Source organism: Mycobacterium sp. DL592 (assembly GCF_011694515.1).
Classification (GTDB): Bacteria; Actinomycetota; Actinomycetes; order Mycobacteriales; family Mycobacteriaceae; genus Mycobacterium.
In genome coordinates this window covers 2516812-2572478 of sequence record NZ_CP050192.1, presented here as the reverse complement: position 1 = coordinate 2572478, position 55667 = coordinate 2516812, and the positions used below count along the sequence as shown (strand labels likewise).

Here is a 55667-nt window from a genome sequence, read left to right as displayed (position 1 = left end):
GTTCTTCTCCGACTCGGGGTCGGTGGCCGTGGAGGTCGCAGCCAAGATGGCGCTGCAGTACTGGCGCAGCCTGGGCCGATTCGGCAAGAACCGGATGATGACGTGGCGTGGCGGCTACCACGGCGACACCTTTACCCCGATGAGCGTGTGCGACCCCGACGGCGGCATGCATTCGCTGTGGACGGATGTGTTGTTCCCGCAGCTGTTCGCCCCGCCGGTGCCCGCCGGCTATGACCCCGGCTACGTCGGGGCCTTCGAGGCGCAGCTTCGGGAGCACGCCGACGAGGTTGCCGCGGTGATCGTCGAGCCGGTGGTGCAGGGCGCGGGTGGCATGCGCTTCCACGACCCGCGCTACCTCACGGATCTGCGGGCCATCTGCGACCGCCACAACGTGCTGCTGATCTTCGACGAGATCGCCACCGGCTTCGGGCGCACGGGGGAGATGTTCGCCGCAGACCACGCCGGTGTCAGCCCCGACATCATGTGCGTGGGCAAGGCACTGACGGGTGGTTACGTCACGCTGGCCGCGACGCTGTGCACGCTCGATATCGCCCGCACCATCAGTGGCAGCGACGCCGGAGCGCTCATGCACGGCCCGACGTTCATGGCCAACGCGCTGGCCTGCGCGGTGTCGGTGGCCTCGGTGGAGTTGCTGCTCGCCCAGGACTGGCGGGCCCGGGTGGCCGAGATCAGCGCCGGGCTGGCCGCCGGCCTGGAGCCGGCCCGCACACTGCCCGCGGTGGCCGACGTCCGGGTTCTCGGGGCTATCGGCGTCATCGAGACCCGCGAACCCGTCGACGTGAAGACCGTCACCCGTGTCGCACTGGACCACGGGGTGTGGCTGCGGCCGTTCCGCAATCTCATCTACGCGATGCCGCCGTTCATCTGCACCCCCGACGAGGTCGCCCAGATCACCTCGGCGATAGTCTCGGCCGCCCGTGCTCTGGCCTGATGGCGCGGCTCTTCACCCCTCGTGCCTCGGCGCTTGTCGTCGCGCTGGGTTTGATGGCGCGATTCCTCACCCCTCGTTCCTCGGCGCTTGTCGTCGCGCTAACCTGAACGGTGTTCAAGTCCTGCCCCGAGGAGCGCCTGTGACCCGTGTCGGTCTTTCACCGCTGGCCTGGCTCGACACCGTCGAGCAGCAGCGCCGGCAGGCGGGGCTGCGCAGGTCGCTGCGTCAGCGTCCCGCGGTCGCGTGCGAACTCGACCTGGCCTCCAACGACTACCTCGGCCTGTCCCAGCACCCGGCCGTCATCGACGGCGGCGTGGCGGCGCTGCGCACCTGGGGTGCGGGCTCGACCGGCTCCCGGCTCGTCACGGGCAACACCGAGCTGCACGAGCAGTTCGAAACCGCCCTGGCGGCATTCGTCGGAGCCGAGGCCGCGCTGGTGTTCTCCTCCGGCTACGCCGCCAACCTCGGTGCGGTGGCCGCGCTGTCGGGTCCGGGGTCCCTGGTGGTCTCCGATGCGCTCGCGCACGCCTCACTGGTCGACGCCTGCCGCCTTTCGCGTGCGCGGGTGGCCGTCACGCCGCACAACGATGTCGAGGCCGTCGAGGCCGCACTGGCCGGCCGCGACGAGGAACGGGCACTGGTGATCACCGATTCGGTGTTCAGTACCGACGGCGCCTTGGCGCCCCTGCGCCGTCTGCACGACGTCTGCCGCACCCACCGCGCCCTGCTGCTCGTCGACGAGGCGCACGGGCTGGGGGTGCGTGGTGCCGGTGGTCGCGGGCTGCTGCACGAGGCAGGCCTGGCCGGTGAGCCCGACATCGTGATGACGACGACGATGTCGAAATCGCTTGGCAGCCAAGGCGGTGTGGTGCTCGGCCCGGCGGCCGTACGCGACCATCTGATCGACGCGGCCCGCACGTTCATCTTTGACACCGGGCTGACCCCGGCCGCGGTGGGTGCTGCCGCGGCCGCCCTGGATGTCCTCATCGACGAACCGTGGCGGGCCGAGGACGTCGTCACCCGGGCGCGCGAACTGGCGGCCATGTGCGATGTCGCCGAGGCCCCGGAATCGGCGGTGGTGTCGGTCATCCTGGGTGACCCGGAAGTGGCGGTCGCCACTGCGGCCGCGTGTCTGGATGCCGGTGTGCGGGTCGGCTGCTTCCGGCCGCCCACCGTTCCGGCGGGTACGTCTCGGCTGCGACTGACCGCGCGGGCCTCGCTGACCGACGAGGACATGGAGCTGGCTCGCCAGGTTTTCACCACGGTGCTGGGCGCGCAGCGCTCATGAGCATCGTCGTCATCACCGGAACCGGAACGGGCGTCGGCAAGACCGTCGCTACCGCTGCCCTGGCCTGTCACGCCAGGGTCGTCGGGCGCGACATCGCGGTGTGCAAACCGGTTCAGACCGGGACCGCCAACGGCGACGACGACTTGGCCGAGATCCGCCGGCTGGCCGGTGTCACCGAACTGGTCGGGGTGGCCCGCTATCCGGAGCCACTGGCTCCGGTGGCCGCCGCCGAGCGCGCCGGCATGCCGCTTCCGTCGGCCGCCGATCTGCTGACCGCCATCCGCGCCCTGGACCGTCCCGGGCGGCTGACGCTGGTCGAGGGTGCCGGCGGGTTGCTGGTCGAGCTGGCCGACGGTGGTACCACGCTGCGCGACCTGGCCGTCGAGCTCGCAGCGCCGGTCCTCATCGTCACCGAGGCCGGGCTGGGCACGCTCAACAACACCGTCCTGAACCTGGAAGCGCTTGGTAACAAAGGACTTTCGACTGCCGGATTGGTGATCGGCTCATGGCCGGCGCAGCCCGGCACCGCCGAGAAATCCAATCGCGATGCGCTGGCCCGGCTGGCGCCGGTGCGCGCGGCGCTGCCCGCAGGCGCGCCGACGTTGTCGCCCAAGGACTTCGAGTTGCTGAGCGCCCGAGCGTTCGACCCGGACTGGTTCGCCGGTCTGTAGAGCCCGATGGCGCACTCGATCGAGTTGACGCTCGATGCTCACAGCGACGCGGCGATCAGGCAGCTGTGGCAGGCGCTCGACGATGCGGGACTGCCCAGCCAGACGCGGGTGACCTCGGCCACCAACCGTCCGCATATCACCCTGCTGGCGGCCCAGCGGATCTCCCCGGATGTCGATGCCGCGTGGACGGCACTGGCGCAACGGATTCCGCTGCCCGTCCTGGTGGGTGCGCCGCTGGTCTTCGGTGGTGGGCGCCTCGTGCTGGCCCGGTTGATCGTCGCCTCGGCGGCGCTGTTGGAACTGCATCGTGAGGTCTACGACCGTTGTTTGCCGCATCTGGCGGGCGAGCCGTACGGGCACACTGCGCCCGGTCAGTGGACCCCGCATGTCACGTTGGGACGCCGCTTGACCGCCGAGCAGCTCGGCGATGCCTTCGCGGCAATCGACGGGCTGTCTGCAGACATCGCGGCGAACGCGGTCGGGTTGCGCCGCTGGGATGGCGACGCGCGGGTCGAGCAGGTGCTGATCTAGCTGAGGTCTGCGGTATTGGTGCGCTGCGCGGCCAGCCCGTCGGTGAGCAACCGAAGCCCGAACGCGAAGCCGGCGGACGGGTCGGCGGTCAGTACCGACTGCCCTTCCGGCAGGGCGCCTGCGGCATCCCATTGCAACCGGGACTGCTCGTCGGCGGTGGCGCCGAGCACGTAGTGCAGCACGGTGCGCGCGGCCTGCACTCGGTGACCGCCGTCGACTCCGGCTTCGCCGGCAGCCTTGGCCAGCACGCCCAGAATCTGGTCGACGGCGCGGGACTGTCCGGCCGCGAAGCTCGCTGAGACCAGTTCTGCGCCGTCGGTGTGCGACAGCAGGGCATCACGCAGTGCGCGGCACACCACTTCGATGCGCTCCCGCCAGCTGGCGGCGGCGAGGTCTGCACAGGCCGGTGCCAGCACCTGGTCGGCTACCGCGCCGAGCAGTTCCTGTTTGTTGGCGAAATGCCAGTAGAGCGCGCCGGGGGACACGTCGAGCTCACGGGCGAGCCGGCGCATGGTGAGGTCGGCGATACCGTAGTTGTCCAGGATGGCGGCGGCCTTGGCCACCACGTCGCGTTTGTGCAGCTGCACGCGACTAGCCTAGCCTGAACACTGTTCAAGTTCGACACATGCACGAAGAGGAGCGCCGGTGACGCAGGCAGCTGTGGACGTATTGGCATCAGCCCGTGAGCAGGTCCTCGAACGCGGTGAGGGTCTGAGCCAGGAGCAGATCCTCGAAGTCCTGCAACTGCCCGACGATCACCTCGAGGAGCTGCTCGCGCTGGCCCACGAGGTCCGGATGCGCTGGTGCGGCCCGGAGGTCGAGGTCGAGGGCATCATCAGCCTGAAAACCGGTGGGTGCCCCGAGGATTGCCACTTCTGCTCGCAGTCGGGCCTGTTCTCCTCGCCGGTGCGCAGCGCCTGGCTGGACATCCCGAGCCTGGTCGAGGCCGCCAAGCAGACCGCCAAGACCGGGGCAACCGAGTTCTGCATCGTCGCGGCAGTCCGCGGGCCCGACGAGCGGCTGATGGCTCAGGTCGCTGCCGGCATCGAGGCGATCCGCAACGAGGTCGAGATCCAGGTCGCGTGCTCACTGGGCATGCTCAACCAGGAGCAGGTGGACCGCCTCGCCGAGATGGGCGTGCACCGCTACAACCACAACCTGGAGACGGCGAAGTCCTTCTTCCCCAACGTGGTGACCACCCATACCTGGGAGGAGCGCTGGGAGACGCTGCAAATGGTGCGCGACGCCGGCATGGAGGTCTGCTGCGGCGGCATCCTGGGCATGGGGGAGACGCTCGAGCAGCGCGCCGAGTTCGCCGCCAATCTGGCCGAACTTGATCCGCATGAGGTGCCGCTGAACTTCCTCAACCCGCGTCCGGGCACCCCGTTCGGCGATCTGGAGGTGCTGCCCGCCGCCGAGGCGCTCAAGGCGGTCGCGGCGTTCCGACTGGCACTGCCGCGCACCATGCTGCGTTTCGCCGGCGGCCGCGAGATCACCCTCGGCGACTTGGGCGCCAAGCAGGGCATCCTGGGCGGTGTCAACGCCGTGATCGTCGGCAACTACCTGACCACACTGGGCAGGCCCGCCGAGGCCGACCTGGAGTTGCTCAACGATCTGCAGATGCCGATCAAGGCACTGAACGCCAGCCTGTAGTGGTCATGGTCGAACAGCTGCCCACACCGGTCGCTGCCGGCGTCTATAACGTCTACACCGGGGCGCCGGCGGGCAGCGCGGTGCCAACAGCGGCCCAGCTCGGGCTCGAACCGCCGCGATTCTGTGCCGACTGCGGTCGACGCATGGTCGTGCAGGTCCGCCCGGACGGCTGGTGGGCCAAGTGTTCGCGGCACGGCCAGGTCGATTCCAAGGATCTCGAGGGGCAGCGATGAGCCTCTCGGGCGAAGAGCATCAGGCGGCGATGAGCCTCTCGGGCGAAGAGCATCAGGCGGCGATGAGCCTCTCGGGCGAAGAGCATCAGGCAGCCAAGAGCCCCCGCCACTCTCGCCGGTCGGCGGCGCTGATCGTCGTCGTCGGTCTGGCACTGTCCGGCGGGTTGGTCGGTGCGCTGTGGGCGTGGCTGGCTCCGCCGGCGCACGGCGTGGTGGCTCTCACCCGCTCAGGTCAGCGCATCCACACCTATCTGGGCAGCGAGTCCGATCACCTGTTCGTCGCGGCTGCGATGCTCATCGGAATGCTCACACCGCTGGCGATCGTGGCTGCGGTTCTGGTGTGGCAATGGCGCGCGCATCGCGGCCCGGTGCTGGTGTCGGCATTGTGGATCGGTTCGGTCGCAGGCGCGGCCGTGGCGGCGGGAGTCGGTGCGGCACTGGCGCATTGGCGTTACGGCGCTGTCCCGTTCGAGACGGCCCCGGTAACTCCGGAGAACCGCGTCTACTACTTCACCGAAGCCCCGCCGGTGTTCTTCGCGCACGGCCCGCTGCAGATTGCGACCACGTTGTTGTTCCCCGCTGCGATCGCCGCGTTGACCTACGCGCTCATCGCGGTGGCCACACCGCGGGACGACCTCGGGGCGTGGCCCGAGGAGAAGCTCCCGCCGCTACCAGTTGCCGCCCAGCCGTAGCCGCGGCCCGCGACCTAGAGCGGACGGAAGGGCACCCGGCCGCCGGACATCACCCGGGCCACGATGCCGCCGAGACGCCACATCCCGGCATAGGTCATCGGGTTGAGCAGTGTCGGCCAGTGCGTGCGGATGATGTGGGCGTCCAGCGGTCGCTCTGCGAAGCGATCGGTGAGCCAGCGCAACGTCATCGGCGCGGACATCGGGTGCAGCAGCATGTGCTCGCTGAACATGTCCCGGTGGTAGGTCACCTGGGCGCCACCGGCGTAGTAGGTCTGCGCGAGATCGTCGATGTCCTCGACGGCGATCACCGAGTCGTGTACCGCCTGCACGATCAGCACGGGCAGGCTGGGGGCGGTCCCGCCCAGCCTGATGCTCTCGAACACGTCCTGGACCGCGGGCATCTCCAGCACCTCGTCCAGGGGCGGGTGCACCATCTCGTCCATGTCCTTCCTGAAGAACCGGATGACGGCCTCCAGGGTGGTCATGTGATCCAGGCTGGCCAGCAGGGCACGGCCGTCTTCGGTGGCATGCTCCTCGATCACGCGATTGAGGTCCGGGAAGGTCTTGGCCAGGGCGGCGACGACCAGGGCGGGCAACGCCGCCAGGTAGGAGCCGTTGAGTCTGCGGAAGGTATTGCCCAGGTCGCCGACCGGCGAGCCGAGCACCGCACCGACCACGTTGAGTTCGGGGGCGTACTCGGCGTGCACCTCGGCGGCCCATGCGGTGGCAAGCCCACCGCCGGAATAGCCCCACAGGCCGACCCGGCTGTCTCTGGCCAGTCCGAAGCGCTCGAAGTTCAGGGTGGCGCGCAATCCGTCGAGCACCCGGTAGCCGGGCTCGCGGGGAGCGCCCCACATGCCGTCGGGGCCCTCGTGGTCGGGGACCGAGACCACCCAGCCCTCGGCCAAGGCCGCGGCCACCAGCAGATATTCCAGTTGGGCCAGGGAGCCGACAGCCTTGGCGCGCCGCCGCATCGCGTACGACGGGAAGCACCGCGCGGAGACGGCGTCGATGGCGCACTGGTAGGACACCACGTGTCGGGGATGCGCGGGCGAATGCCCGGCGGGCACCAGCACGGTCGTGACCGCCGCCTGCGGGTTGTCGTACATGTCGCTGGAGCGGAACAGCAGTTGGGTCGCTTTCACCCGCTGCGGGATCAGTCCGAGGAATCCGAGTTCGATATCGCGAGAGCGCAGCACAGTGCCCGGCGCGGCGTGTTCGAAGCCGGCCGGCGGGTCGTAGAACGGGTCGTTGCCGGGCAGCACAGGGCGGCCACCACGCTCGAGCTCCTCGTGCGGTGCGCGGCCGATCCATTCGGGGTTCACGGCCCCGGCAGCAAATGTCATCGCCACCCTTCATACCTTAAGAAGGGTCTAAGAAGCCAGTCGACTCACCCGGGTGGGCGCAGGGCAGCGAACTCGTCGGTGACCCGCAATCGGGAGTCGGTGAACCGGTAGAGCGCGGCCGGCCGGCCGCCGCTGCGGCCCGGGTGGGCGGTGGTTCCGGTCGGAGTGATCACCCCGCGCCGGGCCAGCACTCGTTGCAGGTTCGTCGCGTCGACCTGGTACCCGAGCGCGGCCCCGTAGATGTCCCGCAGCGTCGACAGGGCGAATTCCTTTGGCGCAAGCGCAAATCCGATGTTGGTGTAGGACAGCTTGGCGACCAGCCGGGCTCGGGCGTAGGCCACCATCGGGCCGTGGTCGAAGGCCATCGGGGGCAGCGCGTTCACGGGGTGCCAGCGGGTGTCGGACGGGAGCTCGGGGGTGGCGGGGGAGGGCACCAGTCCGAGGAATGTAGAGGCGATCGTGCGGACGCCGGGGACGCGGGCCGGGTCGGAGAAGACGGCGAGCTGTTCCAAGTGGGCGATCTCACGCACGTCGACCTTCTCGGCGAGCTGCCGGCGAACCGAGGTGGTGAGGTCTTCGTCCTCCCGCAGCCGTCCGCCCGGCAAAGCCCATCTGCCGCGCTCGGGTTGTAAGGCGCGCTGCCATAACAGCACGTTGAGGGCGGGTTTCCGGGAGGCGACATCGCCAACCTGGAATACGACGGCGAGCACCTCGTGTTCAGTGCTAGTATGACTCACGTTTTCGATTATAAGTCGAAAACCCCGGACACCAGACAGGAGGCGGCCATGACCGTCCTGGATCGTGCGGATACGGCCCCCGGTGGACTGGCCGCACACATCACCAACGGACCCGGCGGATACGCCGGTGTGATCGGTGACGAGGAATGGGCGGCCGAGGTGCGCCGCTTGGCCACCCTGCGCGGCGCGACTATTTTGGCGCACAACTACCAGATGCCGGCCATTCAGGACGTCGCCGACCACGTCGGTGACTCGTTGGCGCTGTCCCGCATCGCGGCCGCGGCACCCGAGGACACCATTGTGTTCTGCGGTGTGCATTTCATGGCCGAGACGGCGAAGATCCTCAGCCCGGACAAGACGGTGCTGATCCCCGATCAGCGGGCAGGCTGCTCGTTGGCCGACTCGATCACCGCCGACGACCTGCGGGCGTGGAAAGACGAATACCCCGACGCCGTGGTGGTGTCATACGTCAACACCACCGCAGCGGTGAAGGCCCTGACCGACATCTGCTGCACCTCGTCCAATGCCGTCGAGGTGGTCAACTCCATCCCGGCCGACCGTGAGGTGTTGTTCTGCCCGGATCAGTTTCTCGGCGCGCACGTCCGGCGGATGACCGGCCGGGAAAACCTGCACATCTGGGCCGGCGAATGCCACGTCCACGCCGGCATCAACGGTGACGAACTGGCCGCGCAGGCCCGCAGCCATCCCGACGCCGAGCTCTACGTACATCCCGAGTGCGGCTGCGCCACCTCGGCGCTGTACCTCGCCGGCGAGGGCGCCTTCCCTGCCGACCGGGTAAAGATCTTGTCCACCGGAGGCATGCTCGACGCCGCGAAGGCCTCGGACGCCAAACAGGTTCTGGTCGCCACCGAGGTCGGCATGCTGCACCAGTTGCGCCGTGCCGCACCGGGGATCGACTTCCAGGCGGTCAACGACCGGGCGTCCTGCAAGTACATGAAGATGATCACCCCCGCCGCCGTGTTGCGCTCCCTGGTCGAAGGCGCCGATGAGGTCGACGTCGATCCCGAAACCGCCCGACTGGCTCGCGCCAGCGTGCAGCGGATGATCGAGATCGGCCAGCCCGGCGGCGGAGAATGACGCGCGAGTTCGGCTGCGGTGCAAGCACTGCGGGCGTGGATTGGCAGCAGCGTGCCGATGTGGTGGTGATCGGCACCGGCGTCGCAGGATTGGCGGCGGCCCTGGCCGCACACCGAAGGGGCAGCCGCACCGTCATTTTGAGCAAGGCCGATGACACGGCGACGTTCCATGCCCAGGGCGGGATCGCGGTGGTGCTGCCGCACACCGACGACTCCGTCGACGCCCACGTGCGCGACACCCTGACAGCCGGCGCCGGCCTGTGCGATCCGGATGCGGTGCGCTCCATCGTCGCTGACGGCTACCGCGCCGTGGCCGAGCTGGTCGACGATGGCGCCCGGTTCGACGAGAGCGCGCCGGGCCAGTGGGCGCTCACCCGGGAGGGTGGGCATTCGGTCCGCCGCATCATCCACGCCGGCGGCGACGCCACCGGCGCCGAGGTGCAGCGCGCGCTCAACCACGCGGCCGCCACCCTGGACATCCGGCGCAACCATGTCGCGCTGGAGATCCTGCACGACGGCTCGGCCGTCACCGGTGTGCTGGTACGCAACCCCGACGGCCTCGGTGTGGTCCATGCCCCGTCGGTCATCCTGGCCACTGGCGGTGCGGGCCACCTCTACAGCGCCACAACCAATCCCGAAGGGTCCACCGGCGACGGGATCGCGCTGGCGCTGTGGGCCGGTGTCGGGGTCAGTGACGTCGAGTTCATCCAGTTCCATCCGACGATGCTGTTCACTCGCGACGCCGGTGGCCGCAGGCCGCTGATCACCGAGGCGTTGCGCGGCGAGGGTGCGGTGCTGCGCGACGCCAGGGGTGAGTCGGTGACCGCGGGTGTGCACCCGATGGGCGATCTGGCCCCCCGCGACGTGGTGGCTGCCGCCATCGAGACGCGGCTGCGGGAGACCGGCGACGAGTGCGTGTTCCTCGACGCACGCTCCATCGACCACTTCGAGCGGCGCTTCCCGACAGTGACCGCGGCCTGCCATGCAGCGGGCATCGACCCGACGGCACAGCCGATTCCGGTGGTCCCCGGCGCCCACTACAGCTGCGGCGGGGTCAGCACCGACGTGTACGGCCGCACCGAACTGCCCGGGCTCTACGCCGCCGGCGAGGTGGCCCGCACCGGAATGCACGGGGCGAACAGGTTGGCGTCCAATAGCCTGCTGGAAGGTCTGGTCGTCGGTGGCCGCGCTGGGCGCGCTGCTGCCGGGCACGCGGCAACAGCCGCTGCGCCGCTGGCGAAAGTTCAACCAGTGCAACGCGATTCACTGGATCGGAAGCTGCTCCAGTCGGCCATGACGCGCTACGCATCGGTCGACCGCGACGCTGAGGGACTCGGCAAGCTCACCGAGACGCTGGCCGCGGCGACGCCACGGCCGCTGAGCAGTCGCGCCGCGTTCGAGGACGTCGCGCTGACGGCCACCGCTCGTATCGTGGCCGCGGCCGCGCTGGCGCGCACCGAAACCCGCGGGTGCCACCACCGAGGTGACTACCCGCAGACCGACCCGGCGCAGGCCTACAGCCGCGTCTTGCATGCCGAAAGGGCCGCCGCATGCCTGCCATGACCCTCAGCGCAGACGAACTGACCGACGCGCTGATCACGATCCGGCGCGGCCTCGACGAAGACCTGCGCTACGGCCCCGACGTCACCACCTTGGCCACCGTGCCCGAAGACGCCACGACGCTGGCCGCACTGGTCACCAGGGAACCGGGCGTCGCCGCAGGCGTGGACGTGGCACTGCTGGTGCTCGACGAGGTCCTCGGTCCAGACTCCTATCGCGTCGTCGACCGGGTCGCGGACGGCACCCGCCTGGAGCCGGGAGCGGCGCTGTTGCGGGTCCAGGCGCCGACGCGCGGGCTGCTGACCGCCGAACGCACCCTGCTCAACCTGGTCTGTCACCTGTCGGGGATCGCCACGGCCACGGCGGCCTGGGTGGACGCCGTCGAGGGCACCGCAGCCAAGATCCGGGACACCCGCAAGACCTTGCCGGGCCTGCGTGCCCTGCAGAAGTACGCGGTGCGGGTCGGCGGCGGGGTGAATCACCGGATGGGACTCGGCGATGCCGCCCTGATCAAGGACAACCACGTGGCCGCAGCCGGCTCGGTGGTCGCCGCATTGCGCGCGGTCCGCGCGGCCGCGCCTGATATGCCGTGTGAGGTCGAAGTCGACACCCTCGAACAACTCGACGAGGTACTCGCCGAGGACGTTCAGCTCATCCTGCTGGACAACTTCCCGGTCTGGCAGACCCAGATCGCGGCGCAGCGCCGCGACGCGCGCGCTCCTGGCGTGCTGCTGGAGTCCTCGGGCGGGCTGAGCCTGGACTCGGCGGCCGAGTACGCCGGGACCGGTGTCGACTACCTGTCCGTGGGCGCGCTGACGCACTCGGTGCGGGTGCTCGACGTCGGCCTCGACCTTTGAGCTTTTACTCAGGCGATGTCGGCGACGAAGGCGCCCACGCCGCGCCGCAGTCCCGACTGCGCCACCCGCGGCAGGCCCGGATCGTCGGTGCCCGCGGGCAATACCCGCGGGTTGACGAGGTGTAGGTCTTTGCCCTTGAAGTGGATGTCGGCCTCGCCGGCCGCCAGGATGTTCTTCACCCAGTTGGTCTTGCCGTGGGCCAGCAGCACCGCCAGGGTGTTGCCCTTGCGGTACGGCGTGACGACGGTTTCGTAGGCGGTACCGGAGGTCCGGCCGCGATGCTTGATGACGGCCATACCCGGCAGATACTTGGCGATCGGCTGGATGAGCGGGTTGAAGTACTTGATCTGGAAGTTCTCGATCCAGACCGGGAACTTCATCGGCACGCCGGGGGCGTTGTTCGGATGATCCTTGGTCGACATGCGCCCCATCTTGCCCCCTGCGGCTTCAGGCTGTCGCACCGCGGCGCACCAGCGACAGCACCACGGCAGCGGTGGCGAACAGACCGGAGAAGGTCCGGTTCATGATCGTCTGTTGCCGGGGCGTGCGCAGCCAGGCCAGCAGCCGCACCGCGAGCCCGCTGTAGGCGCCCATCACCACCAGGTCGACGGCGACCATCGTCGCTGCGATCGTCAGATACTGGGGCAGCAGCGGCGCCGTCGGCACCACGAACTGAGGCAGCACGGCGAGCAGGAACACCAGGCCCTTCGGGTTGGTCACGTTGACCAGGAATCCGCGCACCAGCAGGTTCAACCGGCCGCCGTCGGCGCTGGCGATCAGTTGCTCGCCCAGGTCACCCGCGCGGGTACGCCACTGCCGAACGGCCAGGTAGATCAGGTACACCACACCGATCCACTTGATGACCGTGAAGGCGACCACGGACTTGGCCACGGCCGCGCCCAGGCCGACCGCTACCGCCGCCAGCTGCAACATCAGCCCGATTTCCAGGCCGGTAATGCTCCAGTAACCGCGCCGCACCCCATGGCTGAGACCGGTGGAAATGGACTGGATCGCACCGGCGCCAGGGGAGACGCTGATCGCGATCGAGGCGCCGACGAACGCCAGCCACAGGTCCCATTGCATGAGCGCAGTATCCAGCCCGGCCCCGCCCGCGCCCAATCGATTTTTAATCGGGTGCACCGATACGGGACAATTGCGGTAATGACCAGCTTCGAGATGTCCCGGATCGACCTGCGCGGCCGAAACCTCACCGCCGCCCAGTTGCGCTCTGCGCTGCCGCGCGGCGGGGTGGACGTGGACGCCGTCATGCCCACGGTGCGTCCCATCGTCGACGACGTGGCAGCCCGCGGTGCGGTCGCCGCCCTCGAATACGGCAAGAAGTTCGACGGCGTGCGGCCCCCGGCGGTGCGGGTGCCCGCCGCCGCCCTGGCCGAGGCGCTCGCCGCGCTGGATCCCGCGGTGCGCGCGGCACTGGAGGTGGCGATCGACCGCACCCGCGCCGTGCACGCCGATCAGCGTCGCACCGACACCACGACGTTGTTCGACTCCGGTGCCGCTGTCACCGAGCGCTGGGTGCCCGTCGAACGGGTCGGACTCTATGTGCCCGGCGGCAACGCCGTGTATCCGTCGAGCGTCGTGATGAACGTGGTCCCCGCCCAGGCGGCCGGTGTCGAGTCTCTAGTCGTGGCCAGCCCGCCGCAGGCTCAGTTCGGTGGACTGCCGCACCCGACCATCCTGGCCGCCGCAGCCCTGCTCGGCGTCGACGAGGTGTGGGCCGTGGGCGGCGCGCAGTCGGTGGCGCTGCTCGCGTTCGGCGGTACCGACACCGACGGTGCGGAGTTGGCCCCGGTCGACATGATCACCGGCCCCGGCAACATCTATGTCACCGCCGCCAAGCGGATCTGCCGCTCCCAGGTCGGTATCGACGCTGAGGCGGGTCCCACCGAGATCGCGATCCTGGCCGACCACACCGCCGATCCAATACACGTCGCCGCCGACATGATCAGCCAGGCCGAGCACGACGTGATGGCGGCCAGCGTGCTGGTGACCGACAGTGTCGAGCTGGCCGATGCCACCGACGCCGAACTGGCCACCCAGCTGGAGACGACGGTGCACCGCGAGCGGGTCACCGCGGCACTGTCGGGCAAGCAGTCGGCCATCGTGCTGGTCGACGACGTCGACACCGGTGTGCGTGTCGTGAACGCCTATGCCGCAGAACATCTCGAGATCCAGACCGCTGAGGCCGCCGAGGTGGCGAGCCGAGTGCGGGCGGCGGGCGCGATCTTCGTCGGGCCGTGGTCGCCGGTGAGCCTGGGGGATTACTGCGCCGGTTCCAACCATGTGCTGCCCACCGCCGGCTGTGCACGCCACTCCAGCGGATTGTCGGTGCAGACCTTCCTGCGCGGAATCCATGTCGTCGACTACACCGAGGCTGCGCTCAAAGACGTCGCGGGCCATGTAATCACGTTGGCCAAGGCCGAGGACTTGCCCGCCCACGGCGAAGCGGTACGCCGAAGGTTCGAAAAATGACCCCCGGCAGCAAGGTGACGTTGGCCGATCTGCCACTGCGCGATGACCTGCGTGGCAAGTCGCCGTACGGTGCGCCGCAACTCGAGGTTCCGGTGCGGCTGAACACCAACGAAAACCCGCACCCGCCCAGCCGCGCGCTCGTCGACGACGTCGCGCGTTCGGTCGAGGCGGCGGCCGCCGAGTTGCACCGCTATCCAGACCGCGACGCCGTCGAACTGCGCAGCGATCTGGCCGCCTATCTACGCAAGCAGACCGGTGTCGAGGTGGGCACCGAGAATCTCTGGGCGGCAAACGGATCCAACGAGATCCTGCAACAGCTGTTGCAGGCCTTCGGCGGGCCGGGTCGCAGCGCGATCGGGTTCGTGCCGTCGTACTCGATGCACCCGATCATCTCCAATGGCACCCAGACCGAATGGATCGAGTCGGTGCGGGCCGCCGACTTCAGCCTCGACGTCGCGACCGCGGTGGCCGCGATCGCCGAGCGTCAGCCCGACGTGGTGTTCGTCGCCAGCCCGAACAATCCGTCCGGGCAGAGCATCCCGCTGGATGACCTTCGCCGTCTGTTGGACGCGATGACGACCGGCATTCTGATCGTCGACGAGGCCTACGGTGAGTTCTCCAGCCAGCCCAGCGCCATCGCCCTGATCGACGACTACCCGGCCCGCTTGATCGTGTCTCGCACCATGAGCAAGGCGTTCGCCTTCGCCGGCGGGCGGCTGGGGTATCTGGTTGCGGCGCCGGCGATCATCGACGCGGTGCTGCTGGTGCGCCTGCCCTATCACCTGTCCGTGCTCACCCAGGCTGCTGCACGCGCCGCCCTGCGCCACGCGGACGACACCCTGGGCAGCGTCGCCGAACTCATTGCAGAACGGGAACGTGTCAGTGCCGCACTGCAGCAGCAGGGCTTTCGCGTCATCCCCAGTGATGCCAACTTCGTGCTGTTCGGCGAGTTCTCGGATGCGGCGGCCGCCTGGCAGCACTACCTGGACGACGGTGTCCTCATCCGCGACGTCGGGATACCCGGATATCTGCGCACCACAATAGGTTTGGCCGACGAGAACGACGCCTTCCTGGCCGCCAGTGCCCGGCTGGCTGCCTCCGAACTGGCTCACTTAGGAGCGAGATGACTGCTGTGTCCAACTCGACGGCCGCGCCCACCCGCCGGGCCAAAGTCGAACGCAAGACCAAAGAGTCCGACATCGTCGTCGAACTCGACCTGGACGGCACCGGCGACGTGCGCGTCGACACCGGTGTGCCGTTCTTCGACCACATGCTGACCTCGCTGGGCACCCACGCCAGCTTCGATTTGACCGTGACCGCCCGCGGCGACGTCGACATCGAGGGGCACCACACCATCGAGGACACCGCGATCGTGCTGGGTACCGCGCTGGGGCAGGCCCTCGGCGACAAGAAGGGCATCCGCCGCTTCGGTGACGCGTTCATCCCGATGGACGAGACCCTGGCCCATGCCGCCGTTGATCTTTCGGGCCGGCCGTACTTCGTGCACACCGGCGAACCGGAGTTCATGGTCGAGTTCACCATTGCCGGATCCAGCGTGCCCTACCACACCGTGGTCAACCGGCACGTGTTCGAGTCGATCGCCTTCAATGCCCGCATCGCACTGCATGTGCGCACCCTCTACGGCCGCGACCCGCACCACATCACCGAAGCGCAGTACAAGGCGGTGGCGCGTGCCCTGCGTCAGGCTGTCGAGCCCGATCCCCGGGTGGCTGGCGTGCCGTCCACCAAAGGCGCCCTGTGACAGCAAAATCCGTGGTGGTGCTCGACTACGGCTCGGGCAATCTACGTTCGGCGCAACGCGCGCTGGAGCGTGTCGGCGCCGATGTCGAAGTCACCGCTGACGCCCGACGGGCGCAGCAGGCCGACGGCCTGGTGGTTCCCGGCGTCGGGGCTTACGAAGCCTGTATGACGGGTTTGCGCGGTATCGGCGGCGACCGCATCATCGCCGACCGGGTGGCGGCCGGGCGGCCGGTGCTCGGCGTATGTGTGGGTATGCAGATCCTGTTCGCCCGTGGCGTGGAGTTCGGGGTGGAGTCGGTGGGCTGCGGGCAGTGGCCGGGTTCGGTCACCCGGCTGGACGCGCCGGTGATCCCGCACATGGGCTGGAACGTGGTCGAGGCGGCGCCGGGCAGTGCGTTGTTCAAGGGCATTGACGCCGACACTCGGTTCTACTTCGTGCATTCGTATGCGGCGCAGAAGTGGGAGGGCACCCCTGACGCGCTGCTGACGTGGGCCACCCACCACGTGCGATTCCTGGCCGCCGTCGAAGACGGACCGTTGTCGGCCACACAGTTTCATCCGGAGAAGAGCGGCGACGCCGGTGCGGCGCTACTCGCGAATTGGGTTAAGGGGCTATAAGCGTGCCACTGATTCTTCTTCCTGCCGTCGACGTGGTCGACGGCAAGGCGGTCCGCCTGGTACAGGGCAAGGCCGGCAGCGAGACCGAGTACGGTTCGGCGCTCGACGCCGCCCTGACCTGGCAGCGCGACGGCGCCGAATGGATACATCTGGTCGACCTGGACGCGGCGTTCGGCCGCGGCTCTAATCGTGAGCTGCTCGCCGAGCTCGTCGGCCAGCTCGACGTCAAAGTCGAACTATCCGGTGGAATCCGGGACGACGAGTCGCTCAAAGCTGCACTGGCCACCGGTTGCGCGCGGGTCAACGTCGGCACTGCGGCGCTGGAGAATCCGCTGTGGTGCGCTGCGGCCATCGCCGAGTACGGCGACAAGGTCGCGGTCGGCCTCGACGTGCAGATCGTTGACGGGGAGCACCGGCTGCGTGGCCGCGGCTGGGAGACCGACGGTGGCGACCTGTGGCACGTGCTGGAACGCCTTGACAGCGAAGGGTGCTCGCGGTTCGTCGTCACCGACGTCACCAAGGACGGCACCCTCACCGGACCCAACCTCGACCTGCTCGAGGGAGTCGCCGAGTGCACCGACGCCCCTGTGATCGCCTCAGGTGGGGTGTCGAGCCTGGACGATCTGCGCGCCATCGCGACGCTGACCGACAGTGGTGTGGAGGGCGCGATCGTCGGAAAGGCGCTCTATGCAGGACGATTCACGCTGCCGGAGGCGCTGGCCGCGGTGAGCCAGTAACCGGCATGGCGGCGCGGTCGGTGGATCTCGAGGCTCTGGTGACGCAGGCGGCGGCGATTCTGGACGATGCGTCCACGCCCTTCCTCGTCGGCCATCGGGCTGAATCGGCCGTACAGAAGAAGGGCAACGACTTCGCCACCGAGGTCGACCTGGCCATCGAGCGTCAGGTGGTCGAGGCACTGGAGTCGGCCACCGGCATCGGCGTGCACGGCGAGGAGTTCGGCGGCGCGGACATCGACTCGCCCCTGGTGTGGGTGCTTGACCCGATCGACGGAACGTTCAACTACGCGGCGGGCTCACCGATGGCCGCGATCCTGCTCGGCCTGCTGCGCGACGGCGAACCGGTGGCGGGGCTGACCTGGCTGCCCTTCACCGAACAGCGCTATACCGCGGTGCTCGGCGGCCCGGTGTACTTCAACGGCGTCGCCCAGCCACCGATCGACCGCAGCGAGATCGCGCAGTGCGTCATCGGGATCGGCACCTTCAACGTCGACTGGAAGGGCCGGTTCCCCGGGCGCTACCGGCTGGCCGTGTTCGAGAACCTCAGCCGGGTGTGCTCGAAGCTGCGGATGCACGGTGCGACGGGAATCGACATGGCCTACGTCGGTGCCGGAATTCTCGGTGGGGCAATCAGTTTCGGTGACCACATCTGGGACCACGCGGCCGGGGTGGCGCTGGTGCGAGCGGCCGGGGGCATCGTCACCGACCTGTCCGGTGAGCAGTGGACGGTGTCGTCGCGCTCAGCCCTGGCGGCGGCGCCCGGGGTGCACGAACACATTATGGAGATTCTGGATCGAGTCGGCTCCCCGGAGGACTACCGGTAATGGACGTTGCGGTACGTGTGATTCCCTGCCTGGACGTCGACGCCGGGCGGGTGGTCAAGGGCGTGAACTTCGAAAACCTCCGCGATGCAGGCGATCCCGTCGAGCTCGCTGCGGCCTATGACGCCGAGGGCGCCGACGAACTGTGCTTCCTGGATGTGACGGCGTCATCGTCGGGGCGGGCCACCATGCTCGATGTGGTGCGCCGCACCGCCGAGCAGGTGTTCATCCCGCTGACCGTCGGCGGCGGGGTGCGTTCGGTGGCCGACGTGGACTCGCTGTTGCGTGCCGGGGCGGACAAGGTGTCGGTGAACACCGCGGCGATCGCGCGCCCGGAGTTGCTTGCCGAGCTGTCCCGTCAGTTCGGGTCGCAGTGCATCGTGCTGTCGGTCGACGCTCGCACGGTGCCGGAGGGTTCGTCGTCGACGCCGTCGGGTTGGGAGGTCACCACGCACGGCGGGCGCAAGGGTACCGGGATCGACGCGGTCGAATGGGCAACGCGCGGAGCCGAATTGGGTGTCGGTGAGATCCTGCTGAACTCGATGGACGCCGACGGTACCAAGGCGGGATTTGATCTGACGATGCTCAAGGCCGTCCGCAAGGCGGTGACGGTGCCGGTGATCGCCAGCGGTGGGGCAGGGGCCGTCGAGCATTTCGCTCCCGCCGTGGCGGCCGGTGCTGATGCGGTGTTGGCGGCCAGCGTGTTTCACTTCCGCGAGCTGACTATCGGTGAGGTGAAGGCGGCGATGTCCGCCCAGGGGGTGATCGTCCGATGAGCCTGGATCCCGCTATCGCCAAGCGCCTCAAGCGCGACGCCAACGGATTGTTCGCGGCCATTGCCCAGGAGCGCGGCACCGGGGACGTCCTGATGGTCGCCTGGATGGACGACGAAGCGTTGGCCCGCACGCTGGAAACCCGGGAAGCGACGTACTACTCGCGCTCGCGCGGCGAGTACTGGGTCAAGGGCGCGACATCGGGCCACACCCAGCACGTGCACTCGGTACGGCTCGACTGTGACGGTGACGCGGTGCTGCTGGAGGTCGACCAGGTCGGCGGCGCCTGCCATACCGGTGATCACAGCTGCTTCGACGCCGACCTGCTGCTCGGCCCGGAAGGCTAGACGTCGATCGCGGTCGCCTTGGCTCGTGCGGTCCAGCGACCCTCGGCATAGCCCACCGCGATCGGGTGGGCGAACGCCGTCGTGACATTGTCGGTCGAAATCGTCTGCCGTGCGGGGCCACTGGCCACGGTGCGGCCGTCGGCGATCAGCAAGGCATGCGTTGTGGTCGTCGGCAACTCTTCGAGGTGATGGGTCACCAGAATCGATGCGACATCGGGGTGTGTCCGGTCCAGGGTGTCGATGGTCTCGAGGAGTTGTTCGCGCGCCGCGACATCCAACCCCGTCGTCGGCTCGTCGAGTAGAAGCAGATCGGGTTCTGAAATTAGGGCTCGCGCAATGAGAGCGCGGCCCCGTTCGCCCTGCGACAGCGTCGGCCACACGTCGTCGGCCTTGCGGGTCATCCCTACCGCGGCGATCATCGCGTCGGCCCGCTCGCTCTCGGCGGCGCTCGGCGTCCAGCGCATCGGGATGTCGATCGTTGCCGTGATGCCGGTCAGGACCACCTCACGCACGGTCAGCGAATACTGCAGGCGGTGGCGGGGATTGACGTGTCCGATCGACCGGCGCAAGACGGCAAGGTCCGTGCGTCCCATTTGACTGCCGAGGATGGTCACCGTGCCCGTGGTGGGGAACGTCACCGCGGCGCAGAATCCGAGCAGCGTGCTCTTGCCGGCGCCGTTGGGCCCCAACAGCGCCCAGTGTTCGCCCGCGTGAACGGTCAGCGAGATGCCGTCGATGATCTGCGTGCCGTTGCGGCGGAAGGTCACGTCGCGTAGTTGCAGAACCGGGGTCATGAGTACGATTCCTTCAACGACGTCAGGTGCGATCGGCTGGCGATGGCCGCGGCGACCGGATCGCGATCGGCTATCGCATCCGCGAGTTCCCGGTGTGCGGCATGGTCGCCTTCTTCCGACGGCAGCGCGTGGATCTTGAGCATGTCGATCATCGCGAGCCGCAATCGCGGCAGGAATGCGTCGAACAACTGCGTCAGTACGTCGTTGTGAGCGGCCGCGACGACCGCTCGGTGAAACGCGGCGTCGGCGTCGACATGGTCGGGGACCGCCAAACCCAGGACGCCGCGGGCGGCCAGTGCGCGGCGGATCGCCCGGAGATCTGCGGGGGTGCGCCGGGTCGCCGCCAGCGCCGCCGCCTCGGCTTCGATCGCGATCCGCGCCTCGATCACGGCCGCGATGGTCGTGCGCCGCAGTATGGTGTCCCAGTCCTCGACGGCTTCGGTGGCTGTAACGAACACCCCGGCGCCCTGACGGCTGTCGAGTACGCCCCTCCCGGCCAGTTCGCGGACCGCCTCCCGCAGCGTCGAGCGGCCGACGCCCAGCTGTGCGGCCAAGGTGGTCTCGCCCGGAAGTCGATGTCCCAGCGGCCATTCGCCGTCCCGGATGCGCGTCATCAACAGCTGGGCCGTCTGCGCGGCGAGCGGGTGGCGCTGCACTTGGGTGATAGGGGTGAACACGACAAACCTCTCTGCTTGTCTGAGGAGTTGTCCCCGAAGTCTACCCACCGGCCGAGCGCAGGACGAACCTGATTACCCCGGCGGCCACTACGGCGCACACCAGCAGGTCGGTCCAGGTGGCGACGAGTTCGTCAGTGCCTTTGCCGCGCTTGGCCACGTGGCGTAGACCGGCTAGTCCCAGGTAGACCGCCCCCGGCGCGGTGCCGAGCAGACCCCAGCCGGGCGCGAAAGGCAGCGGCCATGGCGACAAGCCCCATGCTCAGATTGGCGTAGCCGAGTTCGTGCACGATCTGGTCGGCACCGGAATCCTCGATGCCGAGGATGCCGTGCGCGGTGCGGCCGGGATTGGCCAGTTGGCTGAAGCCCGCGACCAGCAGGCGGGTGCCTACGCCCCAGAAGGCCCACCATGCGATGAAGACGGCGAAGGGGTCACCCCCGTGGAGCGCCAACTGCAGGCCACCCGAGACCGCCGGAAGGATCAGGGTCTGCAGTAGTACTAGAACGATGTACATGTTCGAATCACCTTGTGATCACGAGTGCTTGATGTAGCTACGGTCTTGGCGCACATCGAGTGGTTGTCGCCGGGCGCAATCTGTCCGCCGCCGACCAAGTGACGTCATGCCGCATTCCCCTCAACTTACATTTGTTAGGTTACGTGTGTAAGGTAACAGCCGTTAAACTGTTGGCGCAAGCATGATCGGCGAAGAGTGGAGCGATATGGCCCAGAAGGTGCGCAGCCGGAACAAGCGCGGCGAGGGCGATCAGTTGCGCACCGAAATCATCAGTGCGGCAGCAGACCTCATCGATACAGGGGATGACGTGCGGGCCTTGACCCTACGTGGCGTCGCCCGCCGGGCGGGTGTTAGTGCACCGTCGATTTATCCACATTTCGGCGACCTCGAGGCAGTGCTGGATGCCGTCCGAGAGGGGGGTTTCGCCGAGCTGGATGCTTCGGTCGAACAAGCCATGGCCGGCGCGTCGGCTCCAGATGAGCGGCTGATCGCCGGTTGCCTGGCGTATGTGCGCTACGGCTGGAGGCACCCTCGCCGATACCGCTTCATGATCGCCGCCGACGGATTTGCGGCCAATGCCGTCGACACCTTCCATCGGGTAGAGCAGGCGCTGCGGGAATGCGCCGATGCGGGGTTGTCGACCAGTCTCGACACCCACACCGACGCATTCTTGCTATGGGTCGGTATGCACGGCATGGCAACGCTGGAGAAGCCCGACCGCGCCGCGCTGCGCCGGCTGGGGCCGCTGGACCGCGTTGCACTTACCGCGACGCTGGCCCGGCGGCTGGGCCGCTTGGCGGGCTGAAACTCAGGTCGTCTTTCGGTCGCGCAGCAGCGCCAGCGCCTTGTCGGCGTGGGTGTCCATGTTGACCTCGCTGGAGATCACCTCGAGCACGGTGCGATCGGTGTCGATGACGAACGTCGTGCGCTTGACGGGCAGGAACTTGCCCAGCAGCCCGCGCTTGACTCCGAACGCGTTGGCCACCGCGCCGTCGGCGTCCGACAACAGCGGGTAGTCGAAACGTTGCGACTCGGCGAACTTGGCCTGCTTGTCCACCGGGTCGGTGCTGATTCCGACTCGGGAGGCGCCGACGGCGGAGAACTCGCCGGCCAGGTCACGGAAGTGGCAGGCCTCCTTGGTGCAGCCGGGCGTCATCGCGGCGGGGTAGAAGAACAGCACGATCGGCCCGTCGGCGAGCAGGCTGCTCAGCGAGCGCACAGTGCCGGTCTGGTCGGGCAGTTCGAAGTCGGCTACACGGTCACCACGTTTCATGGGTGACCAGGCTACGCCGGTCAATCCGGCACGGTGAGTCTGGGAAGATGTAGCCGTGCACTCCACCCTCGCCGTCACCACCTCGCGCGACGAGTTCCGGACGCTGGCCTCGGAACACCGCGTGGTCCCGGTGACCCGCAAGGTGCTTGCCGACAGCGAGACGCCGCTGTCGGCGTACCGAAAGCTGGCCGCCAACCGCCCGGGAACCTTCCTGCTTGAGTCCGCCGAGAACGGCCGGTCGTGGTCTCGATGGTCGTTCATCGGGGCCGGCGCGCCGTCGGCGCTGACCGTGCGCGACGGGCAGGCGGTGTGGCTGGGCACGACGCCGCAGGGTGCCCCCGTCGGCGGTGACCCGCTGGACGCGCTGCGCCAGACGGTGGAGCTGCTGTCCACTGGGCTCCCGGCGGGCAGGAGCGAAGCGACCGGGGGAGTAACGGGGCCGGGCATGCCGCCGTTGTCGGGAGGCATGGTCGGCTTCTTCGCCTACGACTTCGTCCGCCGCCTCGAGCGTCTGCCGGAACTGGCCGTCGACGATCTCGGGTTGCCCGACATGCTGCTGCTGCTGGCCACCGACCTGGCTGCCGTCGACCACCACGAAGGCACCATCACCCTGATCGCCAACGCGGTGAACTGGGACGGCACCGACGACCGAGTCGACTGGGCCTATGACGACGCCGTCGCCCGGCTGGATGTGATGACCAAGGCGCTGGGGCAACCGCTTCCGTCGACAGTGGCCACCTTCTCCCGGCCCGAACCCCGGCACCGCTCCCAGCGCACTGTGCAGGAGTACAGCGCCGTCGTGGAACGTCTGGTCGGGGAAATCGAGGCCGGCGAGGCGTTCCAGGTGGTTCCCTCGCAACGCTTCGAGATGACGACCCGAGCTGATCCCATTGATGTCTACCGGATGCTGCGGGTATCCAACCCGAGCCCGTACATGTATCTGCTGCAGGTTCCCGATGAGGCTGGGGGAACGGCGTTTTCCATCGTCGGCTCCAGTCCCGAGGCGCTGGTGACGGTCCAGGATGGTTGGGCCACAACACATCCCATCGCCGGAACCCGCTGGCGGGGCCAGACCGAAGAGGAAGACCAGCTGCTCGAGAAGGAACTGCTGACCGACGAGAAGGAACGCGCCGAGCACCTGATGCTGGTCGACCTCGGCCGCAACGATCTCGGCCGGGTGTGTGTGCCGGGCACCGTCCGAGTGGAGGACTACAGCCACATCGAGCGCTATAGCCACGTCATGCATCTGGTGTCCACCGTCACCGGTCTGCTCGCCGAGCACCGCTCCGCACTGGACGCGGTGACGGCCTGCTTCCCGGCGGGCACCCTGTCCGGCGCGCCGAAGGTGCGCGCCATGGAACTCATCGAAGAGGTCGAGATGACCCGCCGCGGGCTCTACGGCGGTGTGGTCGGCTACCTCGACTTCGCGGGCAACGCCGATTTCGCCATCGCGATCCGGACCGCACTGATGCGCGACGGCACGGCCTACGTGCAGGCCGGCGGCGGCGTGGTCGCCGACTCCAACGGCTCCTACGAGTACAACGAGGCCGCAAACAAGGCCAAGGCGGTGCTCAACGCGATCGCGGCCGCCGAGACGCTGGGCGCGCCGTGATCCGTCTCGGGCAGTTGCTGTTGGTCGTCGCAGCTGTCGGGCTGTGGGTGGCCTCCCGACTGCCCTGGGCGACGATCACCTCGTTCGACGGACTCGGGCAACCCAAGACGGTCACGCTCAACGGCGCCACCTGGTCCAACGCCCTGCTGCCGATGGCCGTGCTGCTGTTGGCGGCAGCGGTGGCCGGCCTGGCCGTGCACGGCTGGGGACTGCGCGTGATGGCCGTCCTGGTGGCCGCCGTGAGCCTGGCGCTGGGCTATCTGGGCCTGAGCCTGATCGTGATGCCCGACATCGGGCCCCGCGCCGCTGAACTGGCCCAGGTGGCGGTGGCGTCGCTGGTGGCCAGCGAACGGCACTATCCGGGTGCGGCCCTGACGTTGGCGGTGGCGGTGTGCACCCTGGTGGCTGCCGTCCTGCTGCTGCGTTCGGCAGGCACTGCCCGGCAGACCGCGGCCAAGTACGCCGCGCCCGGGGCGCGGCGAGCAGCCACCCGGGACGCAGACGCCCAGGCCGGGCTGTCGGAGCGGAGCATGTGGGATGCGCTCGATGAGGGTCATGATCCGACCGAGTCGAACACCGAGGGTCGGTGATGGCGTATAGCCAGCGAGCGGCTACCCTTTCACGGACATCAATGTCACGGTAGAACCGGCAAGAAGGGACCCGACTGGCATGAGTTCGGCAACCGTGCTCGACTCCATCATCGAGGGAGTCCGCGCTGACGTTGCCGCCCGCGAGGCGATCGTGAGCCTCGACGAGGTCAAGGCAGCCGCCGAGTCCGCACCCGCCCCGCTTGACGTGCTTGCCGCGCTGCGCGCTCCGGGTATCGCGGTCATCGCCGAAGTCAAGCGCGCCAGCCCGTCACGTGGCCAGCTGGCCAACATCGCCGACCCCGCCGAGCTGGCCCGCGCCTATCAGAGCGGCGGTGCCCGGGTGATCAGCGTGCTCACCGAGGAGCGCCGTTTCCACGGCTCGCTCGCCGACCTTGACGCAGTGCGCGCTGCCGTCAGAATTCCGGTGCTGCGCAAGGACTTCGTCGTCCGGCCGTACCAGATCCACGAGGCCAGGGCGCACGGCGCCGACATGCTGTTGCTCATCGTTGCCGCACTCGAGCAGCCGGCCCTGGAGTCGATGCTTGAGCGCACCGAATCGTTGGGGATGACGGCTCTGGTTGAGGTCCACACCGAGGAGGAGGCCGACCGGGCGCTGCAGGCCGGGGCCAAGGTCATCGGTGTCAACGCGCGCGACCTCAAGACGTTGGAAGTGGACCGGGATTGCTTCGCGCGCATCGCGCCGGGCCTGCCATCGGACATCATCCGGGTGGCCGAGTCTGGTGTGCGTGGCACCGCCGACCTGCTGGCCTACGCCGGTGCGGGCGCCGACGCGGTGCTGGTTGGCGAGGGCCTGGTCACCAGTGGGGATCCCCGCAGCGCGGTGGCTGACCTGGTGACCGCCGGAGCCCATCCGTCGTGCCCGAAACCCGCCCGCTGAGTCGTGGCTGACATCTCGACGCCGAACGTGCCGCGCACCAGTGCGGCCGTTGCCGAGCCGACCACACATGATCCGGACGCCCGCGGACATTTCGGCGAATTCGGTGGCCGCTATGTGCCCGAGGCGCTGATGGCGGTCATCGAAGAGGTGACCGCCGCCTACGAAAAGGCCCGCACCGATCAGGAATTCCTCGATCGGCTCGACAACCTGCAGACCCATTACGCCGGCCGGCCGTCCCCGCTGTACGAGGCGGTCCGGCTCAGCGAGCACGTGGGGGGAGCGCGGATCTTCCTCAAGCGCGAAGACCTCAACCACACCGGTTCGCACAAGATCAACAACGTCCTCGGGCAGGCGCTGCTGGCCAAGCAGATGGGCAAGACCCGGGTGATCGCCGAGACCGGCGCGGGCCAGCACGGTGTGGCCACCGCGACGGCGTGCGCGCTGCTCGGCCTGGAGTGCGTGATCTACATGGGTGCCGTGGACACCGCCCGCCAGGCACTCAACGTGGCCCGGATGCGGCTGCTGGGTGCCCAGGTGGTCTCGGTGGAGTCGGGATCGAAGACGTTGAAGGACGCGATCAACGAGGCCTTCCGCGACTGGGTCACCAATGCCGATGCGACGTATTACTGCTTCGGTACCGCGGCAGGCCCGCACCCGTTCCCGTTGATGGTGCGTGACTTCCAGCGCGTGATCGGGATGGAAGCCCGTACCCAGATCCTCGCCCAGGCCGGCCGGTTGCCGGATGCGGTGACCGCCTGTGTGGGCGGCGGCTCCAACGCCATCGGCATCTTCCATGCATTCATCGACGACCCCGGGGTGCGTCTCGTCGGCTACGAGGCCGCCGGTGACGGTGTCGAAACAGGACGCCACGCCGCCACGTTCACGGGTGGGACAAAGGGCGCCTTCCAGGGCTCGTACTCGTACCTGCTGCAGAACCGTGACGGCCAGACCATCGAATCCCATTCCATCTCAGCCGGTTTGGACTATCCCGGGGTGGGCCCCGAGCATGCGTTCCTCAAGGACATCGGCCGCGCGGAGTACCAGCCGATCACCGACGTCGAGGCGATGGACGCGTTCGGGCTGCTGTGCCGGATGGAGGGCATCATCCCGGCCATCGAGTCGGCACACGCGGTGGCGGGCACGGTGAAACTGGCGGCCGAGTTGGGCACTGGTTCGATCGTGGTGGTCAACCTCTCGGGCCGTGGCGACAAGGACGTCGAGACCGCGGCCAAGTGGTTCGGGCTGATGGACAGCCCAGCCAAGGGGGACCTGTGACCGTGCAGCACAGCCAGCCGGGCCGGCTGGCCACGGTGTTCGACGCGTGTCGGGCCGAGGGCCGCGCCGCCCTCATCGGGTACCTGCCCACCGGCTACCCGGATGTCGAGACGTCGATCGAGGCCATGGTCGCGATGACCGAATCTGGTTGCGACATCATCGAAGTCGGTGTGCCCTACTCCGATCCCGGGATGGACGGGCCAGTGATCGCGACCGCGACCGAAGCCGCGCTGCAAGGCGGAGTCCGGGTGACCGACTCGCTGCGGGCCGTCGAGGCCATCAGCGCCGCGGGAGGCAACCCGGTTGTCATGACCTACTGGAACCTGGTGTTGCACTACGGGGTTGACGCGTGGGCTCGCGATCTGGCCGCCGCCGGAGGCTTGGGCATGATCACGCCCGACCTGATTCCCGACGAGGCCGACAAGTGGTTCGCCGCCTCCGACGCCCACAATCTGGACCGAATCTTCCTGGTCGCGCCGTCCTCGACGCCGGAGCGACTCGCCAAGACCGTGCAGGCGTGCCGCGGTTTCGTCTATGCCGCGTCCACGATGGGTGTCACCGGTGCCCGCGACGTCGTGTCGCACGCCGCACCGGCGCTGGTGCATCGGGTCAAGGAGGTCTCCGACATTCCCGTCGGGGTCGGTCTCGGGGTGCGCTCACGCGAGCAGGCCGCCGAGATCGCGTCGTTCGCCGACGGGGTGATCGTCGGATCCGCGTTGGTGTCTGCACTCACCGATGGGGTACCGGCTGTGCGGGCGCTGACCGAAGAATTGGCTGTTGGAGTGCGACAGAAGGTGCCTGCTTCGTGACGACGACTGTGCTGGCGTATTTCCCGAGTCCGTCACAAGGTGTCTGGCATCTGGGTCCGGTACCGATCCGCGCGTACGCGCTGTGCATCATCGCCGGGATCATCGCCGCGCTGATCCTCGGGGATCGCCGGTGGGAGGCGCGCGGCGGAGAACGCGGCGTGATCTACGACATCGCCTTGTGGGCGGTGCCGTTCGGCTTGATCGGTGGCCGGCTGTATCACCTGATGACCGACTGGCGGACCTATTTCGGTGAGGGCGGTGCCGGAATCGGCGCGGCTCTGCGGATCTGGGACGGCGGTCTGGGGATCTGGGGTGCGGTTGCCCTCGGTGGTGTCGGGGCGTGGATTGCCTGCCGGCGCAGGGGGATTCCGCTGCCGGCGTTCGGTGATGCGGTGGCGCCGGGCATCATCTTGGCGCAGGCCATCGGCAGGCTGGGCAATTACTTCAACCAGGAGTTGTACGGCCGCGAGACTACATTGCCGTGGGGCATGGAGATCTTCTACCGGCGTGATTCGTCGGGGATGGTCGACGTGCACTCCCTCGACGGTGTGTCCACCGGCCAGGTTGCGGCTGTCGTGCAGCCCACGTTCCTCTACGAATTGCTCTGGAACCTCTTGGTTTTCGTGCTCCTGCTGTGGGCCGACCGACGGTTCAAGTTGGGTCATGGCCGGCTGTTCGCACTGTATGTCGCCGGCTATTGCGTCGGCCGGTTCTGGGTCGAGCTGCTGCGCGACGACACCGCGACGCATATCGCCGGTATCCGGGTGAATTCGTTCACCTCGGTGTTCGTGTTCATCGGCGCGGTGGTCTACATCATGCTGGCGCCCAAGGGGCGCGAGGATCCGTCCACGCTCGGCGGTACGCGCACCGATACCGAGACGAGCCCTGTCGAGGAGCTTGCCGAAGAGTTGGTGGCAGCGGCCAAGGGCAGTGGCATCGTCGCTGCCGCAACCATTGCGGGTGAGCACGAGGCTGAGGACGCCAAGGCCGTCGGCGATGTCGAGGACGCCGAGGCTGTGGTTGAGTCTGAAGCTGAGCCGGAGCCTGCTGCCGAGCCTGCTGCCGAGCCGGAACCTGAAGCCGAGGCTGAGGCAGAGACAGCTTCTGAGCCCGAGGCCGAGACCGCGGCTGGAGTTGAGCCGGAGCCCGCGGCTGAAGCTGAGCCCGCGGCTGAAGCTGAGCCGGAAGCTGCGCCTGAGCCCGCGGTCGAAGCTGAGCCTGAGCCGGAAGCTGCGCCTGAGCCGGCGGCTGAAGCTGAGCCCGAGCCCGAGCCCGAGCCCGAGCCTGAGCCCGTGGCCGAAGCTGAGCCCGAGCCCGAGCCTGCGGCCGAGCCGGAAGCTGAGCCTGAGCCCGTGGCCGAAGCTGAGCCCGAGCCCGAGCCTGCGGCCGAGCCGGAAGCTGAGCCCGAGCCCGCGGTCGAAGCTGAGCCCGAGCCGGAAGCTGCGCCTGAGCCGGCGGCTGAGGCCGAGCCCGCGGCCGAGCCGGAAGCTGAGCCTGAGCCTGAGCCCGAGCCCGCGGCCGAGCCGGAAGCTGAGCCCGAGCCTGTTGCTGAACCCGAGCCGGCACCCACGCCCGCCGCGCAGCGTCGCGGCTTCACGGGCACGGTCCGCCGTATCCTCTGGGGCGTCGAGATTCGTCGGGACTAGCAGACGTACTTGAGGCCGATCCCGGGTGGCGGTGTGATCTGTTGGGCGCAGGCGTAGGAGTCCACTCCGCTGTCTGCCATCCGAATCGCCGACTGGTGCGCGTAGTTCACGCAGTACAGGGCCGTCGAGTCGGTGCGGCAACGGAAGTCGCCGAACGACAGCGACATGTCGACCGGCAATGAGGGCCCCTGCCCACTACCGAACCGTCCCGGGTCGCCGTGCGCCGAGCCGACCAACACGGTCGCGCCGTCGAAGTCGACCCAGCCACCCTTCCACTGGCCGTACACATCCGGAGGTTGCGGCGGCGGATCGGTCAGGTTCACCAGACAGGCCAGCCCCGGAGCGCCGTGGCGGCCGTCGGTCATACACGTTGTGCCCGCCGGCGTCGTGAACGCCACGTCGTCGCCCAGATCGGTGCTGACCCCTCCGCGAAGCGCGATGCGGTACTGGGCCGAGTCGACCGGCGCACCGCCTTCGATCCACGTGATCACCCCGGCGATCGGAACCCCGGGCGGCGGCGCCGCCGACGACGTGGTCGTCGTGGGTGACGTCGATGCCGTCTTGGGGGACGGAGTAATCGGCGTGAGGGCCGTCGGGCGCGCCTGGCCGCCGGTCGACCCGGAACATCCGGCGACCAGCAGCGACGCGGCGAGCAGCACGGCGATTCGCATCCAGCCAGGCTAGCTGCCGGGGCCCGACCGGGACGTCAGGCGCGTCGGGGGGCCAGTTGTTCGATACCGTCGAGTAATGCACGAACACACCGTCCGGTCGACGACCACTGCCGGCGTCGTCGAAGGATTCACCCGCGACGGGGTCAACCGCTGGCGGTCAATCCCTTACGCTCGGCCGCCGGTGGGTGCACTGCGCTTTCGTGCGCCGCAGCCGCCACAGCCGTGGCGCGGTGTCCGGTACTGCCACAGCTACGCCAATTGCGCGCCGCAGCAGCGGCGTTACACCCTGCTCGGGGTCGGCAAGTACCAGCCGATGAGCGAGGACTGCCTGACGCTGAACGTGGTCACCCCGCAGTGGTCCGGGCCGGCCCCCGAGGGTGAGCCGCTGCCGGTGATGTTCTTCATCCACGGCGGCGGCTACATCATGGGCAGTTCGGCCACCCCGCTGTACGACGGTGCTGCGCTCGCCCGTCGCGGCTGCGTCTATGTGTCGGTGAACTACCGACTCGGGGCGCTGGGCTGCGTCGACCTGTCCTCGTTGTCCACCCCCGACATTCCGATCGACAGCAATCTGTATCTGCGCGATCTGGTCCTGGCGCTGCGCTGGGTGCGCGACAACATTGCCGGCTTCGGCGGTGACCCCGACAACGTCACCATCTTCGGTGAGAGCGCGGGCGCACATGCGGTCGCGACGCTGATCGCGGTCCCTGAGGCCGAAGGCCTTTTCCGGCAGGCGATTTCGGAAAGCCCGGCCTCGGGTCTGGTCAGCACGGGGGACACCGCCGCAGCCATCGCCGCCAAGTTCGCCGGTGCCCTCGGTGCCGAAGGACCGGATGCCGCTGCGGCTTTGATGCGGGCCCGGCCCGCGGATCTGGTGCGCACCCTCGATGTGCTGCTCGAGCGCAGCCTGCACGAGATGGACGGCGCGTTCGCCGTCGGCCCCACCCACGGCGACGACATTCTGCCGCTCGACCCGATCGAGGCGATGAGAACCGGTGTTGCGCATCAGGTTCCGCTCATCGTGGGAACCAACGCCGACGAAGGCAAGCTGTTCACCCGATTCATGAAGCTGTTGCCCACCACCGAGCACGCCATCGAGAAGCTGCTGGCCTTCGCCGAACCTGAGACCCGGGACCGCATCACGGCGGCCTATCCGGGCTATCCGCGTCCGGAGGCGTGCGTCCAGCTCGGCGGCGACTTCGCGTTCGGCACCGCCGCCTGGCAGATTGCCGAGGCGCATGGTGCGCACGCCCCGACCTACGTCTATCGCTACGACTACGCGCCGCGCACACTGCACTGGTCTGGGCTGGGCGCCACGCACGCGATGGAACTCCTTGCTGTGTTCGACATCTACCGAACCCGATTTGGCGGGGCGCTGACGGTGGGCATCGACCGGCCATCAGCGCTCAAGGTGAGCCGCGAGGTGCAGAGCCGGTGGCGCAGTTTCAGCCTTTCGGGCGTGCCCGGTGACGGCTGGCCGAGCTACTCCCATCCGGAGCGGCCGGTGCTCGTCTTCGACCGCCACACCCATCTCGAATACGACCCGCACGCCCATCGTCGCGAGGCCTGGGCAGGTTTCTCGCTGGCCGGCCGCTAGCGTTTGACACGCGTCAAAAAGTCGCTCGAAAAGCTATCGCCGGGCGCCCCCGGTGTCCTAGGTTGGTCGGGTGCAGACCAATGACATCGTCGTCGAACGCCCCGCTGACCTCACTGCCGACTGGCTGACCGCCGCCGTCGCAGCGGGAACGGTCACCGACTTCACCGTCGATCGCATCGGCACCGGCCAGATGAGCGAGTGCTACCGCATCGGCCTGACCTATGCCGACGGCCAGCACGGTCCGTCGAGCGTCATCCTCAAGGTTGCCGCCACCGATCCGGTGAGCCGCCAGACCGGACTCGCGCTGGGGCTCTACGAGCGTGAGGTCAGGTTCTACACCGAAGTGGCACCGCGGCTCGGCGGGCCGATCGCGGAGTGTTTCCACACCTACTACGACCCGCAGAGCGGCATCTTCACCCTGCTGATCGACGACGCGGCACCTGCGGTCGTCGGTGACGAAATCCGCGGCGCCACAAAGCAGGACGCAATCCTCGCACTGACCGAACTCGGCCGGCTGCATGCCCCGGTGATTGGTAGCGAGACGTTCGCCCACGCAGACTGGCTCAACCGTGAGGCCCCGCTGAACCAGGCGCTCATCACCCAGTTGTACGCCGGATTCGTCGACCGCTACGGCGATGCCATCACCGACGAGCAGCGCCTGGTCTGCCAGCGCCTGGTCGACACCTTTGACGCCTACCTCGCCGGCGAGGCCGCGCCCGGGCGCATCAAGGGCCTGGTGCACGGCGACTATCGGCTGGACAACATGCTGTTCGGCCGCCCCGGGTCACGTCGCGACCTGACGGTCGTGGACTGGCAGACCGTCGGCTGGGGGCCGGCCATGACCGATGCCGCGTACTTCATCGGGTGTGCGCTCACGGTCGACGAGCGCCGAGCACATTACGACGACCTACTGCGGGCCTATCACTCCGGCCTCGGCCCGGAGACCGGTGTGACCCTCGATCAGGTCCGCGACGGGGTACGCCACCAGAGCTTCGCGGGAGTCATGATGGCCGTGGTGTCCTCGATGCTCGTCGAGCGCACCGAACGCGGCGACGAGATGTTCCTGACCATGCTGGAGCGGCACAGCCAGCACGTGCTGGACACCGGCGCCCTCGATATTCTGCCCGCCGGCCCAGAGCCGGCGCCGGTGCCCGACGCGGTCGACGAGGGCAGCCACGAACCGGGCGACGAGCCGCTGTGGAACGAGAGCTGGTATTGGGACTTCGCCGACCGCGAACAGGGGATCGGCGGCTGGATCCGGCTGGGGCTGGTGCCCAACCAGAAGGTGGCCTGGATCAACGCGCTGGTGTGCGGGCCCGGCATGCCGACCGTCGCACTTCTCGATTTCGAGGCGCCGGTGCCCGCGGATCCGGCAACCGTCGTCGGCGATGGCGTGGAACTGCGGCACGGGGCGACGGTTCCGCTGCAGTCCTACCGAGTCGAGGTGCACGGCGCGGCACAGGCATACGACGATCCGTCTGCGATCCTGCGGGGCGAGCCTGGCCGGCCCGCCGAACTCGCGATGGATCTGACATGGACTTCGACGGGTACCCCGTACGCGTACCGGATCACTAGCCGCTATGAAATCCCCTGCACCATAACGGGAACCGTCACGATCGACGGGCGTACCTATCACATCGAGGCGGTGCCGGGTCAGCGTGACCACTCCTACGGTGTACGCGATTGGTGGAGCATGGACTGGGTCTGGAGTGCGCTTCACCTCGACGACGGGACGCACCTGCACGGTGTCGATCTGCGGATACCCGGCCTTGATCCGGTCAGCGTCGGTTACATCCAGCGGCCGGGGGAGCCGGTCGTCGAGACAACCTCGGTGACCGCCGAAGCGACGTTCGAGGACAACGACCTTCCGGCGCAGACCAGGATCGTCTACGAGCCGGGCCCGGTCGACACGACAATCCGGGTGTTGGGCCACGCGCCGGTTCGACTGGTCGGTCCCGACGGCCGGGTCAGCCAGTTCCCGCGGGCCTGGGTGGACGTCGAAACCAGCGATGGCCGCCGCGGCGTCGGCTGGGCGGAGTGGAACCGCAACCTCTGAGTCAGAGGTGTGCTGAGCTGTCGTCGAGTTCGTCGCGGTTCAGCCCCATCGGGGTGGCGGCCGGGATGTCACCTCCGGCGATCACCAAGTTGGTCAGCGGGGTCAGTCCGGCGAACAAGCGCTCCACTTCGGAGTCGGTGAGAGCTGAGAGTGCGCTCAGCGCCAGGGTGTTGGTGCGGTCTTCGACCCGCTGTTTGAGCGCATGGCCCGCTTCGGTGAGTTGTCCTGTGCCAGTGAGCAACCCGCGTGCCGATAAGCTATCCACGCAGGACTGCCACTCCTCGTCGGTGTAGTCACGGCTGCGTTTGAGGAAGTCCGGCGGTACCGCGCCGGCCGCGGCGTGGAGCACATTGGCCTCCCGTCCGCTGACCCCCTCGGTCACCAGGGCGGCGATGTGGCCGTCGCCGCGGTGCTCGCGTAACAGCGTGGCGGCGTGCCACAACGTTGCCAGCGGGGTCTGCGGCAACGGCAGCGCCAGATTCGCCGCGAACAGTGGCCGACCGTCCAGTGGCGCCCCACGAGCAGCTGCGGCTGCCAGCTCGGCTGTCTCGGCGAGTCCTGCTGTCTCATCGGTGAGGCCGTATCGGCGCAGCGCGGCGACCGCGGTGTCCTGACGCACTCGCAAGACCTCGGGCGGTCCGGCGACGTCCCACACCGCGGGCACCATCCGCCGGACCCGGTCGGCGGAGAAGTTGTAGAAGATGGCCGTGATCACCTCGGGGGCCACGGGTCCCAGCGGTGCGGATCGCGCGGCGAAGTAACCGCGCCAGAATCCGGTGAATCCCATTTCGCCAAGTCGGTTTTGGGCTTCGGGAGCGAAGTAGGTGACCGCGTGGACGGGTTCGAAGCGGTCGAAGAAGCGCCTGGCCAGCTGTGGGGATCTGCTCACCTTCAGCAGTTAACCACCCGCGGGGCGCGAGCCGGTCGCGGACCTTCGGGTGGTTAAGCCCTGTGCGGGCCGTGCGCTTGGTATCTTGCTGGCGGATGCGCGCGGTGGGCGTACATCGGCAAACGCTGGGAGGCCACGATGCGACGGACAGGTGCGATTTTGGCGGCGCTGGTGCTCAGTGGAGCGGCGCTGTCGGGGTGCTCGTTCAGCGCCTCGACCGGAAAGCCCGTGGTGGACAAGGCCGATCTGCAGAAGGACATCAGCGATCGACTCGCGAAGGCCGGCCAGAAGCCGGAGTCGGTGACCTGCAACGACAACCTGGAGGGGGAGGTCGGCAAGACCACCCGCTGCGAGGTGGTGCTCAGCGCCACCAACAGTTTCGAACCGATCGTGACTGTCACCAAGGTCGAAGGCACGACTGTCAGCTACGACATGGCGCCTGCGGTGAACAAGGAGCAGCTGCAGAAGGCGGTCTCGACCCTGGTGTCGGACTCTTCGGGCGTGAAGGTCGACTCGGTTAGTTGCGAGTCGGGCCTGGAGGGCAAGACGGGCGCCGAGGCGCACTGCGATGTCACCGCGGGCGGGGTCACCCTGAGGCGCACCGTCGACGTCACCAAGGTCGACGGCCTGATGATGAACTTCACGGTCATCCCGGTGTTGCCCAAGGCGCAGGTGGAGAGCTCACTGCTGGATCAGCTCGCGGCGCAGCTGGGTCAGCGCCCGGATTCGGCGGACTGCAGTGACAACCTCGAAGGCAAGCCGGGTACCACGGTTGATTGCGCGGTCGTCGCCGGTGCGGACCACCAGGACTTCACCCTGACCGTGTCGACGGTGGAGGGCGACACTGTCAACTACAGCTTCGCGCCCAAGGCCTGAGCGGGCGTCCGGCTAGCGGGCCGGCTGCGCGGCATCGGCATCGGCTGCGACTGCAGCCGCCGACTCGTCGATAATGGCGCGCATCGCCCGTTCGGCGGCGTCCTCGTCGCGCAGCCGCACTGCGCGGGCCACCTGATCGTGTAACTCGATGGCCGCGGGGTTGGGGGTCGGCGGCATCATCCCGTGATGGGTTCGCCCGGCCAGCACCTCGGCCACCACATCGTAGAGCGCGCGGAACATCTCGTTGCCGCTGGCTTCCAGCAGGGCTCGGTGAAAAACCTTGTCGGCCAACAGGTATGCGTCCAGGTCGCCCGAGCGGCCGTGGACCACCATGTCGGATACCGCGGCCGCCATGATCCGGCACTGATGCGGGTCGGCTCGGCGCGCGGCCAGTGCTGCGGCGGCCGGTTCGAACCCGCGCCGCAGTTCGGACAGCGAAAGCAGTTGGGCCGCACGATCTCCCACGTCGAGCCGCCAGCGGATGACTCTGGGGTCGAAGACGTTCCACTTGCTCGAGGGCTGAATGGTGATACCGACCCGCCGGCGGGGTGCGACCATTCCCATCGACTCGAGGACCCGGACGGCTTCGCGGGCGACCGACCGGGAGACGCCGTGGGTGGCGCTGACGCCCTCGAGGTTGAGCACCTGGCCCGGCTGGTAGTGCCCGGAGACGATGTCCCGGCCCAACGCGGTCAGGACACTGCCGTGCAGCTCACCGACTATTGGCTCCGAAGTCACCCATACATGTTGTCATACGAGGTGCTTACCTCAGTAAAAACAGATGCATAACGATTTTGGCTTGATTAAGTATGACTATTGATGAGATGCTGTGTGACATGCCGCACAGCAGGGTAGACGCAGGCATGACCTCACCGATCGTGGTCATGGGGGTGTCCGGTTCGGGGAAGTCCACCGTCGGCGCCGCCCTGGCCCAGCGGCTACGTGTGCCTTTCGCCGATGCCGACGACTTCCATCCACCAGCCAACATCGCCAAGATGACGGCCGGTCACGCCCTCAACGACGAGGACCGCTACCCGTGGCTGGAAGCCATCGGCCGGTGGTTGGCCGATCACCGAGACGGCGGGGTGATGAGCTGCTCGGCGCTCAAACGCAGCTACCGCGACCAGTTGCGCCAGCACTGCGCCGATGTCAGATTTCTGCACCTGAGCGGGTCGCCCGACGTCATCGCCCGCCGCCAGGCCAGCAGGCCCGGCCACTTCATGCCCGCCTCGCTGTTGGCATCCCAATTCGCCACCCTCGAACCCCTCGACGACGACGAGCACGGGATGGCCGTCGACGTCGACCAGAGCATCGACGCGATCGTCGAGAGCTACATGTCCCGCACGACAGGAGAGAACGCATGAATCAGTCCGGCATTCTTCTGGCCGAGGCGCCGAAACTCCCGCAGCCGGTGGCGTCCGGGTGGCAGCTCATCTTGGCCTTCCTCGCCGGCATCGCAGTGATCGTCGTGCTCATCACCGTCGCCAAGCTGCATCCGTTCTTGGCCCTGATCTTCGGCGCCCTGACAGTCGGAGTCGTTGCCGGGGAGAACCTCGAGAAGGTACTGAAGTCGTTCGCCGACGGCTTCGGCACGACCGCGGCCGGAGTCGGCATTCTGATCGCACTCGGCGCTATGTTCGCCAAACTCCTGGCGGATTCGGGCGGCGCCGACCAGATCGTCGACACCATCGTCGGTCATGCCTCGCCACGCGCACTGCCCTGGGCCATGGCGCTGGTCGGTGCCATCATCGGGTTGCCGATGTTCTTCGAGATCGGCCTGGTGCTGCTGATGCCGGTGATCTACCTCGTCTCGCGGCGTTCCCAGCTGTCCGTGGTCACCGTGGGAATCCCCGCTCTGGCAGGCCTTTCCGCAATGCACGGGTTCGTGCCGCCGCACCCCGGCCCACTGACCGCGATCAACCTGCTCGGTGCCGACCTCGGGCTCACGCTCGCACTGGGAGTCGCGGTGGCGATCCCGACGATCATCGTGGCCGGGCCGCTGTTCGGGAAGCTCGCCGGACGCTGGGTCGTCGTCGACGCGCCCGACACCTTCGCGCCCGACGAATTCGCCACGCGCCGCGAGGGTCCCGGCGCTGCCATCGCTGCCGACGAAGCCCGGCAGCTCCGCCGCCCGTCGTTCGCCATGACATTGTTCAGTGTCCTGCTACCCGTCGGCCTGATGCTGGGCAAGGCGCTGGTGGATATCTTCATCGACAACGAAAACCAATGGTTCCGAATCATTTTCGACGTCCTTGGCACGCCGCTGGTGGCCCTGCTGCTCGCCGTGATCGTCGGCATCTTCACCCTCGGCGTCGGGGCCGGGATGACGCGCAGTCAGTTGACCACCTGCATTGAGTCGGGTCTGCCTCCCGTCGCAGGCATCATCCTGATCGTCGCCGCCGGTGGCGGCTTCAAGCAGGTGCTCGTCGACAGCGGGATCGGCACGCTGCTCGCGGACTGGGCCAAGGGCGTCAACATCTCGGTGATCCTGCTGGCCTGGCTGCTGGCGGTGCTGATCAGGCTGGCGACCGGGTCGGCGACGGTCGCGACCATCACCGCGTCCTCGCTGGTGCTCGGACTCGTCGACGGTCTCAGCAACCCGCAGCTGTCTCTGGTCGTGCTGGCCGTCGGCGCCGGCTCGCTGTTCTTCTCACACGTCAACGACGCCGGCTTCTGGTTGGTCAACCAGTACTTCCGGCTCAGCGTCGGTCAGACCATCAAGACCTGGTCGATCATGGAGACGGTGCTCTCGGTGAGCGGCCTGGTGGTGGTGCTGCTGCTCGGCCTACTGATCTGAGTCGGCGTCAGCCCTTGACCACTTGCGTGCCGCCTGCAAGTTCATCGTGCTTGCCCTGCTTGCTCGGGCTGTTGTTGATCGTCACCGCGATGACGATATAGGCGATGACCCCGAGCAGCCCGCCGATGTAGGGGACCACCGACAGCAGGGTGAACGAGTTGCGGATCGCCGCCTGCTGAAGGGTCGGCTTGGGTGCCCCACCGGGGCCGCGGACCGAGAGCCCGAGGATTTTCTTCGCCGGCGTCCAGCCCTGGGTGCCCTCGAAGAACAAGAAGTAGGCAAACGTCAGCAGGCCCGAAAACAGGCCGGTGACAAGGATATTGCTCGTCGCGTGGAACAGGAACGCCAGGATGACCGCGACGATGCTGACGAGGATGCCGTCGATCAGCCGGGCGGCAAAACGCACACCGAGGCCGCCGGGCTGTCCACCCGGAAGCGGCGGGGGCGGGTAACCAGGCTGACCTTAGGGGTTAGGCGGCGGGTAGGCGTTGGGGTCGTAGTCACCCGTCGTCATCAGATCTCCTCGGTGCCGATGTCATGGGGCACTCAATCTACCCCGCAGATCGGCCGGGATCTGAGGCTTCGCCGCGCCTTGATCAGAACCTCAGCGTTTGGCCAGCCTCTTGGCTCGCGAACGGGTGGTGTCGGCCAGTTCGCCGCTCTGCTCACGCGCCGCTTCGGCGATCTCCGCGCCACGTTCGCGGGCCACCTCGACCACCTCTGCACCGCGTTCACGAGCCACGTCGGCCAGCTCGGCACCGCGTTTGCGCGCCGCCTCCAAGAGGGGAGCGGTACGTTCGCCTGCCACCAGGGCCAGTTCGCGGCCGCGCTCTGCGCCGACGTGCAGGCTATGGCCGACCTTGTCGGCCAACTCGCTGTCCAGCACTGCCGAGCTTGAGCCGGGCAGCGTTGCGGAGACGGCCTCGGTGACCTTGCGCGCCGCGCGACGCCCGCGCCAGCCCAGTGACGGCTTACCCGCGGTATCCGCAGAGGCGATGATCAGCCCGCCGAGCAGGCTGATGTCGGTCATGAACTCCCGTCGCTTCTGCGTCTTGCGCTGCGGGTCGTTCTCGTTCCAGAACATATGCGCGCCGAGGTTGGCCGGAATCACCGTGGCCGCCAAGGCTGCCGAGGCCAGCCGCGGCAGCCGGCCCGTGGCCAGTAACAGCCCGCCGCCGATCTGAACCGCGGCCGTCACCTTCGCGAACGTCTCCGCATCACTGGGCACGCCGCTGCCGATCGGGTCAGGAAGCTTCTGCAGTCCCTCCAACGTCGGGCGGGCGGCGTCGGCTGCCAGTTTGGGGCTGCGCAAGGCATCGATACCCTGGCCGATGAACACGGCCGCCAGCATGGGACGGGCCACTCTGCGAATCAACATGGCGCCGGTGTTCCCGGCCGCGCCCCCGGCCAAACCCGCCGCGGTGCCGACTCAGTGTCGGGCCGTCAGCTCAGCAGCATTCGCGCGGACCGCTCGAGCTTCGAGGAGATCTCGGTATACGAAGCGTAACCCATCCCGGCGCGCACCAGCGTGCCCGCGCACAGCTGCTCGAGAGACTCGACGACCTCTGAATCTGCTTGTGCGCCAAGGGCTGTGCAGAGTCGGTCGTGGATCTCTCTGCCGATGCGGAAGCGCAGGTGCTCGACGTCGGGATCCTTGCCCAGCAGGGCGGTGGTCACCGCACCGGCCAGTTCGGGCTCGTCGGCGACCAGCAGGGCGATGTTGCGCAACACCACCACCACGCGGTCCGCCGGATCGGCGGAGTCGAACGGGGGAGCGGGGGTCGAGGCCAGCCGGCGCCAGAACACCTCGGCGACCAGATGCTCCTTGGACGAGAAGTAGGTGTATGCCGTGGCCGCGCCCACACCTGCCTCGGCGGCCACCATCCGAATCGTCAGACCGGCGAAACCTTCTCGGCTCAGCACCTCCACCGCAGCGCGCCCGAGGCGATCGACGGTGGCGGCCTGCTTGGCTGTCAACCGGCGCCGTGTCGCTTCGCGAGCTACCGGTTCAGACACATGTCCGGACGCTACTACAACGCCTAATGGTCGACAAGATGCGCGCTGGCCATCCGGCATGACGACACGATAGGTTCAGTGCATGAGCCGTACCGAGACCGCGCTTGCCGCGCAAACTTCCCGACTGTTCGATCTGGCCGACGAAGTGATCGGGTTCATGCCCGCCGACGAAGGCCGCGCGCTCTTCGACGCGGCGACGCGCTACCTCGATCACGGGGTGGCCGTCGAGATCGGCACGTACTGCGGCAAGTCCACCGTGTTGCTCGGCGCGGCGGCCGCCGCCTCCGACAGCGTGCTGTACACGATCGATCACCACCATGGATCCGAGGAGCACCAGCCGGGCTGGGAGTTCCACGACACCTCGATGGTCGACCCGGTCAGCGGCCGCTTCGACACGCTGCCCACCTTCCGCCGCACACTGGATGCCGCCGGCCTCGACGACACCATCGTCGCCGTGGTCGGCAAGTCGCCGGTGGTCGCCCGCGGGTGGCGCACCCCGCTGCAGCTGCTGTTCATCGACGGCGGCCATAGCGAGACCGCCGCCCAGCAGGACTTCGAGGGCTGGGCCAAGTGGGTGTCGCCCGGTGGCACGCTGGTCATCCACGACGTGTTCCCCGACCCGCGCGACGGCGGCCGGCCGCCGTACAACATCTATTGCCGCGCACTAGAATCCGGTCATTTCACCGAGGTGAGCGCTTTCGGTTCGCTGCGGGTCCTCGAGCGCACCTCCGGAGCGGCAGGCGAGGAACCCGTCAGCGCCTGACGCACTCACAGTCGTAGTCGCCCTCGAGTCCGCGGGGCAGTTCGGCCGCGCGGAAAATCCCGCTGCCGCCGGTCGTGACCGACAGCGCGTCGGCCGCCAGGATCATCGCTGCACCGGTCCAGGTGGTGCGCTCCACCGGCCAGCGCTTGCCGTCGGAGAACACCAGGCCGGTCCAGTAGGAACCGTCGGCTTCGCGCAGGTGCTGCATCGCGGCGAATTGGGTCAGCGCGCGACGGCGTTCACCCATGGCGTCCAGCGCCATCACGAATTCGCAGGTTTCCGCACCGGTGACCCAGGGCCGGTCATCGACGCACCGGATGCCCAGGCCGTCGACGACGAAATGATCCCACCGTTCGGCGATGCGGGCGTTGGCCTGTGACCCCCGCACGGCTCCGCCGAGGATGGGGTAGTACCAGTCCATCGAGTGGTGGGGCTTCTCGGTGAAGGAGTCCGGGTGATCGCTGATCGCGTGGCCAAGACGGCCCAGTGCCACCTCCCACTCGGGCTGCGGGTCGTCGACGTAGTCGGCCAGCGCGAGCGCACACCGGATGCTGTGGTACACGCTGGCACACCCGGTCAGCAGCGCCTCGGGTAGCGGCCCGGAAGGGCCTTGGGCCCAATAGATCTCACCGGTGCCGGCCTGGAGTTCCAGGACGAAGTCGATGGCCGCGCACACGGTCGGCCACATCTGCTCGCCGAAGCGGCGGTCACCGGTCACCAGCACGTGATGCCATATACCGGTGGCGATGTATGCGCAGAAGTTGCTATCGCTGTTGGCGTCTTCGATGACTCCGCGCCGGTACTGGATTGGCCAGGAACCGTCGGCGCGCTGCTCGCGCCGACACCAGTCGTAGGCTGCCCGGGCAGGCTCGGTCAACCCCGCCACGCTCAACGCCATGGCGCACTCGACGTGGTCCCAGACGTCGGTGTGCCCGGTCTCCGACCAGGGGATCTCACCCGAGGATTCCTGCACCGCGGCAATGGATTCCGCGGTCTGGCGGCACTGTTGCGGAGTGAGAATCCCGGTTATGCCGGGCACACCGTCGAGATCAGGTTGCCGCGCCATCGGTCACCGGCTTCTCGAAGTAGAGCGCGACGCTTTTGCCCACCACGGGGTTGAGCGCGGACTCGGCCACCCTGGTCAGCGCAGGCCTCGACATCATGTCCCAGACCAGCAGCTTGTGATACGCCTTGACCGCCGGATGCTCCGGCTTTTCCACGCCGACAGCGCATTTGAGCCACCAGAACGGTGAATGCAGCGCGTGGGCGTGATGAGAGTGGGTGAACGTCAGGCCGCCCCGGACCAGCTTGTCGCGCAGCTCGTCGGCTCGGTAGATCCGGATGTGGCCGCCCTCGTTGGCGTGGTATTCGTCGGAGAGCAGCCAGCAGATCTTCTCCGGAAGCCAACGCGGCACGGTCACCGCCAGCGAGCCGCCCGGTTTGAGCACGCGGATCAGTTCGGAGATTGCGGCGTCGTCGTCGGGGATGTGCTCGAGGATCTCCGAGGCGATCACGCAGTCGAAGCTGCCGTCGGGGTAGGGCAGGGCCAGCGCGTCACCGACGACCACCTGGGCCTTGGCGGACTCGGGTGCCTCGCCGGCCTCTCCCATCGCCTGCAGCATCGTGTCGACGTTGGCCAGTTCCTCGGCGTCCTGGTCGAAGGCGATCACGTTGGCGCCGCGTCGGTAGGCCTCGAAGCTGTGCCGCCCGGCGCCGCATCCGACGTCGATCACATTGCTTCCCGGCCCCACGTGCAGCCGGTCGTAGTTCACCGTCAGCATGGTTCGTCGACCACCTCGATGTCGGAGTGGACCCGCCCGGTGCGGGCGATCGCCTGTTCATATACCCGTACTGTCTGCGCGGCTACCGATTCCCAGCTGAACACGTCGAGCGCTCGGCGCCGCCCCGCGGTGCCGAGCCACTGCCTGCGCTCGGGGGAGCTGAGCAGTCGGTCCAGGGCGAAGGTGAGTTCACCGACGTCGCCGGGTGTCACCAGGTCGGCGCACTCACCGTCGGCTCCGAGCACCTCGGGCAGCGCCCCGGCCCGGCTGGCCACGATCGGCGTCCCGCTGGCCATCGCCTCGACCGCCGGAAGGGAGAACCCCTCGTACAGCGACGGGATGCAGGCGATTTCGGCCGAGGCGAACAGCTCGGCGAGCTCCGCGTCGCTCAGGGCGCTGGAGGTGTGCACGATGTCGGAGATGCCGAGTTCGGCGATCAGCTTCTCGGTGGTGCCGTTCGGTTCCAGCTTGGCGACCAGCTGCAACTGCAGGTCGTGCTCGGCACGCAGCCGGGCCACTGCCTGAAGCAGGTGACCGATGCCCTTCAGCGGCCGGTCAGCGCTCGAGATCGCGATGATGCGCCCCGGGACGCGCGGCAGGTCGCGCGGTTTGAACAGCTCGGTGTCAACACCGAGGGGGACCACCCGCAGCTGCTGTGGGCTCACGCCGAAGTCGTCGGCGATGTCGGTGGCCGACGACGACGAGACGGTCAACAGGTCGGGAATGTTGCGGGCAACCTTCTTTTGCATCTGGGCGAAGCCATACCACCTGTGCACCAAAGGCTTTCGCCACCACTTCGCGGCGGCAAGGTCCAACACCCGGTCGCGGGTGATCGGATGGTGAACGGTGGCTACCACCGGCAGCCCGCTCGCGGCGATCTTGAGCAACCCGGTGCCCAGGCACTGATTGTCGTGCACCACGTCGAACTCACCGCGACGCTTCGCCAACAGGCGGGCGGCGCGCAGGCTGAAGGTGCGCGGCTCGGGGAAGCCGGACGTCCACATGGTGGCCAGTTCGAGCAGGTCGATCCGGTCGCGGATCTCGCTGGGCCGGGGCACCCGGAAGGGGTCGGGCTCGCGGTAGAGGTCCAGGCTCGGTACCTCGGTCAGCCGGACCCGCGGATCGAGAATCTCGGGGTAGGGCTGACCAGAGAAAACCTCCACCTGGTGGCCCAGTTCGACCAGTCCCTGGCTCAGGTGACGGACGTAGACGCCCTGCCCACCGCAGTGTGTCTTGCTGCGATAGGACAGCAACGCAATTCGCATGGTCATGCTCCTGAACTGTCCGTGATCGACGCGGCCGGGTTACCCGTCAGGCTCGCATGTGTCATGGTTGAGGTATCCGGACATCGGCGGCGAGCTGTCTGGACATGTGTCTGGACTATAATTCGATTAGCTACATGTTGCAACGTAAGTACCGGGCGGACGGCTCGGCCAGCGACTATTTTCAGCCACATGTACTACGAGTGGGAATCACCGGCACCTGGCGTGCACCGCTGTCGGCTGCCGTTCCTCGACGTCACCGTCGGGCTGGTTCACGGGCGCGACGGTGTTGTCCTGATCGATTGCGGGACAACGCTTTTGGAAGCCGCTCAGCTCAGCAGTGATATCGCGGACATTACCGGCGCCGCGGTCACCCACATCGTGATGACCCATCACCACTTTGACCACATACTGGGAGCGCCGGGGTTCGGCGGGGCCATCAGCTACGCCCCGCCGGCCGTCGCCCGGGCGCTGACGACGGGGATCGGCGAGGTTCGCGCGCACGCCCTGCAGTACGGGGCCGACGCGGGTGAACTCGACCGGGCGATCGCCGCCGCCAGGGCACCCGACCACGTCATCACCGAGGTGGACCTCGACCTCGGTGACCGCACGATCCGCGTCGAACACCCCGGTCGCGGCCACACCGACCACGACCTGGTGGTGGTCGTCGCCCCGGTCGGTGCCCAGCATCGCACCGTGGTCTTCTGCGGTGACCTCGTCGAGGAATCCGCCGACCCGGCGATCAACGCGGAGTCCGATGTCCGGGCCTGGATCGGCACCCTGGATCGCCTGCTCGCCCTCGGCGGGCCGGACGCGATCTACATCCCCGGACACGGCGCTGCCGTCGATGCGGCGTTCGTGGCGCGTCAGCGCGACTGGCTCACCACCCGGTCGTGAGCACCCGATCGAGCATGTCGACGAAGAAGTCCGCCGACTCACGGGTGATGCACATCGGGGGCTTGACCTTCAACACGTTCTGCCGGTCCCCGGTGGGTTGCACGATGACGCCGAGTTCGCGCATCCGCTCGCAGATCGCGGAGGTCTCCTCGGCGGCGGGCTCCAACGTGGCGCGGTCCCGCACCAGCTCGATGCCCATGTAGAGCCCGCTGCCATGCACGGTGCCGATCAGCTCATGCCGGGTGGCCAAAGCGTCGATGCGGGACTTCAAGTGGTCGCCGATGGTCAGGGCGTTCTCCTGCAGGCCTTCCTTCTCGATCATGTCGAGCACCGTCAGGCCGACCACGCACGACACCGGGCTGCCGCCCGCGGAAGAGAAGAAGTAGCCCTGGGTGCGGTACCTCTCGGCGATCTCCCGGGTGGTGATCACTGCGCCCAGCGGTTGGCCGTTGCCCATGGCCTTGGCCACGGTGACGATGTCGGGCACGACCTCCTGCTGCTGGAAGGCCCAGAACCAGCGGCCGGTGCGGCCGTAACCGACCTGCACCTCGTCGGCGATCGCCAGACCACCCGCGGCGCGGACCGCGCCGTAGACCGCCCGCAGGTATCCGTCGGGCAGCTCCATCCCGCCGGCATTGCCGTAGAACGGCTCACAGATGAACGCAGCCGGTGGATATCCTTGAGCGACAAGGTCTTCAATGATTCTGACGGCCTCGGGGGCGTACTTGGAGGCCTCCCTGCCGCGGTGATCGCCGCGGTAGGCGTTGGGTGAGGGCACGGTATGCACCCACGACGGGCGGGTCTCCAGCGCGTTCGGATTGTCGGCCACTGAGGTCGACACCGCATCGGTGGCATACGTCCAGCCGTGGTAGGCCTCGGCGACCGCGACGATGTCGTGGCGGCCGGTGGTGGCCATCGCCAGGCGCAGCGCCAAGTCACCGGCTTCGGAACCGGAGTTCACCAGGAACACGGTGTCCAGCGGGTCGGGAAGGGTCGCGGCCAGCCGCTCGGAGAGCTCGACCACGGCGCCGTAGTTGAACCGCGAGTTGGTGTTGAGCCGGCGCCACTGGCGTGCGACCGCGTCAGCGAGCACCGGATGGCCGTGGCCCAGGATCGCCACGTTGTTGACCATGTCCAGATAGCTGCGGCCGTCGGTGGCCAGCATGTGCTCGCGCCAGCCCCGCTCGATCCGGGGTGGGTTGAGGTAGTAGTGCTCCTGGACGGTGGCGAACGAATCCGCCCGCCGGCGCCACAGCGCCTCGCTGTCGCCTGCTGACGCCGCTGAGGGCGACAGCCCGAACAGGGGAGATGGGTCGAAGACCAGGCTCAGCCAGCCCGCCGCGTACTCCGGGCGGACGAAGTCGGGTACCGCCGCATCGGGCTGACGGCGGCCCTGGATCCAGATCTGCCCCTCGGCGACGCCCAGCGGCGCTCCGGCGGCAACGCTCTGGCCCGCCCGCAGCCCGTCGTCGACGCGCACTGCGCCACGTACCTCGACGGAGCCGGCCGTCCCGGTCACGACGACGGTGTCGGCGGTCGCGGCCTCGACCACGCCCGACCACGGCGCGGTCAGCGTCAGCGGCGTGCCCGGCCACAGGTCCACTCCGGTGGCCACGGTCGCCGGCGACTCCGCACTCAACGGAACCGACCGGCTCACCCGAGGCTGGCCGAATGTGGTGACTACCGCAAGGGCGCCGTCGGCCAGCGCCTCGGCCGCGGCAGTGGTCTCACACGCCGGATCCAGCCAGGCGCCGGAGTCCACGGCATCCGATTCGACGGACAGGTCCAGCCGGACCACCGAGTCGGTGTCGAGACCACCCACCAACGCCGTATCCGGGATCACCGGATCAGCCGGGTGGGCCGCGCCGAGACGATCACGGATGAGCGCGGTCATCACCTCGACCGGCACCTCGATGGCGCGTTCGAAGATCCGCCACTCGAAGTCCAGTGCGCCGGTGGCGTACTCGTTGTCGGTGTCGATGCTCGCCTGGTGGATGCCGCTGACCACCAGCACGGCAGCGCGCAGCACGACCAGCGGCCACAGCGCCTCGATCTCGGCCGCCGACAGGGGGCGCACGGCGTGGAACGCGGCGACGGCGGGCAGTGTCGCGACGGGTTCACCGCCCTCGTGGCGCAGCAGCGAGGACACCGCGATCGCCAGTTCGGCCACCGTCCATGACCGGGTCAGGTCGCCGAGGTCGATGATGCCGTCGGGCATCCGGCCGCCCCCGAGCGCGGTGCACACGACGTTGTCGTCGGTGATGTCGCCGTGGATCACCTGGATCGGGAGGTCCTCGGCGAGATCGGCGACCACCTGCCAGGCCGCCGCGGCGGCGGCCTCGATGGTCTCGCGGCGGTGGCCGTCTGCGACGTGTCCGGCCAGGAACTCGACGGTGCGCTGGGCGTGGCGCAGATCCCACTGCAGGATGCGGTCGACGCCGGGATGCTCGAAGCCCGCCAGGGCACGGCACGTGCGCCCGGCCAGTGTGCCCAACGCGGCGGCTTGCTCCGGGCTGACGTAGCCGTCGCCGCTCAGGGTGCCGCCGGACAGGTGGGCGATGATGCGGCCGAAGAGTGCCGACCCGTCCTCGGAGCGCAGCTCGGCGATCGGCGGGTGGCCGGCGAGCTCGATGTTGGTGGCGGTCCGCACGCCGGGTTCGGTGGCGCTGATGTAGGCCGCGGCCGCGTCCTGCGCCTCCAGTTCGATGCGGGAGAAGGCGGGATTGGCGATCTTGAGTACGCCGATCTGCTCGCCGCCGGCGCCGGTGAGCAAGAAGTTGGCGTCCTGCTGGCTGCCCAGCGCGGTGACCTCGGCGTCAACACCGAAATGCGCCTTGGCGACGTCGCGGGCCTGTGCGGTGCTGATCGCCGGGACGGGCAGTTCCTCGGCCTGGAAGAAGTCGAACAGTGTCATCTCGCTACTTGGGCATCCTCGTCTGGCGGTTTGGCGGTCTCACTGTACTGCTGTGACCGCAGCCGATTCGCCGATACGGTGGCAGCATGCGGGCGCTCATCGTCGTCGACGTACAGAACGACTTTTGTGAGGGAGGGTCACTGGCGGTGGCCGGCAGTTCGGCTGTGGTGCGGGCGATCAACGCCCTGCTGGCCGGTGACCACGGCTACGCCTACGTGGTGGCGACCAAGGACTTCCACGTCGACCCCGGCGGTCATTTCGCCGACGAACCCGACTACGTCGACTCGTGGCCGCCGCACTGCGTCGCGGGAACCACGGGCGCCGAATTCCACCCGGAGCTCGACACCACCGAGATCGAGGCGGTGTTCCACAAGGGCACCTACACCGCTGCCTACAGCGGGTTCGAGGGCGCGGCCGACGACACGACGCTCGAAGACTGGCTGCGTCACCGCGGTGTGGACGAGGTCGACATCGTCGGCATCGCCACCGACTACTGCGTGCGCGACACGGCCGACGACGCCGCCGATGCCGGCTTCAAGACCCGGGTCCTCGTCGACCTGACGGCCGGAGTCGCCCCGGCGACGACGGATGCGGCGCTCGAGGTGATGCGTGACCACGGAGTGGAACTGGTGCGCACTGCCTGATGTCTGCGCTGCGCTCGGAACTTGTTGCTGCGGTTGATCTTTCGCCGCAGGCGGCCGCTGCCCATGATCGCGCCGGGTGGGTCGGGCTGTTCACCGAGGACGGTCGCGTCGAGGACCCGGTGGGGTCGACACCGCATACCGGATCGCTCGCGATCGGGCGGTTCTACGAGACGTTCATCGCGCCACGCAACATCGTCTTCCACCACGACGCCGACATCGTCTGCGGTTCGGCCGTGATCAGGGACGTGGTGCTCGAGGTCGGGATGGGTCCGGCGGTGACGATGCGCATCCCCGCGGTGTTGCGCTACGACCTGCGGCAGGTCGGTGGCGAGTGGAAATTCGAACGGCTGCGGGCCTATTGGGAGCTGCCTGCGATGGTGTTGCAGTTCATCGGCAACGGCCTGGCAGCCGGTCCGCAGAGTGTGGCGCTGGGCCGCGCCCTGCTGGCCAATCAGGGGCTGCGGGGTGCGGCGGGATTCGCAGCGGGATTTCGCGGACCCCGGGTGCGCGGTAAGAAGACGGTGCGCGCCTTCCTCGACGCCATCGCCGTGGGTGACGAGCTGCGCGCCAGGCGGGCGTTGACCTCCGGTGCGACCATCACCCGCGGGGACAAAGCGTTGAAGTTCAGTGCTTTTCGCGAGGCACTCGGGGAACGCCGGCCTACGAAGATCCTCGCCTCCGGGTCCTCGGTGGCCGTTTCGATGGCCGGCCCGTCGCCCGCGGTGGTGGTCGCCGAACTCGATCACCGCGGCCGGGCGATCAGCCGGCTCACCTACTTCACCGAGTGACCCGCACGCGGCCCTACATCCGGGCGAAGCGCGCCAGCACGAAACAGTAACCGCCGTAGGCGGCCAGCCCGAGTGCTGCCGCGACAAGTAGAACCCTGCCGAACGGCGCTTGACCCAGGCTCTTGACCGCGGCATCCAATCCGGCGCCCTTGGCGGGATCGGCGGTCAGGGTCGCCACGACGAGCAGAACCCCGGCTCCGCCGAGAACCAGACCTTTGGCGGCATACCCGGCGGTGCCGAGAACGGTCACCGCGGTTCGGCCGGTCATCTTGAGGTCGTCCTCGAACTTCCGTGACATCCCTTTGTAGACGTGATAGCCGCCGACGGCCATGATCGCAATCGCCGCGACCAGCAGGACGGCCTTGCCCCAGCCGGACTGCAGCAGCCGAGCGGTCAGACTCGCGTTCTCGGCGCTGTTGGATTTGCCACCGCCGGTGGCGAAACGGATTGCGGTAAGGGCGATCCCGGCGTAGACGACCGCCAGCGCGATCGACTTCCCGCGGTTGACGAGTTTCTTGGCGCCCTCGTCGCGGTCACCGGGCTCGTTGGGATGCGATCCCACCACGGTCTCGGCGAGACGCCAGCAGGCCAGTCCCACCAGGCCGACGGCCACCACCCACAACGCCACCGCGCCACCGCGCTGCGCGGCCAGGGTGGCCAGCGCCCCGGACTGGTCGGCGTTGCCGGCCGAACCGAACGCCAGGCGCACCACGATGTAGGCGATGAGCAGGTGCAGCACCCCGCTGACGGCGTAACCCACCCGGGCAGTGGTCTCGAACGCGCTGCTGTCGGTCATCCGGTGCACGGTGCCGTGCACCATATTGTCGGCCATGGCAATTGGGCTTCCCCGCAACCCCGGCCCGCAAACCGTATCGACCGCGGGGTGCCACGTCACTTCGCGTGGCGCAGCGTCTCCCAGTCGTGCTCGGCCTCGAGTTGCCCGATCAGCGCGCGGGTGCGTTCCTTGAGCAGCATCGTCATCCCGATGCCCAGGACGATCGCCACCACCAGAGCCACCCAGGAGAAGCGGGACAGCCACTTCTCGGCGGCCAGCCCCAGGAAGTACACCACCGCGGTGGTACCGCCCGCCCAGCAGATCGCGCCGCTGGCGTTGGCGGCCAGGAAGTGCGGATAGCGCATCCGCAGCGCCCCGGCCAGCGGGCCCGCCAGGATCCGCAGCAGTGCGATGAAGCGGCCGAAGAACACCGCCCACACCCCCCAGCGGCTGAAGAGCTGTTTGGCCAGCGCGACATGACCGGGCCCGAAGTGCTTGGGGAACCGCTTGGCCAGCCGCTCGAACAACGGCATACCGAAGCGGCGGCCGATGGTGTAGCCGATCGTGTCACCGATGATGGCACCGATCGTGGCGGCCGCGGCCACCCACACCACCGAGATGTCGAGCGTGTGCCGGGACGCCAGCAGAGCCGCGCTGACCAGTGCGATCTCACCGGGCAGCGGGATGCCGAGGCTTTCGATGCCGATGATGAGACCCACCACCAGGTACACCGCGAGCGGTGGGATGGACTCCAGAATCGACTCGACGTTCACCCGCCAAGGATAAGCGTGCCGGTGCTCAGGCTCCGCGTTTACGGCGGTACAGCGTGCCGATGCCGAGCAGGATCAGGCTGATTACCAGGATGGCGGTGGCCAAGACGTTGATCTGCGGCGGCACAGCCGCTTTCACCGCTGCGTTGACGTAGAGCGGATAGGTCACCGTCGAGCCGCTCACGAAGTAGGTGATGATGAAGTCGTCCAGCGACAGCGCGAACGACAGCATCGCGGCCGCCACGATGCCGGGCACGATGAGCGGCAGGGTGACCTTGAAGAACGTCCGCGTCGCGTTGGCTCCCAAGTCCAGCGAGGCGTCCTCCAGCGTCCAGTCGAACCCGCGAATCCGGGCCCGCACCGTCATCGCGATGAAGCTGATCTGAAAGGCGATGTGGGCGATGACGATCGTGGTGTAACCGGTGGCCCAGCCGAGGTCGAGGAACAGTGTCAGCAGCGAGGCGCCCATCACCACTTCGGGTGAGGTCAGCGGAAGCACCAGGAAGGTGTCTACCGCTTGGCTGCCCCGGAAGCGTTGGCGCACAAGGGCAACCGCGACCAGCGTACCCAGTACCAAGGCGATCAGTGTCGACACCGCAGCCACGTTGATGCTGAGTTTCAGTGCCTCGGTCAGCGCCGGGTACTTGAACGGGTTCGCCCAGTTGTCCCAGGTGAAGCCTTGCCAGGTGTAGTTGAACTTCCCCGCCGGCTTGTTGAACGAGAAGACGATGATCACCAGGATCGGCAGGAACAGGTAGAACAGCACCAGCCCCGCGATGATGCGCAGCGTCAGGTCGCCCAGCTTGAACGTGCCGCGGAAGCTGCGGCCCGGTTTGGCCAGGCCACCGTGGTCGATTGTCTGGGCGATAGCCACCCCTGCCTCAGTCATGCGCGATCCGCCTTCGCTTCTCGCTGGGAAGTCATGCGCGATCCGCCTTCGCTTCTCGCTGGGAAGTCATACCAGATCCTCCGTACCCAGTGCCCGCGTGTAGAGCAGCACACCGACCAGGATGAGGGCCATCAGCACGAAGCTCAGCGCGGCGGCGGCCGGATAGTCCTTGACCACCAGGAACTGCCGCTGGATCACATTGCCGATCATCTTCGTCTGGGTACTGCCCAGGTAGTCGGCATTGATGAAGTCGCCGACCGACGGGATGAACACCAGCATGCTGCCCGCCAGCACGCCCGGCATGGCCAGCGGCAGGATCACCTTGCCGAACATCCGGCGGTTGCTGCCGTACAGGTCGCGGGAGGCCTCCAGCAGCCGGGCGTCGATCTTCTCCAGACTGACGTACAGCGGCAGGATCATGAAGATGATCCAGTTGTAGGTCAACCCGCCGATCACCGCCCAACTGGTCGAGAGCAGTCGGCCGTCCGGTGGCAGGAGCCCGATCGCGTTGAGCCCGCTGACCACCCAGCCGTCGTCGGCCAGGATGGTCTTCCACGCCAGCGTGCGAATCAGGAACGTCACGAAGAACGGCAGAATCACCAGGCCCAGCAACAGATTCTTGTACCGGCCCGCCTTGAACGCGATCACGTAGGCCAGCGGGAAAGCCAGCAGGATGCACAGCACAGTGGCGGAGAACGCGTAGCCGAACGAGCGCAGGATCTGCTCCTTGTACTCACTCAGCGCGTTGCCGTAGTTGCTGAAGTTCCAGCCGAAGGTGAGCTTCGGCATGTACACCGAGCCGCCCATGCTCGACAGCGAGGTGCGGAACAGCGAGATGAACGGCACCACATAGAAGACCCCGAGGTACACGAGCGCCGGCAGGATCATCAGGTACGGAGCCAGCTTGCTCCGCTGCCGGTTGCTACTGGCTACACCGGCCATGGCGTCAGCCGCCGGTAACTGCGGCGTAGGCCTTGTTGAACTCCTGGGTCTGCTCGTCGGTGAGCGCCGTCCACGACTTGAGCTTGTCCAGGGTGGATTTCGGCGGGTTGATCAACGGGTTGGAGGCCAGGCCCGGATCGATCTTGTTCAGCTCGTCGGTCATGTCCGAGAGCACTGGCACGTACTGCGTGTGGGCGATCAGCTTGGCGTAGTTGGCCCGGTCGTAGACGTAGTTGATCCACTCCTCGGCGGCCCTCTGGTTCTGAGTGGTGTAAGGGATCACCTGCGTGTCGACGAACGTGGTGCCGCCAGACTCCGGTACCACGAACTTCAGGTCCGGGTTGTCCTTCTGCAGCTGCACTACGTCACCCGAATAGGCCTGGGCGATAACAACATTGCCCGCCGCGAGATCGTCGGCGTAGTCGTTGCCGGTGAAGCGGCGGATCTGACCCTTGTCCTTCTGCTCCTTGATCAGGTCGACGGCCTTCTGGACACTTTCGATCGTCGGGTTGTCCAGCGAACCGCCCTGGGAGATGATGATCATGCCCAGGCCGTCCTGCATGTCCGACAGCAGGCTTATCTTGCCTTTGAAGGCGGGGTCCCACAGATCGTCGATCTTGGTGATGTCGCGGCCGGTGGCGGCGCGGTTGTAGGCCAGCGCCGTCATACCCGACATGTAGGGCGCACTGAACTTGCGGCCCGGATCGGCTTTGGCATCCAGCAGGTCGGGGCGCAGGTTCTTCTTGTTGGTCCAACGGCTCTCGCTGATCCCGTTGAGCCAGCCCAGGCTGTTGAGGCGGGCGGCCAGGAACTGGGTGGGCACCACCAGGTCGGCGCCGATGTCCTGCTTACGCGACAGCGGCTCCTTGTTCTTGGCGAACCACTCCTCGTTGTCGTTGAAGTCCTCTTTGTAGTCGACGGTCAGACCGGTCGCGGTCTGGAACGCGGCGACGAATCCGTCGGCCATGTACAGCGGCCAGTTGGAGATCCGCAACTTGCCGGTGGCCGGCTTGCCGTCGTCGGACGGCGTCGCCGGTCCGCTCGACGCACCCGAGGAGTTGTCGGACTTGCCACAGGCGGCGAGGAAGGAGGGGCCCAAGACCAGGGCCGCCGCCGCGGCGGCACCACCGCCGATGAACCGGCGGCGTGACGCGAGCTGGGCGAGGATCCTGGGGTCGGTCTCTTTGGCCATGTGCCGTAATGCCTTTCGTAAGGGAAGTGCGACTGGTGAGTGGAGGTTGGCGGGTCGGTGCGCGGCGGCCTAGGAGTCGTCGAGCATCTCTTCGAGATCTTCGGTGGTCGGGATGTCGGCGGCCGGCAGTACCAGCGAGGCGTCGGGGGACCAGCCGACGTAGACATCGTCCCCGGGCCGCAGCATCGGCAGGTTCTGCTCGGGCCCGACGTGGGCGACGATGGGGGAGCCGTCGTCGGCGGCAAGCGACAGGCGCAGGACCGGTCCCTGGAAGGTCAGGTCGACCACCTTGGCGGGCACCGCCGCGACGTCACCGGTCAGACGTTCCATGGCCACCCGCACCCGTTCGGGGCGAACCATCAGGGTGGCCTGGCCACCCGGCTCGATATGGGTGTCGCCCGGCTTGGCGCGAAGCGTGCTGCCCAGGACCTCGACCTCGACGTAGTCGCGGTTGGCGCGACCGGTCTGGCGGCCGTGCCACAGATTGGCCTGACCGATGAATCCGGCCACGAACACCGTGGCGGGCCGGTCGTAGATCTCGGTGGGGGTGCCGATCTGTTCGACCTTGCCCTGGTTCATGACCGCGATGCGGTCGCTCATGGTGAGCGCTTCCTCCTGGTCGTGCGTCACGTACACGAACGTGATGCCGACCTCGCGCTGGATGCGCTTGAGTTCGAACTGCATGACGTGGCGCAGTTTGAGGTCGAGTGCGCCCAGGGGTTCGTCGAGCAGCAGTGCGCTCGGGTAGTTCACCAGCGCCCTGGCCAGCGCGACCCGCTGCTGCTGGCCACCGGACAGCTGCGAGGGTTTGCGCTGTGCGAAGTCGGTCAGCCGAACCACCTCGAGCATCTCGTCGACGCTCTTCTTGACGGTGGCCTTGTCTTTCTTTTGACTGCGTGGCCCGTAGGCGACGTTGTCCCACACAGTCATGTGGGGGAACAGCGCATAGTGCTGGAAAACCGTGTTGACGTTGCGTTTGTTGGGCGGCGTCCGCGAGACGTCGACGCCCTCCAGGCGGATCGCACCCTCGGTGGGGGTCTCGAAGCCCGCGATCATGCGCAAGGTGGTGGTCTTGCCGCAGCCCGACGGGCCCAGCATCGAGAAGAATTCGCCGGCCCCGATGGCGAAGTCGGCATCGTCTACGGCGATGTAGTCGTCGAACCGTTTGACGACGTGATCGATCTCGATCACGGGTTTGCCGTCGGCTCGCTTGGTTCCGGGTGCTCCGGTGGTCTGTTCGGTGGCGGTGGCGCCGGTATCGGTCAGGGCCCGTCCTCCTTCAATCCCGTCGGCCGACAGACATGGCGATGCATCGGCTCCCGTGGCTAAACGATCGCGGATTTGCGGGCTGCGCGCAACCGATTCCGCAACGAAGTTGGATTTTTTCGATGGAATCCCTCGTCAGACCCCCGGTAGGGGCGCGGCTTTCCGTCGGACGGCACCGGTCTCCGGTGTCGATGGACGGATCTTAACCCGGTTCAGACCGCCGCGAGCCCGCGTGCGATAACCAATCGCTGGATCTGGTTGGTTCCCTCGAAGATCTGCGTGATCTTGGCTTCCCGCATGTAGCGCTCCACCCGGTAGTCGCGGGTGTACCCGACGCCGCCGAGCACCTGGACCGCGTCGGTGGTGACCTTCATGGCGGCGTCAGTGGCGACCAGCTTGGCGATGCTCGCGGGTTGCGAGTACGGCTGGCCGGCGTCGCGGCGCCGGGCTGCGTCGAGATAGGTGGCCCGGGCGCTTGCCACGGCGGCGGCCATGTCGGCCAGCAGGAAGCCGAGGCCTTGATGGTCGATGATCTTGCGGCCGAACGTCGTTCGGTCGTTGGCGTAGGCGCAGGCTTCGTCGAGGGCGGCCTGTGCGATACCGACCGCGACGGCGGCGATACCAAGCCGGCC

Annotated in this window: 60 protein-coding genes and 1 pseudogene (2 of these 61 only partly in view); 34 read left to right on the top strand and 27 right to left on the bottom strand. The window is 68.0% G+C overall.

Annotated elements, in window-relative coordinates:
- The 4 genes from HBE64_RS12460 to HBE64_RS12445 all read left to right on the top strand — a co-directional run.
- Window positions 1-952: the 3' portion of an adenosylmethionine--8-amino-7-oxononanoate transaminase gene (locus HBE64_RS12460; protein WP_167102301.1), read on the top strand. 341 nt of this gene lie to the left of the window's left edge; only the last 952 of its 1293 coding nucleotides appear in the window; the start codon falls outside the window, past its left edge; it ends in the stop codon at window positions 950-952.
- 139 nt (window positions 953-1091) lie between these two features.
- The gene (locus HBE64_RS12455; RefSeq protein ID WP_167102297.1) at window positions 1092-2240 is read left to right on the top strand and encodes an 8-amino-7-oxononanoate synthase; all 1149 of its coding nucleotides are present in this window, start codon (window positions 1092-1094) and stop codon (window positions 2238-2240) included.
- On the top strand, window positions 2237-2911 hold the full coding sequence (gene bioD, locus HBE64_RS12450; protein ID WP_167102294.1) for a dethiobiotin synthase: 675 nt from the start codon (window positions 2237-2239) through the stop codon (window positions 2909-2911). Before HBE64_RS12455 ends, bioD begins: the two co-directional genes overlap by 4 nt.
- 6 nt (window positions 2912-2917) lie before the next feature.
- Window positions 2918-3442 carry a 2'-5' RNA ligase family protein gene (locus HBE64_RS12445; protein ID WP_167102292.1) on the top strand — a complete coding sequence of 175 codons (525 nt, stop codon included), beginning with the start codon at window positions 2918-2920 and terminating at the stop codon, window positions 3440-3442.
- Here the strand turns inward: HBE64_RS12445 and HBE64_RS12440 are convergent.
- The gene (locus tag HBE64_RS12440) at window positions 3439-4029 is read right to left on the bottom strand and encodes a TetR/AcrR family transcriptional regulator C-terminal domain-containing protein (RefSeq protein WP_167102289.1); all 591 of its coding nucleotides are present in this window, start codon (window positions 4027-4029) and stop codon (window positions 3439-3441) included. The two genes, HBE64_RS12445 and HBE64_RS12440, sit on opposite strands and share 4 nt — an antisense overlap.
- 58 nt (window positions 4030-4087) lie before the next feature.
- Here HBE64_RS12440 and bioB point away from each other — a divergent pair, with 58 nt between their 5' ends.
- The 3 genes from bioB (at window position 4088) to HBE64_RS12425 (ending at window position 6020) form a co-directional block, all read left to right on the top strand.
- On the top strand, window positions 4088-5095 hold the full coding sequence (bioB, locus tag HBE64_RS12435) for a biotin synthase BioB (protein WP_167102286.1): 1008 nt from the start codon (window positions 4088-4090) through the stop codon (window positions 5093-5095).
- Window positions 5096-5100: 5 nt separating this feature from the next.
- Window positions 5101-5328 (top strand): hypothetical protein, encoded by a 228-nt coding sequence (locus tag HBE64_RS12430; RefSeq protein WP_167102283.1) that lies wholly within the window; start codon window positions 5101-5103, stop codon window positions 5326-5328.
- A 62-nt stretch (window positions 5329-5390) separates the two neighbouring features.
- Window positions 5391-6020, top strand: a complete 630-nt coding sequence (locus HBE64_RS12425; protein ID WP_243841646.1) for a DUF2567 domain-containing protein — start codon at window positions 5391-5393, stop codon at window positions 6018-6020.
- 14 nt (window positions 6021-6034) lie between these two features.
- Here HBE64_RS12425 and HBE64_RS12420 read toward each other — a convergent pair whose 3' ends face one another.
- Both HBE64_RS12420 and HBE64_RS12415 read right to left on the bottom strand, forming a co-directional pair.
- A complete protein-coding gene (locus HBE64_RS12420) occupies window positions 6035-7366 on the bottom strand; it encodes a lipase family protein (RefSeq protein WP_167109124.1) in 1332 nt (443 codons plus the stop codon).
- 44 nt (window positions 7367-7410) lie between these two features.
- Window positions 7411-8103, bottom strand: a complete 693-nt coding sequence (locus HBE64_RS12415; protein ID WP_167102277.1) for an NUDIX domain-containing protein — start codon at window positions 8101-8103, stop codon at window positions 7411-7413.
- 48 nt (window positions 8104-8151) lie between these two features.
- Between HBE64_RS12415 and nadA the strand changes: the two genes are divergently transcribed.
- Genes nadA through nadC form a run of 3 tightly spaced genes read left to right on the top strand, consistent with a single transcriptional unit; the run spans window position 8152 to window position 11617 of the window.
- Window positions 8152-9201, top strand: a complete 1050-nt coding sequence (gene nadA, locus HBE64_RS12410; RefSeq protein ID WP_167102274.1) for a quinolinate synthase NadA — start codon at window positions 8152-8154, stop codon at window positions 9199-9201.
- Window positions 9198-10763: an L-aspartate oxidase gene (locus tag HBE64_RS12405; protein ID WP_167102271.1), complete on the top strand. Its 1566-nt coding sequence runs from the start codon at window positions 9198-9200 to the stop codon at window positions 10761-10763. Before nadA ends, HBE64_RS12405 begins: the two co-directional genes overlap by 4 nt.
- Complete coding sequence (nadC, locus tag HBE64_RS12400) at window positions 10760-11617, top strand: carboxylating nicotinate-nucleotide diphosphorylase (RefSeq protein ID WP_167109122.1); 858 nt, start codon at window positions 10760-10762, stop codon at window positions 11615-11617. The genes HBE64_RS12405 and nadC overlap by 4 nt, the downstream gene beginning before the upstream one ends.
- 8 nt (window positions 11618-11625) lie before the next feature.
- On the opposite strand, the gene HBE64_RS12395 is transcribed toward nadC, so the two are convergent.
- Both HBE64_RS12395 and HBE64_RS12390 read right to left on the bottom strand, forming a co-directional pair.
- The gene (locus HBE64_RS12395; RefSeq protein ID WP_167102268.1) at window positions 11626-12039 is read right to left on the bottom strand and encodes a nitroreductase family deazaflavin-dependent oxidoreductase; all 414 of its coding nucleotides are present in this window, start codon (window positions 12037-12039) and stop codon (window positions 11626-11628) included.
- A 25-nt stretch (window positions 12040-12064) separates the two neighbouring features.
- Window positions 12065-12700, bottom strand: a complete 636-nt coding sequence (locus HBE64_RS12390; protein ID WP_167102265.1) for a LysE family transporter — start codon at window positions 12698-12700, stop codon at window positions 12065-12067.
- Between the two features lie 78 nt (window positions 12701-12778).
- On the opposite strand from HBE64_RS12390, the gene hisD reads away from it, so the two are divergent.
- From hisD to hisI, 8 genes are read left to right on the top strand one after another with little or no spacing between them, the layout of a single operon-like run.
- A complete protein-coding gene (hisD, locus tag HBE64_RS12385; protein ID WP_167102262.1) occupies window positions 12779-14107 on the top strand; it encodes a histidinol dehydrogenase in 1329 nt (442 codons plus the stop codon).
- Window positions 14104-15234: a histidinol-phosphate transaminase gene (locus HBE64_RS12380; RefSeq protein WP_167102259.1), complete on the top strand. Its 1131-nt coding sequence runs from the start codon at window positions 14104-14106 to the stop codon at window positions 15232-15234. The genes hisD and HBE64_RS12380 overlap by 4 nt, the downstream gene beginning before the upstream one ends.
- Window positions 15231-15869, top strand: a complete 639-nt coding sequence (gene hisB / locus HBE64_RS12375; protein WP_167102256.1) for an imidazoleglycerol-phosphate dehydratase HisB — start codon at window positions 15231-15233, stop codon at window positions 15867-15869. Before HBE64_RS12380 ends, hisB begins: the two co-directional genes overlap by 4 nt.
- Complete coding sequence (hisH, locus tag HBE64_RS12370) at window positions 15866-16486, top strand: imidazole glycerol phosphate synthase subunit HisH (protein ID WP_167102253.1); 621 nt, start codon at window positions 15866-15868, stop codon at window positions 16484-16486. Before hisB ends, hisH begins: the two co-directional genes overlap by 4 nt.
- A gap of 2 nt (window positions 16487-16488) precedes the next feature.
- A complete protein-coding gene (gene priA, locus HBE64_RS12365) occupies window positions 16489-17223 on the top strand; it encodes a bifunctional 1-(5-phosphoribosyl)-5-((5-phosphoribosylamino)methylideneamino)imidazole-4-carboxamide isomerase/phosphoribosylanthranilate isomerase PriA (RefSeq protein ID WP_167102250.1) in 735 nt (244 codons plus the stop codon).
- A 5-nt stretch (window positions 17224-17228) separates the two neighbouring features.
- Window positions 17229-18047, top strand: coding sequence for an inositol monophosphatase (locus HBE64_RS12360; RefSeq protein ID WP_167102247.1), 819 nt, complete (start codon window positions 17229-17231; stop codon window positions 18045-18047).
- Window positions 18047-18820 carry an imidazole glycerol phosphate synthase subunit HisF gene (gene hisF / locus HBE64_RS12355; RefSeq protein WP_167102244.1) on the top strand — a complete coding sequence of 258 codons (774 nt, stop codon included), beginning with the start codon at window positions 18047-18049 and terminating at the stop codon, window positions 18818-18820. Before HBE64_RS12360 ends, hisF begins: the two co-directional genes overlap by 1 nt.
- Window positions 18817-19164: a phosphoribosyl-AMP cyclohydrolase gene (hisI, locus tag HBE64_RS12350; protein ID WP_167102241.1), complete on the top strand. Its 348-nt coding sequence runs from the start codon at window positions 18817-18819 to the stop codon at window positions 19162-19164. The genes hisF and hisI overlap by 4 nt, the downstream gene beginning before the upstream one ends.
- Here the strand turns inward: hisI and HBE64_RS12345 are convergent.
- From HBE64_RS12345 to HBE64_RS25000, 4 genes and pseudogenes are all read right to left on the bottom strand, one after another.
- Complete coding sequence (locus tag HBE64_RS12345; protein ID WP_167102238.1) at window positions 19161-19958, bottom strand: ABC transporter ATP-binding protein; 798 nt, start codon at window positions 19956-19958, stop codon at window positions 19161-19163. The genes hisI and HBE64_RS12345 overlap by 4 nt on opposite strands.
- On the bottom strand, window positions 19955-20572 hold the full coding sequence (locus HBE64_RS12340; RefSeq protein WP_243841645.1) for a FadR/GntR family transcriptional regulator: 618 nt from the start codon (window positions 20570-20572) through the stop codon (window positions 19955-19957). Before HBE64_RS12340 ends, HBE64_RS12345 begins: the two co-directional genes overlap by 4 nt.
- A 103-nt stretch (window positions 20573-20675) precedes the next feature.
- Entirely contained in the window at window positions 20676-20885 is a 210-nt protein-coding gene (locus HBE64_RS12335; protein ID WP_167102235.1) for a hypothetical protein, read from the bottom strand.
- 31 nt (window positions 20886-20916) lie between these two features.
- Window positions 20917-21147: pseudogene (locus HBE64_RS25000) on the bottom strand (hypothetical protein); the annotation flags it as partial.
- A 181-nt stretch (window positions 21148-21328) separates the two neighbouring features.
- Between HBE64_RS25000 and HBE64_RS12325 the strand changes: the two are divergent.
- A complete protein-coding gene (locus HBE64_RS12325; RefSeq protein ID WP_167102229.1) occupies window positions 21329-21952 on the top strand; it encodes a TetR/AcrR family transcriptional regulator in 624 nt (207 codons plus the stop codon).
- Window positions 21953-21955: 3 nt separating this feature from the next.
- On the opposite strand, the gene HBE64_RS12320 is transcribed toward HBE64_RS12325, so the two are convergent.
- A complete protein-coding gene (locus HBE64_RS12320) occupies window positions 21956-22420 on the bottom strand; it encodes a peroxiredoxin (RefSeq protein WP_167102226.1) in 465 nt (154 codons plus the stop codon).
- Window positions 22421-22475: 55 nt separating this feature from the next.
- Between HBE64_RS12320 and HBE64_RS12315 the strand changes: the two genes are divergently transcribed.
- The 6 genes from HBE64_RS12315 (at window position 22476) to HBE64_RS12290 (ending at window position 29250) form a co-directional block, all read left to right on the top strand.
- Window positions 22476-24032 (top strand): anthranilate synthase component I, encoded by a 1557-nt coding sequence (locus tag HBE64_RS12315; RefSeq protein ID WP_167102223.1) that lies wholly within the window; start codon window positions 22476-22478, stop codon window positions 24030-24032.
- Window positions 24029-24622, top strand: a complete 594-nt coding sequence (locus tag HBE64_RS12310; RefSeq protein ID WP_167102220.1) for a TIGR02234 family membrane protein — start codon at window positions 24029-24031, stop codon at window positions 24620-24622. The genes HBE64_RS12315 and HBE64_RS12310 overlap by 4 nt, the downstream gene beginning before the upstream one ends.
- A gap of 79 nt (window positions 24623-24701) precedes the next feature.
- Window positions 24702-25520, top strand: coding sequence for an indole-3-glycerol phosphate synthase TrpC (gene trpC / locus HBE64_RS12305; RefSeq protein ID WP_167102217.1), 819 nt, complete (start codon window positions 24702-24704; stop codon window positions 25518-25520).
- A 3-nt stretch (window positions 25521-25523) separates the two neighbouring features.
- Entirely contained in the window at window positions 25524-26795 is a 1272-nt protein-coding gene (gene trpB, locus HBE64_RS12300; RefSeq protein WP_167102213.1) for a tryptophan synthase subunit beta, read from the top strand.
- Window positions 26792-27604: a tryptophan synthase subunit alpha gene (gene trpA / locus HBE64_RS12295; protein WP_167102210.1), complete on the top strand. Its 813-nt coding sequence runs from the start codon at window positions 26792-26794 to the stop codon at window positions 27602-27604. The genes trpB and trpA overlap by 4 nt, the downstream gene beginning before the upstream one ends.
- Complete coding sequence (locus HBE64_RS12290) at window positions 27601-29250, top strand: prolipoprotein diacylglyceryl transferase (protein ID WP_167102206.1); 1650 nt, start codon at window positions 27601-27603, stop codon at window positions 29248-29250. Before trpA ends, HBE64_RS12290 begins: the two co-directional genes overlap by 4 nt.
- Here HBE64_RS12290 and HBE64_RS12285 read toward each other — a convergent pair.
- Window positions 29247-29921, bottom strand: coding sequence for a hypothetical protein (locus HBE64_RS12285; protein WP_167102203.1), 675 nt, complete (start codon window positions 29919-29921; stop codon window positions 29247-29249). The two genes, HBE64_RS12290 and HBE64_RS12285, sit on opposite strands and share 4 nt — an antisense overlap.
- Before the next feature lie 76 nt (window positions 29922-29997).
- Between HBE64_RS12285 and HBE64_RS12280 the strand changes: the two genes are divergently transcribed.
- Window positions 29998-31518, top strand: a complete 1521-nt coding sequence (locus tag HBE64_RS12280) for a carboxylesterase/lipase family protein (protein WP_167102200.1) — start codon at window positions 29998-30000, stop codon at window positions 31516-31518.
- 70 nt (window positions 31519-31588) lie between these two features.
- Window positions 31589-33574, top strand: a complete 1986-nt coding sequence (locus HBE64_RS12275) for a phosphotransferase (protein WP_167102197.1) — start codon at window positions 31589-31591, stop codon at window positions 33572-33574.
- Window position 33575: 1 nt separating this feature from the next.
- Here the strand turns inward: HBE64_RS12275 and HBE64_RS12270 are convergent, their stop codons facing one another.
- Window positions 33576-34463: a hypothetical protein gene (locus HBE64_RS12270; RefSeq protein ID WP_167102194.1), complete on the bottom strand. Its 888-nt coding sequence runs from the start codon at window positions 34461-34463 to the stop codon at window positions 33576-33578.
- 138 nt (window positions 34464-34601) lie between these two features.
- Between HBE64_RS12270 and HBE64_RS12265 the strand changes: the two genes are divergently transcribed.
- Window positions 34602-35339 (top strand): DUF4333 domain-containing protein, encoded by a 738-nt coding sequence (locus HBE64_RS12265; RefSeq protein ID WP_167102191.1) that lies wholly within the window; start codon window positions 34602-34604, stop codon window positions 35337-35339.
- 12 nt (window positions 35340-35351) lie between these two features.
- Here the strand turns inward: HBE64_RS12265 and HBE64_RS12260 are convergent, their stop codons facing one another.
- A complete protein-coding gene (locus HBE64_RS12260; protein WP_167102188.1) occupies window positions 35352-36077 on the bottom strand; it encodes a FadR/GntR family transcriptional regulator in 726 nt (241 codons plus the stop codon).
- 125 nt (window positions 36078-36202) lie between these two features.
- Between HBE64_RS12260 and HBE64_RS12255 the strand changes: the two genes are divergently transcribed.
- Together HBE64_RS12255 and HBE64_RS12250 are read left to right on the top strand one after the other, a co-directional pair.
- Entirely contained in the window at window positions 36203-36703 is a 501-nt protein-coding gene (locus HBE64_RS12255; protein ID WP_167102185.1) for a gluconokinase, read from the top strand.
- Window positions 36700-38136 (top strand): GntP family permease, encoded by a 1437-nt coding sequence (locus HBE64_RS12250; RefSeq protein ID WP_167102182.1) that lies wholly within the window; start codon window positions 36700-36702, stop codon window positions 38134-38136. The genes HBE64_RS12255 and HBE64_RS12250 overlap by 4 nt, the downstream gene beginning before the upstream one ends.
- 7 nt (window positions 38137-38143) lie before the next feature.
- Here HBE64_RS12250 and HBE64_RS12245 read toward each other — a convergent pair whose 3' ends face one another.
- From HBE64_RS12245 to HBE64_RS12235, 3 genes are all read right to left on the bottom strand, one after another.
- Window positions 38144-38542: an RDD family protein gene (locus HBE64_RS12245; protein ID WP_167102180.1), complete on the bottom strand. Its 399-nt coding sequence runs from the start codon at window positions 38540-38542 to the stop codon at window positions 38144-38146.
- 198 nt (window positions 38543-38740) lie between these two features.
- Window positions 38741-39514 (bottom strand): DoxX family protein, encoded by a 774-nt coding sequence (locus HBE64_RS12240; RefSeq protein WP_167102176.1) that lies wholly within the window; start codon window positions 39512-39514, stop codon window positions 38741-38743.
- Between the two features lie 65 nt (window positions 39515-39579).
- Window positions 39580-40152 carry a TetR/AcrR family transcriptional regulator gene (locus HBE64_RS12235; RefSeq protein WP_167102174.1) on the bottom strand — a complete coding sequence of 191 codons (573 nt, stop codon included), beginning with the start codon at window positions 40150-40152 and terminating at the stop codon, window positions 39580-39582.
- An 82-nt stretch (window positions 40153-40234) separates the two neighbouring features.
- Between HBE64_RS12235 and HBE64_RS12230 the strand changes: the two genes are divergently transcribed.
- The gene (locus HBE64_RS12230; protein ID WP_167102172.1) at window positions 40235-40915 is read left to right on the top strand and encodes a class I SAM-dependent methyltransferase; all 681 of its coding nucleotides are present in this window, start codon (window positions 40235-40237) and stop codon (window positions 40913-40915) included.
- Here HBE64_RS12230 and HBE64_RS12225 read toward each other — a convergent pair.
- From HBE64_RS12225 to HBE64_RS12215, 3 genes are read right to left on the bottom strand one after another with little or no spacing between them, the layout of a single operon-like run.
- Window positions 40905-41981: a prenyltransferase gene (locus tag HBE64_RS12225; protein WP_167102170.1), complete on the bottom strand. Its 1077-nt coding sequence runs from the start codon at window positions 41979-41981 to the stop codon at window positions 40905-40907. The genes HBE64_RS12230 and HBE64_RS12225 overlap by 11 nt on opposite strands.
- Window positions 41965-42696 (bottom strand): class I SAM-dependent methyltransferase, encoded by a 732-nt coding sequence (locus HBE64_RS12220; protein WP_167102168.1) that lies wholly within the window; start codon window positions 42694-42696, stop codon window positions 41965-41967. Before HBE64_RS12220 ends, HBE64_RS12225 begins: the two co-directional genes overlap by 17 nt.
- Window positions 42690-43961, bottom strand: a complete 1272-nt coding sequence (locus HBE64_RS12215) for a glycosyltransferase family 4 protein (protein ID WP_167109119.1) — start codon at window positions 43959-43961, stop codon at window positions 42690-42692. Before HBE64_RS12215 ends, HBE64_RS12220 begins: the two co-directional genes overlap by 7 nt.
- A gap of 189 nt (window positions 43962-44150) precedes the next feature.
- Here HBE64_RS12215 and HBE64_RS12210 point away from each other — a divergent pair, with 189 nt between their 5' ends.
- Window positions 44151-44855, top strand: coding sequence for an MBL fold metallo-hydrolase (locus HBE64_RS12210; protein ID WP_167102166.1), 705 nt, complete (start codon window positions 44151-44153; stop codon window positions 44853-44855).
- Here HBE64_RS12210 and HBE64_RS12205 read toward each other — a convergent pair.
- Window positions 44839-47769 (bottom strand): aminotransferase, encoded by a 2931-nt coding sequence (locus HBE64_RS12205; RefSeq protein WP_167102164.1) that lies wholly within the window; start codon window positions 47767-47769, stop codon window positions 44839-44841. The genes HBE64_RS12210 and HBE64_RS12205 overlap by 17 nt on opposite strands.
- 86 nt (window positions 47770-47855) lie before the next feature.
- On the opposite strand from HBE64_RS12205, the gene HBE64_RS12200 reads away from it, so the two are divergent.
- A complete protein-coding gene (locus HBE64_RS12200) occupies window positions 47856-48413 on the top strand; it encodes a nicotinamidase (protein ID WP_167102162.1) in 558 nt (185 codons plus the stop codon).
- On the top strand, window positions 48413-49201 hold the full coding sequence (locus HBE64_RS12195; protein ID WP_167102160.1) for a ketosteroid isomerase family protein: 789 nt from the start codon (window positions 48413-48415) through the stop codon (window positions 49199-49201). The genes HBE64_RS12200 and HBE64_RS12195 overlap by 1 nt, the downstream gene beginning before the upstream one ends.
- A 13-nt stretch (window positions 49202-49214) precedes the next feature.
- Here HBE64_RS12195 and HBE64_RS12190 read toward each other — a convergent pair whose 3' ends face one another.
- From HBE64_RS12190 to HBE64_RS12160, 7 genes are all read right to left on the bottom strand, one after another.
- On the bottom strand, window positions 49215-50033 hold the full coding sequence (locus tag HBE64_RS12190) for a DUF1206 domain-containing protein (protein ID WP_208300630.1): 819 nt from the start codon (window positions 50031-50033) through the stop codon (window positions 49215-49217).
- 59 nt (window positions 50034-50092) lie between these two features.
- Window positions 50093-50749, bottom strand: coding sequence for a DedA family protein (locus HBE64_RS12185; protein WP_167102158.1), 657 nt, complete (start codon window positions 50747-50749; stop codon window positions 50093-50095).
- Window positions 50750-50774: 25 nt separating this feature from the next.
- Window positions 50775-51635, bottom strand: coding sequence for an ABC transporter permease (locus HBE64_RS12180; RefSeq protein ID WP_167102156.1), 861 nt, complete (start codon window positions 51633-51635; stop codon window positions 50775-50777).
- A 66-nt stretch (window positions 51636-51701) separates the two neighbouring features.
- Window positions 51702-52577, bottom strand: a complete 876-nt coding sequence (locus tag HBE64_RS12175) for an ABC transporter permease (protein WP_167102154.1) — start codon at window positions 52575-52577, stop codon at window positions 51702-51704.
- A gap of 4 nt (window positions 52578-52581) precedes the next feature.
- Window positions 52582-53769 carry a spermidine/putrescine ABC transporter substrate-binding protein gene (locus HBE64_RS12170; protein WP_167102152.1) on the bottom strand — a complete coding sequence of 396 codons (1188 nt, stop codon included), beginning with the start codon at window positions 53767-53769 and terminating at the stop codon, window positions 52582-52584.
- A gap of 69 nt (window positions 53770-53838) precedes the next feature.
- Entirely contained in the window at window positions 53839-54960 is a 1122-nt protein-coding gene (locus HBE64_RS12165) for an ABC transporter ATP-binding protein (protein ID WP_167102150.1), read from the bottom strand.
- Window positions 54961-55247: 287 nt separating this feature from the next.
- Window positions 55248-55667: the end of an acyl-CoA dehydrogenase family protein gene (locus HBE64_RS12160; RefSeq protein ID WP_167102147.1), read on the bottom strand. Its footprint extends 726 nt past the window's final position; the window shows 420 of its 1146 coding nt (coding positions 727-1146); its start codon lies beyond the right edge, outside the window — the gene reads right to left on this strand; it ends in the stop codon at window positions 55248-55250.

Bases quoted from the DNA above. Each gene is read 5' to 3' on its own strand.
- bioD (WP_167102294.1), top strand. From the start codon at position 2,237: ATGAGCATCGTCGTCATCACCGGAACCGGAACGGGCGTCGGCAAGACC.
- HBE64_RS12445 (WP_167102292.1), top strand. From the start codon at position 2,918: ATGGCGCACTCGATCGAGTTGACGCTCGATGCTCACAGCGACGCGGCG.
- HBE64_RS12430 (WP_167102283.1), top strand. From the start codon at position 5,101: ATGGTCGAACAGCTGCCCACACCGGTCGCTGCCGGCGTCTATAACGTC.
- HBE64_RS12425 (WP_243841646.1), top strand. From the start codon at position 5,391: ATGAGCCTCTCGGGCGAAGAGCATCAGGCAGCCAAGAGCCCCCGCCAC.
- HBE64_RS12420 (WP_167109124.1), bottom strand. From the start codon at position 7,366: ATGACATTTGCTGCCGGGGCCGTGAACCCCGAATGGATCGGCCGCGCA.
- nadA (WP_167102274.1), top strand. From the start codon at position 8,152: ATGACCGTCCTGGATCGTGCGGATACGGCCCCCGGTGGACTGGCCGCA.
- HBE64_RS12405 (WP_167102271.1), top strand. From the start codon at position 9,198: ATGACGCGCGAGTTCGGCTGCGGTGCAAGCACTGCGGGCGTGGATTGG.
- nadC (WP_167109122.1), top strand. From the start codon at position 10,760: ATGACCCTCAGCGCAGACGAACTGACCGACGCGCTGATCACGATCCGG.
- HBE64_RS12395 (WP_167102268.1), bottom strand. From the start codon at position 12,039: ATGTCGACCAAGGATCATCCGAACAACGCCCCCGGCGTGCCGATGAAG.
- HBE64_RS12390 (WP_167102265.1), bottom strand. From the start codon at position 12,700: ATGCAATGGGACCTGTGGCTGGCGTTCGTCGGCGCCTCGATCGCGATC.
- hisD (WP_167102262.1), top strand. From the start codon at position 12,779: ATGACCAGCTTCGAGATGTCCCGGATCGACCTGCGCGGCCGAAACCTC.
- HBE64_RS12380 (WP_167102259.1), top strand. From the start codon at position 14,104: ATGACCCCCGGCAGCAAGGTGACGTTGGCCGATCTGCCACTGCGCGAT.
- hisB (WP_167102256.1), top strand. From the start codon at position 15,231: ATGACTGCTGTGTCCAACTCGACGGCCGCGCCCACCCGCCGGGCCAAA.
- HBE64_RS12360 (WP_167102247.1), top strand. From the start codon at position 17,229: ATGGCGGCGCGGTCGGTGGATCTCGAGGCTCTGGTGACGCAGGCGGCG.
- hisF (WP_167102244.1), top strand. From the start codon at position 18,047: ATGGACGTTGCGGTACGTGTGATTCCCTGCCTGGACGTCGACGCCGGG.
- hisI (WP_167102241.1), top strand. From the start codon at position 18,817: ATGAGCCTGGATCCCGCTATCGCCAAGCGCCTCAAGCGCGACGCCAAC.
- HBE64_RS12345 (WP_167102238.1), bottom strand. From the start codon at position 19,958: ATGACCCCGGTTCTGCAACTACGCGACGTGACCTTCCGCCGCAACGGC.
- HBE64_RS12340 (WP_243841645.1), bottom strand. From the start codon at position 20,572: ATGACGCGCATCCGGGACGGCGAATGGCCGCTGGGACATCGACTTCCG.
- HBE64_RS12325 (WP_167102229.1), top strand. From the start codon at position 21,329: ATGATCGGCGAAGAGTGGAGCGATATGGCCCAGAAGGTGCGCAGCCGG.
- HBE64_RS12320 (WP_167102226.1), bottom strand. From the start codon at position 22,420: ATGAAACGTGGTGACCGTGTAGCCGACTTCGAACTGCCCGACCAGACC.
- trpC (WP_167102217.1), top strand. From the start codon at position 24,702: ATGAGTTCGGCAACCGTGCTCGACTCCATCATCGAGGGAGTCCGCGCT.
- HBE64_RS12285 (WP_167102203.1), bottom strand. From the start codon at position 29,921: ATGCGAATCGCCGTGCTGCTCGCCGCGTCGCTGCTGGTCGCCGGATGT.
- HBE64_RS12280 (WP_167102200.1), top strand. From the start codon at position 29,998: ATGCACGAACACACCGTCCGGTCGACGACCACTGCCGGCGTCGTCGAA.
- HBE64_RS12265 (WP_167102191.1), top strand. From the start codon at position 34,602: ATGCGACGGACAGGTGCGATTTTGGCGGCGCTGGTGCTCAGTGGAGCG.
- HBE64_RS12255 (WP_167102185.1), top strand. From the start codon at position 36,203: ATGACCTCACCGATCGTGGTCATGGGGGTGTCCGGTTCGGGGAAGTCC.
- HBE64_RS12250 (WP_167102182.1), top strand. From the start codon at position 36,700: ATGAATCAGTCCGGCATTCTTCTGGCCGAGGCGCCGAAACTCCCGCAG.
- HBE64_RS12240 (WP_167102176.1), bottom strand. From the start codon at position 39,514: ATGTTGATTCGCAGAGTGGCCCGTCCCATGCTGGCGGCCGTGTTCATC.
- HBE64_RS12230 (WP_167102172.1), top strand. From the start codon at position 40,235: ATGAGCCGTACCGAGACCGCGCTTGCCGCGCAAACTTCCCGACTGTTC.
- HBE64_RS12225 (WP_167102170.1), bottom strand. From the start codon at position 41,981: ATGGCGCGGCAACCTGATCTCGACGGTGTGCCCGGCATAACCGGGATT.
- HBE64_RS12220 (WP_167102168.1), bottom strand. From the start codon at position 42,696: ATGCTGACGGTGAACTACGACCGGCTGCACGTGGGGCCGGGAAGCAAT.
- HBE64_RS12215 (WP_167109119.1), bottom strand. From the start codon at position 43,961: ATGCGAATTGCGTTGCTGTCCTATCGCAGCAAGACACACTGCGGTGGG.
- HBE64_RS12210 (WP_167102166.1), top strand. From the start codon at position 44,151: ATGTACTACGAGTGGGAATCACCGGCACCTGGCGTGCACCGCTGTCGG.
- HBE64_RS12205 (WP_167102164.1), bottom strand. From the start codon at position 47,769: ATGACACTGTTCGACTTCTTCCAGGCCGAGGAACTGCCCGTCCCGGCG.
- HBE64_RS12200 (WP_167102162.1), top strand. From the start codon at position 47,856: ATGCGGGCGCTCATCGTCGTCGACGTACAGAACGACTTTTGTGAGGGA.
- HBE64_RS12195 (WP_167102160.1), top strand. From the start codon at position 48,413: ATGTCTGCGCTGCGCTCGGAACTTGTTGCTGCGGTTGATCTTTCGCCG.
- HBE64_RS12190 (WP_208300630.1), bottom strand. From the start codon at position 50,033: ATGGCCGACAATATGGTGCACGGCACCGTGCACCGGATGACCGACAGC.
- HBE64_RS12180 (WP_167102156.1), bottom strand. From the start codon at position 51,635: ATGACTGAGGCAGGGGTGGCTATCGCCCAGACAATCGACCACGGTGGC.
- HBE64_RS12175 (WP_167102154.1), bottom strand. From the start codon at position 52,577: ATGGCCGGTGTAGCCAGTAGCAACCGGCAGCGGAGCAAGCTGGCTCCG.
- HBE64_RS12170 (WP_167102152.1), bottom strand. From the start codon at position 53,769: ATGGCCAAAGAGACCGACCCCAGGATCCTCGCCCAGCTCGCGTCACGC.